This window comes from Saccharothrix sp. (assembly GCF_031180885.1).
In the GTDB taxonomy this organism is placed as follows: Bacteria; Actinomycetota; Actinomycetes; order Mycobacteriales; family Pseudonocardiaceae; genus Actinosynnema.
The window spans coordinates 1-54,006 of sequence record NZ_JAPSLK010000058.1; the positions used below are offsets into that span (position 1 = coordinate 1).

At 71.4% G+C, this 54,006-nt stretch carries 47 protein-coding genes; 20 read left to right on the forward strand and 27 right to left on the reverse strand.

What is annotated here, in order from left to right; genetic code table 11:
• Positions 1-218: 218 nt before the first annotated feature.
• Positions 219-1,100, reverse strand: a complete 882-nt coding sequence (locus tag RIN75_RS36620) for a hypothetical protein (RefSeq protein WP_309116682.1) — start codon at positions 1,098-1,100, stop codon at positions 219-221.
• Between the two features lie 83 nt (positions 1,101-1,183).
• On the opposite strand from RIN75_RS36620, the gene RIN75_RS36625 reads away from it, so the two are divergent.
• Both RIN75_RS36625 and RIN75_RS36630 read left to right on the forward strand, forming a co-directional pair.
• Positions 1,184-1,987 (forward strand): hypothetical protein, encoded by an 804-nt coding sequence (locus tag RIN75_RS36625; protein WP_309116683.1) that lies wholly within the window; start codon positions 1,184-1,186, stop codon positions 1,985-1,987.
• Positions 1,984-3,600, forward strand: a complete 1,617-nt coding sequence (locus RIN75_RS36630) for a serine/threonine-protein kinase (protein WP_309116684.1) — start codon at positions 1,984-1,986, stop codon at positions 3,598-3,600. Before RIN75_RS36625 ends, RIN75_RS36630 begins: the two co-directional genes overlap by 4 nt.
• 39 nt (positions 3,601-3,639) lie before the next feature.
• Here the strand turns inward: RIN75_RS36630 and RIN75_RS36635 are convergent, their stop codons facing one another.
• The 7 genes from RIN75_RS36635 to tkt all read right to left on the reverse strand — a co-directional run bounded on the left by RIN75_RS36635 (position 3,640) and on the right by tkt (position 13,407).
• Complete coding sequence (locus RIN75_RS36635) at positions 3,640-4,908, reverse strand: histidine kinase (RefSeq protein ID WP_309116685.1); 1,269 nt, start codon at positions 4,906-4,908, stop codon at positions 3,640-3,642.
• A gap of 187 nt (positions 4,909-5,095) precedes the next feature.
• Entirely contained in the window at positions 5,096-5,875 is a 780-nt protein-coding gene (gene pgl / locus RIN75_RS36640) for a 6-phosphogluconolactonase (RefSeq protein ID WP_309116686.1), read from the reverse strand.
• Positions 5,872-7,026, reverse strand: a complete 1,155-nt coding sequence (gene opcA, locus RIN75_RS36645; RefSeq protein ID WP_309116687.1) for a glucose-6-phosphate dehydrogenase assembly protein OpcA — start codon at positions 7,024-7,026, stop codon at positions 5,872-5,874. Before opcA ends, pgl begins: the two co-directional genes overlap by 4 nt.
• Positions 7,023-8,564: a glucose-6-phosphate dehydrogenase gene (gene zwf / locus RIN75_RS36650; RefSeq protein ID WP_309116688.1), complete on the reverse strand. Its 1,542-nt coding sequence runs from the start codon at positions 8,562-8,564 to the stop codon at positions 7,023-7,025. Before zwf ends, opcA begins: the two co-directional genes overlap by 4 nt.
• Entirely contained in the window at positions 8,561-10,177 is a 1,617-nt protein-coding gene (locus RIN75_RS36655) for a glucose-6-phosphate isomerase (protein WP_309116689.1), read from the reverse strand. Before RIN75_RS36655 ends, zwf begins: the two co-directional genes overlap by 4 nt.
• A gap of 1 nt (position 10,178) precedes the next feature.
• Positions 10,179-11,291: a transaldolase gene (gene tal, locus RIN75_RS36660; protein ID WP_309116690.1), complete on the reverse strand. Its 1,113-nt coding sequence runs from the start codon at positions 11,289-11,291 to the stop codon at positions 10,179-10,181.
• 22 nt (positions 11,292-11,313) lie between these two features.
• Positions 11,314-13,407, reverse strand: a complete 2,094-nt coding sequence (gene tkt / locus RIN75_RS36665; RefSeq protein WP_309116691.1) for a transketolase — start codon at positions 13,405-13,407, stop codon at positions 11,314-11,316.
• Positions 13,408-13,670: 263 nt separating this feature from the next.
• On the opposite strand from tkt, the gene RIN75_RS36670 reads away from it, so the two are divergent.
• Entirely contained in the window at positions 13,671-14,594 is a 924-nt protein-coding gene (locus RIN75_RS36670) for a heme o synthase (RefSeq protein ID WP_309116692.1), read from the forward strand.
• 95 nt (positions 14,595-14,689) lie between these two features.
• On the opposite strand, the gene shbA is transcribed toward RIN75_RS36670, so the two are convergent.
• The 4 genes from shbA to RIN75_RS36690 form a co-directional block, all read right to left on the reverse strand.
• Positions 14,690-15,232, reverse strand: coding sequence for an RNA polymerase sigma factor ShbA (shbA, locus tag RIN75_RS36675; RefSeq protein ID WP_309116693.1), 543 nt, complete (start codon positions 15,230-15,232; stop codon positions 14,690-14,692).
• A 171-nt stretch (positions 15,233-15,403) separates the two neighbouring features.
• The gene (locus RIN75_RS36680) at positions 15,404-16,042 is read right to left on the reverse strand and encodes an HD family phosphohydrolase (protein ID WP_309116694.1); all 639 of its coding nucleotides are present in this window, start codon (positions 16,040-16,042) and stop codon (positions 15,404-15,406) included.
• A gap of 48 nt (positions 16,043-16,090) precedes the next feature.
• Complete coding sequence (locus tag RIN75_RS36685; protein WP_375296069.1) at positions 16,091-16,783, reverse strand: hypothetical protein; 693 nt, start codon at positions 16,781-16,783, stop codon at positions 16,091-16,093.
• A 5-nt stretch (positions 16,784-16,788) separates the two neighbouring features.
• Positions 16,789-17,796 carry a hypothetical protein gene (locus tag RIN75_RS36690; protein ID WP_309116695.1) on the reverse strand — a complete coding sequence of 336 codons (1,008 nt, stop codon included), beginning with the start codon at positions 17,794-17,796 and terminating at the stop codon, positions 16,789-16,791.
• A 225-nt stretch (positions 17,797-18,021) separates the two neighbouring features.
• On the opposite strand from RIN75_RS36690, the gene RIN75_RS36695 reads away from it, so the two are divergent.
• Positions 18,022-18,606 carry an FKBP-type peptidyl-prolyl cis-trans isomerase gene (locus tag RIN75_RS36695; RefSeq protein ID WP_309116696.1) on the forward strand — a complete coding sequence of 195 codons (585 nt, stop codon included), beginning with the start codon at positions 18,022-18,024 and terminating at the stop codon, positions 18,604-18,606.
• A gap of 54 nt (positions 18,607-18,660) precedes the next feature.
• Here RIN75_RS36695 and RIN75_RS36700 read toward each other — a convergent pair whose 3' ends face one another.
• Both RIN75_RS36700 and RIN75_RS36705 read right to left on the reverse strand, forming a co-directional pair.
• Complete coding sequence (locus tag RIN75_RS36700) at positions 18,661-19,632, reverse strand: quinone oxidoreductase (protein WP_309116697.1); 972 nt, start codon at positions 19,630-19,632, stop codon at positions 18,661-18,663.
• 85 nt (positions 19,633-19,717) lie between these two features.
• Complete coding sequence (locus RIN75_RS36705) at positions 19,718-21,340, reverse strand: DUF885 domain-containing protein (RefSeq protein WP_309116698.1); 1,623 nt, start codon at positions 21,338-21,340, stop codon at positions 19,718-19,720.
• A gap of 37 nt (positions 21,341-21,377) precedes the next feature.
• On the opposite strand from RIN75_RS36705, the gene RIN75_RS36710 reads away from it, so the two are divergent.
• Positions 21,378-21,674, forward strand: a complete 297-nt coding sequence (locus tag RIN75_RS36710; protein ID WP_309116699.1) for a hypothetical protein — start codon at positions 21,378-21,380, stop codon at positions 21,672-21,674.
• A 59-nt stretch (positions 21,675-21,733) separates the two neighbouring features.
• A complete protein-coding gene (locus RIN75_RS36715; RefSeq protein ID WP_309116725.1) occupies positions 21,734-22,588 on the forward strand; it encodes a hypothetical protein in 855 nt (284 codons plus the stop codon).
• Positions 22,589-22,600: 12 nt separating this feature from the next.
• Here RIN75_RS36715 and RIN75_RS36720 read toward each other — a convergent pair whose 3' ends face one another.
• Genes RIN75_RS36720 through RIN75_RS36730 form a run of 3 tightly spaced genes read right to left on the reverse strand, consistent with a single transcriptional unit; the run spans position 22,601 to position 25,215 of the window.
• Positions 22,601-23,188, reverse strand: a complete 588-nt coding sequence (locus tag RIN75_RS36720) for a hypothetical protein (protein ID WP_309116700.1) — start codon at positions 23,186-23,188, stop codon at positions 22,601-22,603.
• Positions 23,189-23,230: 42 nt separating this feature from the next.
• On the reverse strand, positions 23,231-24,808 hold the full coding sequence (locus RIN75_RS36725; RefSeq protein ID WP_309116701.1) for a cation acetate symporter: 1,578 nt from the start codon (positions 24,806-24,808) through the stop codon (positions 23,231-23,233).
• Positions 24,805-25,215, reverse strand: coding sequence for a DUF485 domain-containing protein (locus tag RIN75_RS36730; protein ID WP_309116702.1), 411 nt, complete (start codon positions 25,213-25,215; stop codon positions 24,805-24,807). The genes RIN75_RS36725 and RIN75_RS36730 overlap by 4 nt, the downstream gene beginning before the upstream one ends.
• 349 nt (positions 25,216-25,564) lie before the next feature.
• Here RIN75_RS36730 and RIN75_RS36735 point away from each other — a divergent pair, with 349 nt between their 5' ends.
• Genes RIN75_RS36735 through RIN75_RS36750 form a run of 4 tightly spaced genes read left to right on the forward strand, consistent with a single transcriptional unit; the run spans position 25,565 to position 29,616 of the window.
• The gene (locus RIN75_RS36735; RefSeq protein WP_309116703.1) at positions 25,565-28,126 is read left to right on the forward strand and encodes a nitrate- and nitrite sensing domain-containing protein; all 2,562 of its coding nucleotides are present in this window, start codon (positions 25,565-25,567) and stop codon (positions 28,124-28,126) included.
• On the forward strand, positions 28,123-28,566 hold the full coding sequence (locus RIN75_RS36740; protein WP_309116704.1) for a roadblock/LC7 domain-containing protein: 444 nt from the start codon (positions 28,123-28,125) through the stop codon (positions 28,564-28,566). The genes RIN75_RS36735 and RIN75_RS36740 overlap by 4 nt, the downstream gene beginning before the upstream one ends.
• Before the next feature lie 7 nt (positions 28,567-28,573).
• Positions 28,574-29,092 (forward strand): DUF742 domain-containing protein, encoded by a 519-nt coding sequence (locus RIN75_RS36745; RefSeq protein ID WP_309116705.1) that lies wholly within the window; start codon positions 28,574-28,576, stop codon positions 29,090-29,092.
• Positions 29,093-29,151: 59 nt separating this feature from the next.
• Positions 29,152-29,616 carry a GbsR/MarR family transcriptional regulator gene (locus tag RIN75_RS36750; RefSeq protein ID WP_121232231.1) on the forward strand — a complete coding sequence of 155 codons (465 nt, stop codon included), beginning with the start codon at positions 29,152-29,154 and terminating at the stop codon, positions 29,614-29,616.
• On the opposite strand, the gene RIN75_RS36755 is transcribed toward RIN75_RS36750, so the two are convergent.
• Genes RIN75_RS36755 through RIN75_RS36765 form a run of 3 tightly spaced genes read right to left on the reverse strand, consistent with a single transcriptional unit; the run spans position 29,553 to position 32,247 of the window.
• On the reverse strand, positions 29,553-30,503 hold the full coding sequence (locus RIN75_RS36755; protein ID WP_309116706.1) for a COX15/CtaA family protein: 951 nt from the start codon (positions 30,501-30,503) through the stop codon (positions 29,553-29,555). The two genes, RIN75_RS36750 and RIN75_RS36755, sit on opposite strands and share 64 nt — an antisense overlap.
• Before the next feature lie 44 nt (positions 30,504-30,547).
• Positions 30,548-31,267 (reverse strand): ABC transporter permease, encoded by a 720-nt coding sequence (locus RIN75_RS36760; protein WP_309116726.1) that lies wholly within the window; start codon positions 31,265-31,267, stop codon positions 30,548-30,550.
• 53 nt (positions 31,268-31,320) lie between these two features.
• The gene (locus RIN75_RS36765) at positions 31,321-32,247 is read right to left on the reverse strand and encodes an ABC transporter ATP-binding protein (RefSeq protein WP_309116707.1); all 927 of its coding nucleotides are present in this window, start codon (positions 32,245-32,247) and stop codon (positions 31,321-31,323) included.
• Positions 32,248-32,606: 359 nt separating this feature from the next.
• On the opposite strand from RIN75_RS36765, the gene RIN75_RS36770 reads away from it, so the two are divergent.
• Complete coding sequence (locus RIN75_RS36770) at positions 32,607-33,224, forward strand: DUF998 domain-containing protein (RefSeq protein ID WP_309116708.1); 618 nt, start codon at positions 32,607-32,609, stop codon at positions 33,222-33,224.
• Entirely contained in the window at positions 33,221-35,236 is a 2,016-nt protein-coding gene (locus tag RIN75_RS36775) for a glycosyltransferase (RefSeq protein WP_309116709.1), read from the forward strand. Before RIN75_RS36770 ends, RIN75_RS36775 begins: the two co-directional genes overlap by 4 nt.
• Positions 35,237-35,239: 3 nt before the next feature.
• On the opposite strand, the gene RIN75_RS36780 is transcribed toward RIN75_RS36775, so the two are convergent.
• Positions 35,240-38,890: a patatin-like protein gene (locus RIN75_RS36780; protein WP_309116710.1), complete on the reverse strand. Its 3,651-nt coding sequence runs from the start codon at positions 38,888-38,890 to the stop codon at positions 35,240-35,242.
• A 505-nt stretch (positions 38,891-39,395) separates the two neighbouring features.
• Positions 39,396-40,958, reverse strand: coding sequence for a polyprenol phosphomannose-dependent alpha 1,6 mannosyltransferase MptB (gene mptB, locus RIN75_RS36785; RefSeq protein ID WP_375296070.1), 1,563 nt, complete (start codon positions 40,956-40,958; stop codon positions 39,396-39,398).
• Between the two features lie 549 nt (positions 40,959-41,507).
• Between mptB and RIN75_RS36790 the strand changes: the two genes are divergently transcribed.
• Genes RIN75_RS36790 through RIN75_RS36825 form a run of 8 tightly spaced genes read left to right on the forward strand, consistent with a single transcriptional unit; the run spans position 41,508 to position 48,174 of the window.
• Positions 41,508-42,272 (forward strand): transcriptional regulator, encoded by a 765-nt coding sequence (locus tag RIN75_RS36790; RefSeq protein WP_309116712.1) that lies wholly within the window; start codon positions 41,508-41,510, stop codon positions 42,270-42,272.
• Positions 42,269-43,714 carry a Fe-S cluster assembly protein SufB gene (gene sufB, locus RIN75_RS36795; RefSeq protein ID WP_309116713.1) on the forward strand — a complete coding sequence of 482 codons (1,446 nt, stop codon included), beginning with the start codon at positions 42,269-42,271 and terminating at the stop codon, positions 43,712-43,714. The genes RIN75_RS36790 and sufB overlap by 4 nt, the downstream gene beginning before the upstream one ends.
• Position 43,715: 1 nt before the next feature.
• Positions 43,716-44,900 carry a Fe-S cluster assembly protein SufD gene (sufD, locus tag RIN75_RS36800; protein WP_309116714.1) on the forward strand — a complete coding sequence of 395 codons (1,185 nt, stop codon included), beginning with the start codon at positions 43,716-43,718 and terminating at the stop codon, positions 44,898-44,900.
• Positions 44,897-45,217, forward strand: a complete 321-nt coding sequence (locus RIN75_RS36805; RefSeq protein WP_309116715.1) for a non-heme iron oxygenase ferredoxin subunit — start codon at positions 44,897-44,899, stop codon at positions 45,215-45,217. Before sufD ends, RIN75_RS36805 begins: the two co-directional genes overlap by 4 nt.
• Positions 45,218-45,245: 28 nt before the next feature.
• Positions 45,246-46,016 carry a Fe-S cluster assembly ATPase SufC gene (gene sufC / locus RIN75_RS36810; protein ID WP_309116716.1) on the forward strand — a complete coding sequence of 257 codons (771 nt, stop codon included), beginning with the start codon at positions 45,246-45,248 and terminating at the stop codon, positions 46,014-46,016.
• Positions 46,017-46,061: 45 nt separating this feature from the next.
• Positions 46,062-47,339 carry a cysteine desulfurase gene (locus RIN75_RS36815; protein ID WP_309116717.1) on the forward strand — a complete coding sequence of 426 codons (1,278 nt, stop codon included), beginning with the start codon at positions 46,062-46,064 and terminating at the stop codon, positions 47,337-47,339.
• A complete protein-coding gene (gene sufU / locus RIN75_RS36820; RefSeq protein ID WP_309116718.1) occupies positions 47,339-47,782 on the forward strand; it encodes a Fe-S cluster assembly sulfur transfer protein SufU in 444 nt (147 codons plus the stop codon). The genes RIN75_RS36815 and sufU overlap by 1 nt, the downstream gene beginning before the upstream one ends.
• Positions 47,779-48,174: a metal-sulfur cluster assembly factor gene (locus RIN75_RS36825; protein WP_121228069.1), complete on the forward strand. Its 396-nt coding sequence runs from the start codon at positions 47,779-47,781 to the stop codon at positions 48,172-48,174. The genes sufU and RIN75_RS36825 overlap by 4 nt, the downstream gene beginning before the upstream one ends.
• A 90-nt stretch (positions 48,175-48,264) precedes the next feature.
• Here RIN75_RS36825 and RIN75_RS36830 read toward each other — a convergent pair whose 3' ends face one another.
• The 5 genes from RIN75_RS36830 to RIN75_RS36850 all read right to left on the reverse strand — a co-directional run bounded on the left by RIN75_RS36830 (position 48,265) and on the right by RIN75_RS36850 (position 53,780).
• Positions 48,265-48,678 carry a CBS domain-containing protein gene (locus RIN75_RS36830; protein WP_309116719.1) on the reverse strand — a complete coding sequence of 138 codons (414 nt, stop codon included), beginning with the start codon at positions 48,676-48,678 and terminating at the stop codon, positions 48,265-48,267.
• A 69-nt stretch (positions 48,679-48,747) separates the two neighbouring features.
• Entirely contained in the window at positions 48,748-49,866 is a 1,119-nt protein-coding gene (locus tag RIN75_RS36835) for a glutamate--cysteine ligase (RefSeq protein WP_309116720.1), read from the reverse strand.
• Positions 49,867-49,960: 94 nt separating this feature from the next.
• Positions 49,961-51,661, reverse strand: a complete 1,701-nt coding sequence (locus tag RIN75_RS36840; protein WP_309116721.1) for a GGDEF domain-containing protein — start codon at positions 51,659-51,661, stop codon at positions 49,961-49,963.
• Positions 51,662-51,701: 40 nt separating this feature from the next.
• Positions 51,702-52,799 (reverse strand): lycopene cyclase family protein, encoded by a 1,098-nt coding sequence (locus RIN75_RS36845; RefSeq protein ID WP_309116722.1) that lies wholly within the window; start codon positions 52,797-52,799, stop codon positions 51,702-51,704.
• Positions 52,800-53,780: an MASE1 domain-containing protein gene (locus RIN75_RS36850; protein ID WP_309116723.1), complete on the reverse strand. Its 981-nt coding sequence runs from the start codon at positions 53,778-53,780 to the stop codon at positions 52,800-52,802.
• Between the last annotated feature and the right edge of the window lie 226 nt (positions 53,781-54,006).

The window sequence follows — 54,006 nt, forward strand, 5'->3', positions numbered from 1 at the left end:
CCAGCCGGCCCAGCCCAGCCGGCCCAGCCCAGCCGGCCCAGCCCAGCCGGCCCAGCCCAGCCGGCCCAGCCCAGCCGGCCCAGCCCAGCCGGCCCAGCCCAGCCGGCCCAGCCCAGCCGGCCCAGCCCAGCCGGCCCAGCCGAGCCCGGCCCTCTGCGGCCTGGCCGAGTGCGAGTACGTGTCCAGCGAGCGTCCGCCCGAAGCTCCGCAGCCCCCGGTCAGGTGCGGCGGCGGAGGGCGCTGAACTGGCGGCGCAGCAGCAGGGCGCCGACCAGGATGAAGAAGACCAGGACCACCAGGGTCGAGGTGGTGCCGCTGGTCGAGCTGGTCAGGGCCACGTCCACGCTGCCCACCAGCACGATCCCGCAGTCCGCCCGGATCACGTGCCGCCCCGGCTGGATGGTCGCGAACTCCACCCGCGTGCTGAACGTCCCCGACCCGTCCGCCCGCGCCTTGCCGACGTCCTCGCCCAGCGACGACAGCTTGACCTCCGAACCGGGCTCGCAACCGGTTCCGGTGGCCGTCAGGGGGTCGCCGGGCTGGATGTTGTCCTTGTCCAGGGTCAGGGCACCGTCGCCGTCAAAAGGCTTCGTGGTCGTAACCGGCGCCGACGAACTGCTGGAGTCCGTGGTGGTGGTGGTCGTCGTCTCGGTCGTGGTGGTCGTGGGGCGCGTGGTGGGGGCAGTGGTCGTCGGAACGGTGGTCGTGGTGACCGGCGGGGGAGGGGTGGTGGTCGTGGTGGCCGGTGGGCGGGTGGTGGTCGTGGGTGTCGGGATGACGGTGAAGCTGTCGGTCGGGTACGCGGTCGCCGCGCACACCGGCACCGCGGTCACCCGGTGGCCCCCGGCGGACGCGCCCGCCGGCACGGTGCCGGTGCCCGAACCCGCGCCTCTACCCGCGTGTCTGCCCGAGCCGACGACCTGCTTGCCGTCCCACACGATGCGCACCGTGTAGTCGTTGCAGTCCGGATCGAGGTACACGCCCGTCCACGACAGCGTGAACGTGCTCCCCGCCGGACCGGTGTCGGGTGACACGACCGCGGCGGCGGACGGCTGGGCGTGTGCCGGTGTGGACACAAGGGACGTAACGCCATAGGCCACGGCACCGAGTAGAGCTAGTGTTCCAGCCGTTCGCATACCGACTCCCGGACTCGTCCGTGTCCCATGAACTTCGAGGTGCCCCTGTGAGACGCATTATGGGCAGGGTCGGTTTACTGCTCTTCCTCGGGATCTTCCTCGGCGCAGGCACCCCCACCGCGCACGCCGTCACCCCGGACGCGGTCACCGTGAGCGCCATTGTGGACGGCAAGAAGGTCGGTCCGGACGACGAACTCGTGCTCGACCCCGGGACGTCGACGCGCATCGAAGTGACCGTCCACAACGGAACGGACACCGTCCGCCACATCAAGACCGTCCGCCTCACCGGGACCGCGCTGGCGCTGACCTTCTTCTCCTACGACACCACCGTGCCGTTCGACGTCCCCGCGAAGCAGAGCGTCACCAGGGCGTTCGTGCTCGACCTCGGCCAGCTCGGCACCCAGGCGACCGGCCTGCTGCCCACCGACATCGAGGTGCTCGACGTCAACCGCGAGGTCCTCGCGACCGTCGGCACGACCGGTGACGTGCGGGGCTCGCTGTGGTCGGTGTACGGGGTGTTCGGCATCGCCGTGTTCGCCCTGACCGTGCTGGCGTGGGCCGCGGCCCTGTGGGGCCTCGCCCGGCGCAAGCTGCCCGCGAACCGGTGGCAGCGCGCCATGCAGTTCCTGCCCGCCGGCGTCGGCACCGGCCTGGTCGCGGTGATCTCGCTGTCCGTGCTGCGCGTGGTGGCCCCGTCGCCCGCCGCCGAGATCCCGTTCCTGCTCGGCTCCGCCGCCGCCGCGCTCCTGCTGGGCTACCTGACCCCGCACCCGTCCCAGGACGACCCGCCGCCCTTCGACCCCGAGGCCACCCAGCGCATCACCCGCCCGCTGCCGGGAGGTGCCGGGTGACCGCGAGCCCCAGCGTCGTCGCGGCGCTGCCGCAGTACGACGTCGGCGGCCAGATCGGCCACGGCGGCATGGGCGTGGTCTACGCGGGCGTGCACCGGCCGCTGGGCCGTCCGGTGGCGATCAAGCGCCTGCCCCGGATCCTCGCCGAGGACGCCAGGATGAGCGCCCGGTTCGAGCACGAGGCCCGGCTGCTGGCCCGGCTGGACCACCCGCACATCGTGCCGGTCTACGACTACGTCCAGGACCACGGCGAGCACCTGCTGGTGATGGAGAAGCTCGACGGCGGCACGGTGTGGTCCAAGTTCAGCGACCACGGCTTCACCCCCGCCCAGTCCTGCGCCCTCCTCCTGGCCACCCTCTCCGGCCTGCACGCCGCCCACGGCGCGGGCGTGCTGCACCTGGACGTGAAGCCCAAGAACCTGCTCTTCACCGCCCAGGGCGCGTTGAAGGTCGCGGACTTCGGCATCTCCCAGGTGGTCAGCGAGGGCGCAACCCTGGTCACGCACGGCGGCCAGGTCCTGGGCACCCCCGCCTACCTGGCCCCCGAACAGGCCCTCGGCAACCCGCTGAGCCCGGCCGCCGACGTCTACGGCGCCGCGACCGTCCTCTACGAGCTGCTCAGCGGCCGTCTGCCGTTCGACAGCGGCGGCGGCGCCCTGGCCATGATCCAGCGCCACGTCCACCAGGAACCCCGCCCGCTGACCGAGGTCCCGCCACCCCTGGCGGAGGTCGTGATGCGCGGCATCCGGCGGGACCCGCAGGCGAGGTACCGCAACGCGGAGACCTTCGCGATCGACCTGGCCGGCGCGGCGGCGGAGGTGTTCGGCCGGGACTGGCTGATGCGGGTCGGCCTGCCGGTGCACCTGGCCCCGCAGGTGGCGGCGGCGAGCACCCGCCCGGCCGCGCACCCGTCGGTGCCGCGGGAGACGCTGAACATCCCGGTCCGCGCGACCGTGGTCGACCAGCCGGCGCCGGTGTGGTCCGGTCAGCAGACCCTGGTGCCGGCGCGGGACCTGATCGCCCCGCCGAAGCCCGCGGTGTGGTTCGCGGTGGCGGCGGCGTTGTTCGCGTTGTTGGTGGTGGCCCTGCCGTTCGCGGTGCCGAGCCGGGACCTGCCGGTCGTGCCGCGGGACCTGAGCAAGCCCGTGGTGGTCGAGGGCGCCACCAGGCTGACGGTCGAGGCCGTGGGCATCACGCTCGCCGACGTCCCCGGCGCGGGCACGTTCGAACTGCCGGGCGCGACCCGGTGGATCGCGGGCGGCGCGGTGGTCGGGACGGCGCAGACGGCGGAGGGGCCGCGGGAGTTCTCGCTCCAGCCGACGACCAACCCGATGATCAGCATCATGGGCGCGGGCAGCGCGGTGCTGCTGCTGTTCACGCTGGCCTACCTGGAGTCGCTGCTGAGGTCGCTGCGCCGGCGGCAGTCCGGCACGGCGGCGGTCGTCGCGGCGGCCCCGCTCGGGTTCGGCCTGGGCGTGGCGGTCTGGCTGTTGCCGACCGTGCTGCTCCGGCACGAACCGGCACTGTGGCCGGCCGTCGTGGGCGGCGTCCTGGGCGCCGTCGCGGCCGTCTGCACCGCCATCGCGACCCGTCGAGCCGCACACCAACACTGAGACCGGGCGCGCACGGTAGGGGAGTGCACGCCCGAGCGCTCAGTCCAGGGTTCGGGCCAGCGGGAAAGTGACCGACACGAGGAAGCCGCCGTCGTCGCACGGCCCGGCCTCGAACTTGCCGTCCAACAAGGCGGCGCGCTCGCGCAACCCCACCAAGCCATGTCCCCCGCTGGGCAGCGTGGCGCACTCGTGCGGGGCCAACGGCGGGTCGTTGCGGATCTCCACGTGGAGTTCGTCGCTGTCCGCACGGATCTGCACGGACGTCGCCGCGCCCCCCGCGTGCTTGCGGACGTTGGTCAGGGCCTCCTGGACGGTCCGGTACACGGCGCCCGAAATGGAGGCCGGCAAGTCGTCGACCGGCCCCAGGACGGTCAGGGCCGCCGGCAGGCCCGAAGACGCCAAGAGCTGCGGCAAGTCCTCGATCCTGGGCTGCGGGGAGTCGTCGCCGGAGGTAGTGCGCAGGACGCTGACCAACTGCCGGAGTTCGTCCAACGTCCGAGTGCTCAGCATCCGGATCGTCCCGGCGACCTGCTGTGCGTCGGGGTCCGCCGCGGCCATCCGGAGCGCACCGGCCTGCATGGCGATCAAGCTCACCTGATGCGACACCACGTCGTGCATCTCGCGCGCCAAACGGGCGCGTTCGTCGGCTCGGACGGCGTGGGCGTGCAGCATCCGTTCACGTTCCCGGCTCTCGGCCAGCTCGGCGATCCGCGCGGACAACTGCTCCCGGGCGTGGGCCAAGAGACCGATCGCGATGGGCATCCCCGCGACGATGCAGCCGTAGATCGCGTTGTGGACGTGGCTCTTCCAGTCCAGCGCCAGGAACTCCTCCGGCGGCCACAGGAAGAACCGGCTGAACCACACCAACCCCGCCGCGATGTAGGTCTGGGTGGACAGCAGCTTGCGCCGGGCCAGCGTGCCCAACGCGATCATGGCGGCCAACTGGGCCATGCCGGCCAGGAAACCGGGCACGGTCAGCAGCACCACCGCGAACGGGAACCGCCGGCGCAACGCCACGGCCGCGACCGCCACGATGGACAGGGCGTAGTTGTAGACCTTCGCGTCGGGCGCGAACCAGAACCAGACGTCGAACGCGGCGATCGCCACGGCGGCCACGTCCAGCAGGAGCTGCCGGTGCCGGGCCAGTATCGCCCGCACCCCGCGGGCAGCCCCGGACAACCGTTCGGTGGGGGCGTCGTCGACCCCGCCGCTCGGCAGCCTCTCGACAGCGTTGCCGGCCAGGACCCGTCCTCCCGTCTCCGCCATCCGCCGGTCGTCACCGTACTGCGCTGTCAGCACGCTTGGCATGACCCGCTCCTTCGCCCCCGCCGTCCTCGCACCATCCACCCTCACCCAACGAGACGTCCTGATTACTCGTACGGGACGCGGAGCCGACGACAAAGTTGCGAGCGCGAACGTCCGGTGAGCGGACACGTGAAACGGATCACGCCGCCCACCCGGAGGCGGACGGCGTGATCGGGGTTCGAACGCCGGCTCAGGCGAGCGGCGGGGTGAACAGGTCCGGCACCTTCGCCGCCGCGGCCGAGTCGAGCAGCCACAGCGTGCGGCGCTGGCCGTGCGCGCCGGCCGCGGGCAGCTGGACCTCGCCCGCACCGGTCAGCGCCATGGCCACGGCCGCCGCCTTGCCCGCGCCCGTGGTCATCAGCCACACCTCGCGGGCGCGGCTGGCGGCCCGCAGGGTCAGGCTCACCCGGGTCGGGGGCGGCTTCGGGCAGTTGCGGACCGCCACGACCGTGCGCTCCTGCTCGTACACGGCGGGGGAGGACGGGAACACCGACAGCGTGTGCCCCTCCTCGCCCACCCCGAGCAGGCACACGTCGAACGACGGCACCGGGCCGTGGTCCTCCGGGCGGGCCTGCGCGGCGAGCAGTTCGGCGTAGGCGTCGGCCGCCGCGTCCGGGTCGTCGCCGAACCGGCCGTCGGAGGGCTCCATGACGTGCACACGCGCCGGGTCGACCGGGACGTGGTCGAGCAGCGCCGCCCGCGCCTGGGTCTCGTTGCGGTCCGCGTGCCCGGAGGGCAGGAACCGCTCGTCGCCCCAGTACAGGTCGACCTTCGACCAGTCCACGGCGTCGCGGGCCGGGGTGGCGCGCAACTGCTCCAGCACCGCGATGCCGGTCCGGCCGCCGGTCAGCACCAGCGACGCCGAGCCGCGCGCGTTCTGGGCGTCCACCAGCCTGGTCACCAGCCGGGCCGCCGCGGCGGCGGCCAACAGGTCGCCGTCGCGGTGGACCACCACCTCGGGGCGGCTCACGCCTTGGCCTTCGCCGCGGCGGAACCCTTGGCGGGCTTGGCCTTCGCGGACTTCGCCGGAGCCTTGGCAGGCTTGCCGTCACCCTTCGCCGCGGCCTTGGCCGGAGCGGGCTTGCCGTCACCGGCGGCCTCGGGCTTGTCGCCGGCGGGCTTCGCGGAGACCTTGGCCGGGGCGGCGCCGTTGGGGGACGTGACCGGCTTGCGAGCCGCCGCCGCCGTCTTCGCCGGGGTCCGGCCGCGCACGACCTTGCCCAGCGACCGCAGCGCCAGCTCGTACACCTCGTCCGGGTCCAGCCGGCGCAGCTCCTCGGCCAGGCAGTCGCGGATCTCGCGGCGCTGCAGCGCCACCCGCCGCTCCGGCTGGCCGGGCTGGGTCAGCGTGCCGACCTTGCCGTCCGGCCGCAGCAGCTCGACCACCCCGGACTTGCGCTCCAGCCGCACGTCCACGATGCCCTCGCCGCGCACGGCCTTGCTCCGCTTCACCGGCGCCTTCAACGACCCGGCGAGCCACGCCGCCAGCAGGTCGGTGGACGGGGAGTCCGCCTCGCCGCTGACCTCGGCCTCGGTCACCCGCTCGTACGGGGGCAGGTCGAACGCCGAGGCGAGCATGGCCCGCCACAGCGTCAGCCGCGTCCACGCCAGGTCGGTGTCGCCCGGCGTGTACCCGGCCTTGCGCTGGTCCAGTGCCTTGATCGGGTTCTTGTCCGCCGCCGCGTCGGTGATCCGGCGCTGCGCGAGCCGGCCGATCGGGTCCTGGGCGGGCACGGGCGGCGCCTCGTGCGGCCACCACGCCACCACCGGGGTGTCCGGCAGCAGCAGCGGCACCACGCACGACGCGCCCTCGTTGGCCAGCTCGCCGTACAGGCGCAGCACGATCACCTCGGACGCGCCCGCGTCGCCGCCGACCCGGATCTGGGCGTCCAGCCGCGGCGCGGCCCGGCGGGCGCCCCGCGCGACGACGATCACGCGGCACGGGTGCTCGCGGCTCGCGTCGTTGGCCGCGTCCACCGCGTCCTCGGTCTTCGCGCCGTCGTCGGTGACGATGACCAGGGTCAGCACCCGGCCGAGGGTGACCGCGCCACCCTCCTCGCGCAGCTGCACGAGCTTGCTGTTGACCTGCGACGTGGTGGTCGAGGGCAGGTCGATGATCACGGACGCCTCCAGTGCCTGCCGGTGCGGGCCAGCATCTCGTCCGCCGACGCCGGTCCCCAGGTGCCTGCCTTGTACTTCTCCGGCGCGCCGGTGGCGGCCCAGTGCCTGAGGACGGGGTCCAGGATCTCCCAGGACAGCTCGACCTCGTCGTTCTTCGGGAACAGCGACGGCTCGCCGAGCAGCACGTCGAGCAGCAGCCGCTCGTAGGCCTCGGGCGACGACTCGGTGAAGGCGTGGCCGTACCCGAAGTCCATCGTGACGTCCCGGACCTCCATGGTGTTGCCCGGCACCTTGGAGCCGAACCGCATGGTCACGCCCTCGTCCGGCTGCACCCGCACGACCAGGGCGTTCTGCCCCAGCTCCTCGGTGGCGGTGTCGTCGAACGGCAGGTGCGGCGCGCGCTTGAACACCACGGCCACCTCGGTGACCCGGCGGCCCAGCCGCTTGCCGGTGCGCAGGTAGAACGGCACCCCGGCCCAGCGGCGGGTGTTGATCTCGCAGGTGATCGCCGCGTAGGTCTCGGTGGTGGAGTCCTTGGCGAAGCCGCCCTCCTCCAGCAGGCCGGGCACCTTCTGCCCACCCTGCCAGCCGCCGGTGTACTGGCCGCGCGCGGTGGTCTCGTCGAACGGGCCGACGGGCCGGGTCGCGGACAGCACCTTGACCTTCTCCGCCCGCAGGTCGCTGGGCCGGAACGACACCGGCTCCTCCATCGCGGTGAGGGCGAGGAGCTGGAGCAGGTGGTTCTGGATCACGTCCCGGGCGGCGCCGATGCCGTCGTAGTAGCCCGCGCGACCGCCCAGGCCGATGTCCTCGGCCATGGTGATCTGCACGTGGTCCACGTAGTTCGCGTTCCAGATGGGTTCGTAGAGCTGGTTCGCGAACCGCAGCGCCAGGATGTTCTGGACGGTCTCCTTGCCGAGGTAGTGGTCGATGCGGAACACCGACTCCTCGGGGAAGACCTCGTTGACCACCTTGTTGAGCTGCTTGGCGCTGCCCAGGTCGTGGCCGAACGGCTTCTCGATGACCACGCGCCGCCACTGCGCCGGGTTGTCGGTGGGCGGGGTGGCCAGGCCGGAGCGCTTGAGCTGGTTGACCACGGTCGGGAACGCGCTGGGCGGCACCGACAGGTAGAACGCGTGGTTGCCGCCCGTGCCGCGCTCGCGGTCGAGGTCGGCCAGCGTGGCGGCCAGCGTGTCGAACGCGGTGTCGTCGTCGAAGGTGCCCTGCACGAACCGGATGCCCTCGGCGAGGTGGTCCCAGACCTCCTGCCGGAACGGGGTCCGCGCGTACTCCTTCACCGCGTCGTGCACGACCTGCATGAAGTCCTGGTCGGCCCAGTCGCGGCGGGCGAAGCCGACGAGCGCGAAGCCCGGCGGCAGCAGACCCCGGTTGGCCAGGTCGTAGATCGCGGGCATGAGCTTCTTGCGCGACAGGTCACCGGTCACGCCGAAGATCACCAGGCCGCACGGTCCCGCGATGCGCGGCAGCCGCTTGTCCCTGGGGTCCCGCAACGGGTTCCGCTTGGTCGGTGCAGTCACGACCCGTCCTCCTGGATGGCCTCGACGAGCTGGGCCAGCCCGGCGACCCGGTCGGTCAGGTGCAGCCGCAGCACGGGTCGCCCGCGCTCGGCCAGCACCTGGCCGTCGCCCAGCGCCTGGGCGAGCTGGAGCGTGCTCAGGTCGTACGGGCGGCCCGGCACCTCCAGCTGGTACTCCGAGGCGCCGGTGAGCTGGAGGAACACGCCGTTCTGGTGACCGCCCTTGTGGTACTGGCCGGTCGAGTGCAGGAACCGCGGGCCCCAGCCGAACGTGGTCTGCAAGTGCGAGCGCTGCGCCAGCTCCGCGCGGGTCAGCGCGAACGACGCGTCGTCGAGCCGGTCCAGGTAGGCCTGCACGGACAGGTAGCCGTGCTCCGGCGCGGCGGCGACGAGCGCCTTGATCGCGTCGGCGACGGTCTTCACGTCCGGCGACAGCCAGCCCTCGCTCGGGTACACCTCGACCGGGCCGTCCACGAAGGCCGGCTGGGCGGGCGTGGCCGCAGGCTGGTCCAGCAGGGACCGCGCCGCCTTCTTCGCCGCCTCCACGTCGGGCTGGTCGAACGGGTTGATCTCCAGCACCCGCCCCACCAGCGCGGTGGCGTACTCCCACACCAGGAACTGCGCGCCCAGCGCGCCCTCGACCGCGATCGACGACGAGCCGGTGGCCGGTCCGATCGCGACGGTCGTGGCGTCCGAGCGGGCGTCCACGAACCCGGGCGCGCCCGGGCCCTCCACGACGACCGGCAGCAGGCCGGTGCCGTTCTTGCCGGTCGACTCGGCGATCAGCTGCTCGGCCCAGTCGCCGAAGCCCGCGATGCCCGAGCCGGTGTCGGCGAACACGATCTTCTCCGCGCCGTGCGCGTGCGCCACCGCGAAGGTCGCCGCGAGCACGATCGCCGGGTTGTCGGCGGAGTCGGCCGACACCAGGGGAGCGGCGGCCGCGGCCTCGTCGAGCAGCTTGTCGATGTCCGCGCCCGCGAGCCCGGCGGGCACCAGGCCGAACGCGGTCAGCGCCGAGTACCGGCCGCCCACGTGCGGGTCGGCCAGGAACACCTTGCGGTACCCGGCTTCCCGGGACGCGGCCTCCAGCGGCGAACCCGGGTCGGTGACCACGACGATCCGCGACGCGGCGTCGATCCCCTCGTCGGCGAACGCCTTCTCGAAGATCCGGCGGTGGCTGTCGGTCTCCACGGTGCCGCCCGACTTGGAGGACACCACGAGCACCGTGCGGGTCAGGTCGCCCTCCAGGGCGTCGGCGACCTGACCGGGGTCGGTCGTGTCCAGCACGACCAGCGGGACGCCGGCGGTGCCGGTGATGACCTCGGGCGCGAGCGACGAACCGCCCATGCCCGCGAGCACCACCCGGTCCACGCCCTCGGCGCGCAGTTCGTCGCGCAGGGCCTCGATCTCGGCGACCAGCGGGCGCGACGTCTCGTGCAGGGTGGTCCACGCGAGGCGGATGGACGCCTCGGACTCCGCCTCGGGACCCCACAGCGTGGCGTCACCGGCGGTGAGCCTGCTCGCAGCCCGGTCGCGGACCAGGTCGCCCACCACCGTGGCGACCTGGTCTTCGTTGGGCGAGCGGACGATCTCCACAGAGATCACCTCGGTCATTTCAGCCCTTCGCCTGGTTCAGTTGTCCGGTAACCGTGTCGAGCAGCTCCGCCCACGACTTCTCGAACTTGTCCACGCCCTCGGTCTCCAGCACGGCGAACACGTCGTCGAGGTCGATGCCGACCTCGGCCAGTCCGTCGAAGACCTCCTGCGCCTGCGCGGCCCGCCCGGTCACGGTGTCACCGGTGATGTTGCCGTGGTCCGCGACGGCGTGCAGGGTCTTCTCCGGCATCGTGTTGACTGTGTCGCTTACGACCAGCTCGTCCACGTACCGGGTGTCCGAGTAGGCCGGGTCCTTCACGCCCGTGGACGCCCACAGCGGACGCTGCGCACGCGCGCCGGCGGCGGCCAGCGCCTCCCAGCGCTCGCCCTTGAAGGTCTCCTCGAACGCCGCGTACGCGAGGCGCGCGTTGGCGATCGCGGCCTGGCCGCGCAGCTCCTTGGCGCGCTCGGTGTCCAGCGCGTCCAGCCGCTTGTCGATCTCGGTGTCCACGCGGGACACGAAGAACGAGGCCACGGAGTGGATGCCGCGCAGGTCGTGGCCGTTGGCCTTGGCCTGCTCCAGGCCCGCGATGAACGCCTCCATGACGTCGCGGTAGCGCTCGGTGGAGAAGATCAGCGTCACGTTCACGCTGACGCCCTCGGCGAGCACCTTGGTGATCGCGGGCAGGCCCGCGATCGTGGCCGGGATCTTGACCAGCAGGTTCGGCCGGTCCACCGCCTTGGCCAGGTCCAGCGCCTCGGCGATGGTGCCCTCGGTGTCGTGCGCCAGGCGCGGGTCGACCTCGATGGACACCCGGCCGTCCACGCCGTCGGTGGCGGTGTAGATGTCGCGGAACAGGTCGCACGCGTTGCGCACGTCCGCGGTGGTGATCTCGCGGACGGCGGCGTCGGTGTCGGCGCCGCGCGCGGCCAGTCCGCGCACCTGCTCGTCGTAAGCCGTGCCCTTGGAGAGGGCCGCGGCGAAGATCGTCGGGTTGGTGGTCACGCCCACCACGTGCTGGTTGGCCACCAGGTCGGCGAGGTTGCCGGTGTTGAGCCGGTCGCGGGACAGGTCGTCCAGCCAGATCGACACACCGGCGTCACTGAGCCGGGTCAGCGGGTTGGCAGTCATCACATCGCTCCTGACGGAAGTTTCAGCGGACCTTGGCCAGCGACCGGCGGGCCGCCGCGACGACGTTCTCGGTGGTGAAGCCGAACTCGCGGAACAGCGTCTGGTAGTCCGCGGAGGCGCCGAAGTGCTCGATCGACACGATCTCGCCCGCCTCGCCCGCGAACCGGTACCACGGCTGCGCGATGCCCGCCTCGACGACGACGCGCGCCTTCACCGACGACGGGAGCACCGACTCGCGGTAGGCCTCGTCCTGCGCGTCGAACCACTCGACGGACGGCATGGACACCACACGGGTGGCAACGCCCTCGGCCTCCAGCACCTTCCGCGCCTCGGCCGCGATCTGCAGCTCCGAGCCCGTGGCGATGATCACCAGCTCCGGCTCGCCGTCGCCGGCCAGCACGTAACCGCCGCGCTTGACGCCCTCCAGCGCCTTCTCCTTGGTGCCCTCCAGCACCGGCAGGTTCTGGCGGGACAGCGCGAGGCCCACGGGACCCTCGGTCTGCTCGATGGTCGCCTTCCACGCCGCGGCCGTCTCGTTCGCGTCGCCGGGGCGCACGATCGTCAGGCCGGGGATGGCGCGCAGCGCGGCCAGGTGCTCGATCGGCTGGTGCGTCGGGCCGTCCTCGCCCAGGCCGATGGAGTCGTGCGTCCACACGTAGGTGACCGGCGACTTCATCAGCGCGGCCAGGCGGACCGCCGGGCGCATGTAGTCGGAGAACACCAGGAACGTGCCGCCGTACGGGCGGGTCGGGCCGTGCAGCGCGATGCCGTTGAGGATCGAGCCCATGGCGTGCTCGCGGACGCCGAAGTGCAGCGTGCGGCCGTACGGGTGGGCCTTCCACATGTTCGTGGAGATCGACTCCGGGCCGAACGAGTCGGAGCCCTTCATCGTGGTCAGGTTGGACTCGGCGAGGTCGGCCGAACCGCCCCACAGCTCCGGCAGCACCGGGGCGAGCGCGGTCAGCGTCTCACCGGAGGCCTTGCGGGTCGGCACGCCCTTCGGGTCGGCGTCCCACGACGGCAGCGCGTCCGCCCAGCCCTCGGGCAGCTCGCGCGCGACCAGGCGGTCGAACAGCGCCTTGCGCTCCGGGTTGGCCGCCGCCCACGCGTCGAACGACTGCTGCCACTCGGCCTTGGCCGCCTCGCCGCGCTTGACGACCTCGCGGGCGTGGTCCAGGACCTCGTCGGCGACCTCGAAGGTCTGCTCCGGGTCGAAGCCCAGGATCTCCTTGACCGCCTTGACCTCGTCCGCGCCCAGCGCCGCGCCGTGCGCCGCGCCGGTGTTCTGCTTGTTGGGCGCCGGGTAGCCGATGATCGTGCGCAGCAGGATGAAGGACGGCCGCTCGGTCTCCGCCTTGGCCTTCTCCAGCGCCTCCAGGATGCCGGAGACGTTCTCGCCGCCCTCGACGACCTGGACGTGCCAGCCATAGGCCTCGTAGCGCTTCGCGGTGTCCTCGGACAGCGCGATGGTGGTGTCGTCCTCGATGGAGATCTTGTTGTCGTCGTAGATCACCGTGAGGTTGCCCAGCTTCTGGGTGCCCGCGATGGACGACGCCTCGGACGTCACACCCTCCTCGATGTCGCCGTCGGAGGCGATCACGAAGATGTGGTGGTCGAACGGGCTCTCGCCGAGCGGGGCCTCCGGGTCCCACAGGCCGCGCTCGCGGCGGGCGCCCATCGCCATGCCCACGGCGGAGGCCAGGCCCTGGCCCAGCGGGCCGGTGGTGATCTCCACGCCCGGGGTGTGCCGGTGCTCGGGGTGGCCGGGGGTCTGCGAGCCCCACGTGCGCAACGCCTTGAGGTCGTCCAGCTCCAGCCCGTAACCGGACAGGAAGAGCTGGATGTAGAGGGTCAGGCTGGAGTGGCCCGCGCTGAGCACGAACCGGTCGCGGCCCACCCAGTCCGGGTCGGCGGGGTCGTGGCGCATGACGCGCTGGAACAGGGTGTAGGCCAGCGGCGCCAGGCTCATGGCGGTGCCGGGGTGGCCGTTGCCGACCTTCTGCACCGCGTCCGCCGCGAGGACACGCGCAGTGTCGACGGCGCGCTTGTCGAGCTCCGTCCAGTCGTCGGGCAGATGGGCCTCGGTCAGCCGGGTGATGTCATCGGTGACGGACACGGACTTCCAGCTCCAGTCTCACGTAGGCGGCGGTGTCTTCGACGGTCGGACTCAATCGATCCCGTCAGGCCCTATCCGCGGTTTTCCCTCGTCCGCCGGCCAGCCTAGTAGGCGGTAGCGGCGTGCGTGTCACTTGCGCAATGTGGGTGTACGCACAGGGCATACGAGCGGGGGTCCCTCAGCGTTCAGGCGTACCCGAACGGGCTGCGTTTTCAACGCGCGGTTACGATCTGCTCATCCCCCCGACCCGACCGAGGAGTGCGATGAGTGCCGTCAGCGAGCTTCCGGCGCGGTCGCCCCGGCAGGTCGTCGGGGCGTACGTGGCCCTCACCAAGCCCCGCGTCATCGAGCTGCTGCTGATCACCACCATCCCGGCGATGCTGCTGGCCGCCCGCGGCCTGCCGCCGCTGTGGCTGATCGCGTGCACCCTGGCCGGCGGCACCCTGGCCGCGGGCTCGGCGAACGCCCTGAACTGCTACGTCGACGCCGACATCGACTCGGTCATGAAGCGCACGGGCGCGCGACCGCTGGCCCAGAACGCGATCCCGCCGCGCAACGCGCTGATCTTCGGCGTGGTGCTGGGGGTCGTGTCGTTCGGGTTCCTGTGGCTGACCACGAACCTGATCTCGGCGGTGTTCGCCGTCGCGACGATCCTGTTCTACATCTTCGTCTACACGCTGGTGCTCAAGCGGCGGACGTCCCAGAACATCATCTGGGGCGGCATGGCGGGGTGCATGCCGGTGATCATCGGCTGGTCGTCGGTGACCGGGACCGTCGCGTGGCCGGCGCTGGTGATGTTCGGCGTGATCTTCTTCTGGACCCCGCCGCACACGTGGGCGTTGGCCATGAAGTTCAAGGAGGACTACGCCCGAGCCGGCGTGCCGATGCTGCCGGTGGTGGCGACGGCGCAGCAGGTGACGCGGCAGATCGTGATCTACTCGTGGATCACCGTGGTGTGCACGCTGCTCCTGGCGCCCGTGACGTCGTGGATCTACGTCGCGGTGGCGGCGGTGTCGGGCGTGTGGTTCGCGGTCTTCGCGCACCGGCTGCACGGGGTGGTGCGGCGGGGCGGGTCGACGAACACGATGAAGTTCTTCCACATGTCGAACCTGTACTTGATGTTCGTGTTCTGCGGGCTGGCGGTGGACGCGGTGATCGGCCTGCCGGTCCTGGGCTGGCCCTTCTAGTCGCCTTCCAGGGCGGGCTCGGGCCGGTGGTCGAGCTGTAGTCGATGTGGGCGGTGAGTCGGTGCACCGCCCGACACGCCGTCAGCCGAGCCTGCTCACAGGCACGCCATCTTCTCCAGCACCGCCTTGCGCAACCGCGCCAGCGCCCGGTGCTGCGCCACCCGCACCGCGCCCGGCGTCGACTCGACCGCGTCCGCCGTCTCCTCCGCCGACAACCCGACCACCACCCGCAACACCAAGATCTCCCGCTGCTTCGCCGGCAGCAGGCCCAACAACCGCGACATCTCCTCCGACAACTCCCCGCGCAGCACCAACGCCTCCGGACCGGCGTCGGGCACCGGGCCGTCCGGTACCTCGGCCATCGGGTCCACCCGGTTGCGGGCGTTGTAGCGGTGGGCGTCGGCGACCTTGTGGGCGGCGATGCCGTAGACGAACGCCAGGAACGGGCGGCCCTGGTCGCGGTAGCGGGGGAGGGCTTGCACGACGGCCAGGCACACCTCCTGGGCCACGTCGTCGGCCGCCGACGACGCCAACCGCGCCCGGCAGTAGCGGAGCACGGCGGGACGGACCACCGTGAGCAGGCGGTCCACCGACCGGCGGTCGCCCGCGAGCGCCGCCTCCACTGTCTCGGGGGTCACCGTCTCTGGTAACGGGACCGTCCTGTCGTCGGCGAACACCGGGTACCTCCACCCCCACCGCGGTCGCGCGCCGCGGCTTGACGGGTGTGGGACGCGCCACTGTCCGTGGCCTTACGTGGGTGTTCGGACCAACTTTGCTGCGCAAAGGGAGTAATTCGGGGCCAGGCAGGTTTAGGAAACAGCAGCCAGTAGTCGGTCGACTGTAGGATCGTTCAACGATTCTACGATGCACTGCCAGAGTTCGAGGTTCGCCGTGGCCCACCGCGAGTACGTGGCCGCCGCCTCGGGGTCGTAGAAGTAGTACCCGTCGTCGGCCTTGACCTGCTGCTCGCCGACGATCTTGTGCGCCAGCTCGCGCAGCGTGATGCCGTTCTCCTCCAGGTACTTGGGCGCGAGCACCACCGGCGTCACCGGCAGCGCCTTGAACAGCGTGTCCGCGTCGGACAACGCCTGCGCCTCCAGCGAGATGTCCCGGTGCCGCGTCCGCATCTCGGCTTCCTCGACCACGAGATCGACCCGAGAGGCGACCTCCGGGCACACCCCCGCCCGCGCCAGGATGGACAGTCGCAGGTCCCGACCGTCCACCGGCAGCGAATTCTTGCGCACCATGTAGTTCACGTCGTGCACCAAAGCGGCCACCTCGACCAGCGCCACGTCCGCGCCGTTGCGCCGGGCGAAGTGGACCGCCTTGTCGCGCACGAAGCTCACGTGGTGCCACCCGTGGAACTGGAGCTTCGCCGCGAGGTCGTGGCACAGGCGCCACACCTCGCCCTCCACTTCGGAGATCGACCGCGCCGTGACCGTACTCATCGGACCTCCCGTGCCGGGTGGGCCGATGGTAAGGCGGGGCGGAGATCCTTAGAGGGTGTTCGTCAGTTCCTCCAACCTGGACTCCACGGGCACGTGCCGGTGGCTGGTCCGGGTGTCCGGGTCGAACGACAGGCTCCACGGCGTGACCGCGCGGCTCTTGACCAGGAACGTCAGCGTGTCGTCCGCCGCCTTGGGGATGCGGTGGAACTCGTGCGCCAACATCGTCCCGGAGTCGCCCTCGACGGCCTCGGTGCTGCGCAGCAGCGTGGTGTCCACGATCGACCCGCCGTCCGGCGCGAGCCGGGCGTCGAAGCGTTCGTGCACGTAGGACCCGGCGAGCAGGACGGTGCAGAAGTGGTACCGGTGGTTGTGGATGGAGTCGGCGTACCCCTGTCGCCAGTCCTGCTGCGGCTTGTACTCGTGCAGCCAGAACGTGAACGGTTCGGCCGGCTCGTCGCGCAGGCACCACGCGAAGTGCGTGGTCGTCTCGCGCGATCTGGCGACCACGCGCATCTCCTCGCGCGGCGACAACGAGCGTAAATGCGCACGAAGCCTGTCCCGCAGGCCCGGCCGTCCCGCCCACTCCCGGAACCGGCCCTCGACGCGTGCCCAGTGGTCGGCGACAGGGGAGCCGACGACGCAGGGACCGAGGGCGGGGGAGTCGGTGACGGGGCGGTCGGCCACGGCGACGATCGTGGCCAGCTCCGCGAGGGCGGAGCACCCGGCAGACTCGGTGAACACGAAGATCAGCTCCCCAACTGAGCGGAGGCGGAGAATTCCCGGCGGAACGCGTGGAACTTCTCTTCGAGCCCGCGGAATCCCTCCGCCGTCAACGGGGCGCCGGTGATCTTCTCGAAGAGGACGAGGAAGTCGTCCCGCGTGGTGCTCGGCGTGATGACCACGTGGAGCCCCGCCTTGGAATTGCTGATCCGCAGGAATTCCGCGCGTTCCATGCCGTAGAGGAACGACCCCTCGGAAAAGCGCAGGGTGCGCGGGTAGAGCCGCACGATCCCGGCGCTGGTGTTGCTGTACAGGGTGAGCCACGCACTGTCGTCGAACAGCTCCAGCCGGTCCAGCGGCGGGTCCGACACGATCGTCAGGTCGATCCGGGAGCACCGGCTGCGCGCGCAGAACAGGCCGACCAGGCCGATCGAGATCTGCTCGCGCAACCGGTCCACGATGGTGTCGTAGTCGCCGTCCGCGCCCTCGTGCCGCAGCAGGTAGCGGGCCCGGCCGCTGATCGCGTCGTCGTCCCGCGGGTCGGCGAGGACGGCGCGGAGTTCGCACTCCGATTGCGACAGCAGCAGCCGGCAGGCCGCGTACCGGCCCGCGAAGCCGCGGAACCCGTAGAGCCGGGTGCGCTCCAGGTCCTGCATCATCACCTGGTTGAACACCGGATCCGGCCGGGCGGTGGGCTCGAACACGTGGGTGGGGAAGAACTCCCGGTCCAGGGCCCGGTACTCGAAGGTCAACTCGCGCAGGGCCCGGCGGCTCTCCTCCACCACCGGGGTGACCAGCGCGCGCTGCGCCGCCGAACTGGTGATCAGGGTCTGGGTGAAGCCGACCACGGCGGAGATCATGGTGCCGGTGCCGACCGACAGGACGAAGTTGCGGACCGGACCCTGCGCCATCGTGCTGGAAACGGCCAGGCAGGTTCCCGAAGTCACCACGAGGATCAACAAGAGCAGGCCGGTCCTGGTCCAGAACAATTCCTGCAACAGGTTGCCGCGATCGCCGGCCGGCTTCGCGGACACGATGGGTCACCTCCTTCGGCCGTGCACCCGAAAGGTCGAATGCCGTCAGTATCCGATCAAGTGCGCGGAGTTACTGTACGCTCGGGTGTCGAACTGCGGAAGCGGTAATTAGTGCACAATTGCGGTTTCGAACATAGATCAAGAACAGCGCACGGTGACCGGCGTTGGGCCTGCTGGTGGGCCTGGCGGCACGGTGTGCGGGCCGACACCATAAGGTCTGCAACCATGCGTACCGTCGGCCGTACGGCCCTGGCTCTCGTGCCCCTGTTGTCCGCCGGACTGGCGCTGACCGCGTGCACCGCGAGCGACCGGCCGTCCACCAAGACCAACACCCCGTCGGCCACCACCACCACCGCCGCCGCCAGCGAGGCGCAGGCGCTGCCGACGCCCAGCGGCCCGCCGTGCGAGCCGGCCCAGTACCAGGTGACCGGCGAGGCCGGCGCCAAGCCCGTGATCACCGTCCCCACCGGCTGCAAGCCGCAGGACGGCCTCGTGGTGCGGGACCTGACGGAGGGCACCGGCCCGGAGATCAAGCCCGGCTCCAACGCCGAGATCCACTACGTCCTCGCCACCTTCCGCGACCGGAAGACCCGCGAGGCCTCCTGGGACCGGGGCAAGCCGTTCGAGGTGGAGAACATCGGCCAGGCCTCGGTCATCCAGGGCTGGAACGAGGGCCTGATCGGCCTGAAGCAGGGCGGGCGCCGGCTGCTGGTGGTGCCGCCGGAGAAGGGCTACCCGAACGGCAGCGGCTCGATCGCGAAGGGCGAGACGCTGATCTTCGTCGTCGACGCGGTCAAGGTCGAGGGCTGACCAACGCCTCCCGTGTGGGGCGCGGTGAAAAGCCGCGCCCCACGCGGACCAGCGTCAGGGCAGGAGGAGGAGCTTGCCGGTGGTGCGCCGGCCCTCCAGGTCCTCGTGCGCGCGTCGTGCGTCCGCCAGCGGGTACCGGCCCCCGATCCGCACGTTCAGGTCACCGCTCTCCACCGCCGCGAACAACTCCCGCGCCCGCCACTCCAACTCCTCCCGGGTGGCCGTGTACGCGCCCAGCGACGGCCGGGTCAGGTACACCGCCCCGGCCTGGTTGAGCCGCTGCGGGTCGACCGGCGGCACCGCGCCGCTCGACGCGCCGAACAGCACGAGGTAGCCCCGCACCCGCAGGCTCGCCAAGCTGCCGTCGAACGTCGACGCGCCGACGCCGTCGTACACCGCCGCCACGCCCTTGCCGTCGGTCAGCTCCCGCACGACCGGCGCGAACTCCACCTGGTCGTACCGGATGACCTCGTCGGCGCCCGCCTCCCGCGCGAGCGCCTCCTTGGCCTCCGTGGACACCGTGGCGATCACCCGGGCCCCGCGCGCCTTGGCCAGCTGCACCAGCAGCAGGCCCACACCACCGGCGGCGGCGTGGATGAGGACCGCGTCGCCCTCCTGCACCGGGTAGGTCGACGCGACCAGGTAGTGCGCGGTCATGCCCTGGAGCATCAGGGCCGCGGCGGTGTCGTCGCTCACCGCTTCGGGAACCGGCACGGCCGCGGCCGCCGGGACGATGGCCTGCTCCGCGTAGCTGCCCGGCGCGTGCGCCCACGCCACCCGGTCGCCCACCGCGAACCCGGTCACGTCCGGGCCGACGGCGGCGACCCGGCCCGCGCCCTCCAGACCGACGCCGAACGGCAGGGGCAGCGGGTAGCGGCCCTCGCGGTGGTAGGTGTCGATGAAGTTCACGCCGGCGGCGGCCACGTCCACCAGGAGTTCGCCGGCGCCCGGTGTGCGCGCCTCGACCTCGCCGAACTCCAGCGCCTCGGGTCCGCCGGTCGCGTGCACCACCACTGCCTTGGGCATAGTCAGCCGTCCTGTCCTCACTCGTTGCTTGTTCCAGGCCAACTCGCGAAGGCCCTCGCCTGTTCCGCGCGTGCTGTTCCGCGTCTCACTTGCCGAGAGCGACCCGCCGCGCCAGGCCCAGCGGCAGCGCGCCCGACCCGGCGAGCCGGTCGTGGAACTCCCGCTGCGTGCCGGTGAACTCGTCGCGGATCTTGTCGATCTCCAGCGCGCCGGTCAGGTACGACGGGGCCTGCGTCGGCCACGCGCAGTACCGGGTGACCTCGCCCTGCGCCGTGCCCGGCGTCAGGGACGCCTTGGTCGTCATGAACTCCTCGGCCTGCTCGACGGTCATGTCACCGCAGTGCAGCGCGGTGTCCACGATCATCCGGGCCGCCCGGAACAGCCGCGCCTCGACGTGGGCGAGTTCCTGCGCGCGGGCCTTGCGCTCGTCGCCGACCTGTTCGGCGGTGAAGTAGCCGTGCTCGCGCAGCAGCTTCTCCGCGTAGAGCGCCCAGCCCTCGGAGAAGTAAGGCGTGCGGAACACCTTGCGCACCGGGCGGTCCTGGGCGGCCAGCCACGACAGGTGCCAGTGGTGGCCGGGGTAGGCCTCGTGCACGGCGATGGTCGCGAGCTGGGCGCGGGAGTTGGTGCGCAGCCGCTGCTCGGTCTGCTCGGGCGTGAAGCCCTCCGGCGGCCACGGCACGAAGAAGTGCCCGACGCGGCCGTTGGTCAGCGGCGCGGGGGACATGTAGGAGGCGACGGACAGCACCGGCCGCTGGAACGTCGGCGACGGCACCACCCGGCACTCCTCGCCGTCCGCGAGCGTCACCAGGCCCCGTTCGACGAGGAACGCCCGCGCCCGCAGGGTTTCCGCCTCGTACTCGGCGCGCATCGCCTCGGGCGTGGGCGGGTGGTCGTCCTGGAGCGCGACCATCACCGAGTGCCAGTCGTCGGTGCCCGCGAGCAGCTTCATCTCGGCTTCCAGGTCGGCGTAGGCGGCCTTGCCCCGCTCGTGCAGCTCGCTCGCGCCGTAGCCCAGGACTTCCTGCTCCAGCAGCAGTTCCGAGTACAGCGCCTCGCCCATCCGCCAGTCGCCGCGGGCGCGCGGGGCGAACTCGTCGAGGAACGCGGCGAGCCGGTCGAACGCGGCGGCGGCCGGCTCGGCGGCGTCGGCGAGCTTGGCGCGCAGACCCGGGTCGGTCACCTCGGCGGGCAGGGTGCCGGTGAGGAACGCGCGACCGGTCTTGGCCTGGGCGGCGGCCCGTTCGACGATCTTGGGCGCGGCCAGGTCCGGGTCGAGGTTGCGCTCGGCGTGCGCGAGCAGCGCGGGCACCTCGGCCAGCCGGGCGATCACGCTGTCGACCAGTTCCGGTTCCGGGCGCAGCCGGTGCAGGAACGCGGTGAACAGCGGGTAGAGCACGGCCGCGGTGTAGGTCGACGGGTCGCGCCGCCACGCAGGCCACGCCGCCTTCGCCCGGACACCCTTGAGCACGGCCACGACCAGGTCCCGGTCGACCGACTCCTCCAGGTCGTCGGTGCGCGCGCGGGCGAACCGGTCGAGCCAGACGCCCGCCTCGCGCTCCTGCTCGGCCAGTGCGGTGGCGCTGAAGTCGCCGAGGGTGTGGTCGTGCGCGAGCGAGCCCAGCATCGCGGCGGTCGCGGGGTTGCGGTCGAAGTGCCAGGTGAGGAACTCGCCGACCAGGGTGTGCGGTGTCGTGGTTTCGGTCACGTGCACGGAAGTTACCCGCAGGTTCTAGTCTTGTCGGGTGGCTGAGGACAAGAAGGTCGGCGCGGCGGTGAAGACCGCGACCCGTTTCGTGGCGGAACACGGCAAGCCGTCCCGCGCGGTGGTGCAGAACATCGGCCGCGCCGGCGCGCGCGTGGTCCTGGTGGGCGACGACGGCGCGATGGGTGACGTCGTGCTGCCGGACGTGGCGTCCGCGGAGGCCCTGGTGGCGGCGGTCGCCGACCTGGACCAGCACGACTGGGACCGCGAGACCACCGCGGCGACCCGGATCGGCCCGGCGCACCGCCGCAAGATGGCGTCCCCCTGGGCGATCTGACCACCGTTTTTCCGGCTGGTGAGGGCCTTGGCAAGCGAAACGCTCCTGTTTAGGCTGCGCTGGTGAAGGTCCTTCTGGCGAGCTGCGCTTCCCTGCCCACTGGTGACGGCGACGACGACGCCCTGATCGGGGCGTTGGCCGACGTCGGCGTGGACGCGTCGTGGACGGTCTGGGGGTCGGGCGAGGCCGCCGACCTGGTGGTGTTGCGGTCGACGTGGGACTACACCGACCGGCGCGCGGAGTTCCTGGAGTGGTGCTCGTCGGTGCCGACGTTGGCCAACCCGGCTGTCGTGGTGCCGTGGAACACCGACAAGTCGTACATGCTCGACCTGGCCCGAATGGGTGTGCCGGTGGTGCCGACGGTGCTGGCGGAGCCGGGGTTCTCGGACTGGCCGGCGGGCGAGTTCGTGATCAAGCCCACTGTGGGTTCGGGTTCGCGGGGTGCGCTGCGGGTGTCGCCGGGCGACTTTGAGGCGGCGTCGGCGCATTTGTATTCGTTGGGCGGTCCGGCGCTGGTGCAGCCGTACCAGGCGGCGGTGGACGCGGTCGGCGAGACGGCCCTGGTGTACTTCGGCGGGCAGTACTCGCACGCGTTCAACAAGGGCGCGATGCTGACCAAGGACGCCGAGTACGACGAGTCCGGTTTGTACATCGTGGAACGGTTGTCCGGCGCGCACCCGACCGGGCCGCAGCAGCGGGTGGCCGAGGATGCGCTGGATGCGGCGGCGGAGCACTTGGGCCTGCGGCGGACTGATTTCCTGTACGCGCGGGTGGACTTGGTGGCCGACGCGGCTGGGGCGCCTTCGCTGTTGGAGTTGGAGCTGGTCGAGCCGTCCCTGGGCTTCCGCCAAACCGACACCACGGCCCCGCTCCGCTTCGCCTCCGCGGTCCGCACGGCCCTGAGCCGCTTCTAGCCCGGTCCCGGGTCAGCGTTCGGCGACGATCTGGCGGTGCGCCGTCCAGAGCAGCGCCACGGACAGCAAGGTCAGCACCGCGCCGATCGACCACGCGACCGTCCCGCCCACCTCAGCGGCATGCCACTTGGGTGGCGTGCGAAGGAACCACACGGCCACCGTCCCCAGCGACAGCGCCGAGATCCCCGGGAACATCAGCACCAACGGGTTCTCGTAGACCGGTCTCAGCAGTTGCCGCTTGCGGGACCGCTGGTGTCGCCACTCCTCGAACCGCAGGCCGCCCGGCACGCGCCCGTCCAGCTCCCTGTGGATGTAGACCTTGGCGTTGTGGATCAGGCGCCGGTAGAAGATGGTGCGCGTGCACAGGATGTAGGAGCTGAACGGCACGATCAGCAGCAGCGGCAACCGGCCCGCCGACGACAGGGAGAAGCCGAACACCGCGCCCGCGCTGGTCACCTGGAACACGGTGCCCTTCCACATCATCTCGGTCGCGAACAGCACCTCCGCCCGCAGCGCGGTGTACTCCGCGAGCGGACCGGTGTGCTCCTCCGCCGGCTTGGGCTGCGCGACCTCGACGTGCCTGCGGCCGAACAACGGCATCACGACCTCCCCACCGGAAGATCAGTGCCGCGCCCCGGATCGTTACCGCAAGCCCGAACCGATGCCGGTCAACGCCCGGACCTCCATCTCCGCCTGCTTCGCCGGGTCCGCCTTCTCGCGGCTGAGCACCGTGCCCAGGAACCCGCACAGGAACGAGAACGGGATCGACACCAGACCCGGGTTGCCCAGCGGGAAGAACGCGAAGTCCACCTCGGGGAAGATCGACGTCTTCGTGCCCGACACGGCCGGCGAGAACGCGATCAGCACCACGCACGACACCAGACCGCCGTAGATCGCCCACAGCGTCCCGTTGGTGTTGAACCGCTTCCAGAACATCGAGTAGATGATCGTCGACAGGTTCGCCGACGCCGCCAGCGCGAACGCCAGCGCCACCAGGAACGCCACGTTCTGCCCGTTGGCCGCGATGCCGCCCACGATCGCCAGCAACCCGACCACGACCGCCGTCAACCGGGCGACCCGGACCTCCTGCCGCGGCTCGGCGTGCCCGCGTTTGATCACGTTCGCGTACACGTCGTGCGCGAACGAAGCCGACGCGGTCAGCGTCAGACCCGCCACCACCGCGAGGATCGTCGCGAACGCCACCGCCGCCACGATGCCCAGCAGCACCGCGCCGCCGATCTCGAACGCCAGCAGCGGCGCGGCGGAGTTCTCGCCGCCGGGGGCCTTCTTGATGGTGTCCGCGCCGACCAGGGCCAGCGAGCCGAAGCCGATCACCAGCGTGCACAGGTAGAAGATCGCCATCATCCACGTCGCCCACACCACCGACCGCCGCGCCTCGCGCGCGTTGGGCACGGTGTAGAAGCGCATCAGGACGTGCGGCAGGGACGCGGTGCCCAGCACCAGGGCCAGCGCGAGCGAGATGAAGTCCAAGCGCGCCAACGGGGTTCCGCCGTACCGCGCGCCCGGTTCGAGCACCTGCGGGCCCAACGGGCTGTTGCGGGACGCGGTCTCCATGATCGACGACAGGCTGAAGCCGAACTTGCCCAGCAGGAACACCGTCATCAGCGTGACGCACAGGATCAGCAGCACGGCCTTGATGATCTGCACCCACGTGGTGCCCTTCATGCCGCCGACGAGCACGTACAGCACCATGACGATGCCGACGACCGCGATGACGACCGCCTGCCCCGCCTTGGTGTGCACGTCCAGCAGCAGCGCCATCAACGCGCCCGCGCCCGCCATCTGCGCGATCATGTAGAACAGCGAGATCACCAGGGTCACGTTCGCCGCCGCCGCGCGCACGGGCCGCTGCCGCATCCGGAACGCCAGCACGTCCCCGAGCGTGAACCGACCGGTGTTGCGCAACCGCTCCGCGATGATCATCAACCCCATCAGCCAGGACACGACCCAGCCGATGGAGTACAGGAACCCGTCGTAGCCGTTGACCGCGATGCTGCCCGAGATGCCCAGGAACGACGCCGCGGACAGGAAGTCGCCGGACAGCGCGATCCCGTTCTGCGGCCCGGTGAAACTGCTGCCCGCCGCGTAGTAGTCCGACGCGGTGGTGTTGCGGCTGCCCGCCCGGTACACGACCCAGAGCGTGATCAGGACGAAGACCGCGAAGACGCCGACGTTGATGGCCGTGTTGCCGCCGGTCACGCGCGACCCTCCTTGGTCAGCGCCCGGACCGCGTCGACCTGCGGGTCGAGCTTGCGCCTCGCGTAGCGCGCGTAGGCCAGGGTCAACGCGATGGTGCTGACGAACTGGAGCACCCCGAACACGATGCCGATGTTGATCACGCCGTACACCTCGGTCGCCATGAACTCCGGCACGTACGCCGACAGCGCCACGTAACCGAGGTACCACGCCAGGAAGCCGAAAGTCGCGGGGAGTACGAAGCGCGTCACGCGCCGTCGCAACTCGCGGAAATCCTCGCTGTTTCGCAGCGCGACGAAGTCCGGCCGGCCCGATTCGTCGACCAGCAGCGGGACCCCTGGATCTTCGTCGAACGTCGCGAAACCGCGCGGGCGCCGCGATTCGCTCGGAGGCAGGATCGCCTTCGTCATCAAACCTCCAGGGGATTTCGCCTCGATCGACCGCGGGACGGCTGGTGCGGCACTCGGCGAGCGAGAAGCGTAACTCCGCGCGGCGCGCAGTCAACGGGTTCCCGCCGCCGGTGACGCTCCGCCGAGGCTGTTAACGCAGCTCACGACCTCGGTGGGGGCGAAGTCTCGATTGGGTCGCGGGTCGCGTTCACCGCGACCCGTGCGCCGAACGGTGGATGACCTGCGAGGAGGTCGTTGTCCTGGCCTGATCCACCACCTACTATCCCGCAACAGCATCCGCCGCCTGCCGCTCGTGCCGGTGACGATTTGCGTAGTCGATCGGTTACTCATTTACCCCGGGACTTGTGTGGTGACAGGCGAAAACGGCACGCGACGGCAGTGGTGGACCGCCGTCGCCGACTGGCGGAATTGGCGGCTGCCGGTCAAGCTGGCCGCCGTCCTCGCGGTGCCGGTGCTGGTCGCCGTCGGCGCGGGGCTGGTGCAGATCCGCAGCTACATCAAGACGGCCGACCAGTACGCGGGCATGCAGCGGCTGGTGACGCTGCGCGCCGGCCTCGACCCGCTGATCAGCCACGTCCAGGCCGAACGCGCGTTCTCCGCGCGGCGCGCGGACTTCACGGGCGTCGACCTGTCCCGGTTCCGGGACCTGGTGCGCGCCACCGACGCCGCCGCCGCGGGCGTGAAGAACCTCGTGGAACGCGCCCGGCTCGGTGAGGTCGCGGACGCGCGGTTCCAGGACGTCACCGTCCAGCTCGACGGCCTGCCGCAGCTGCGCGACCGCGTGATCAGCGGCGGCGTGGACCTCGCGGGCGGCATCGGCGGCTACAGCGTCGTCCTGCGCGCCCTGCTCGACTTCGACCAGGCGATGGTCGGCGACTTCGGCGAGTCCAGCCTGTCCGGCACGGCCACGGCGCTGCACAACCTCTCCATGGCCGCCGAGCAGATGTCCTGGCAGCACGCCACCGTGCTGGCCGGCATCAGCCGGCGATCCCTGCTGGACAGCGAGCTGACCGCGCTGGAGCAGTCCTGGACCCGCCAGCAGGACAAGCTCGCCGACTTCAACGCCGTCGCCACGCCGCAGCAGCAGGCCGACTACCGCGCCACCGTCGCGGGCCAGGACGTGGACGCCCGCAACAGCCTCTTGCAGCAGATCCGCCGGGAGCCCGAGTCGATCGCCGACCGGGTCTCCGTGGACGCCTGGGACGACGGCTCGGTCGGCGCCCAGCGCCAGATCGGCATCGTGCTGCGCGAGTTGGAGAAGCAGCTCGCCGACACCGCCGAGCGGTTGCAGGACGAGACCAGCGACCGCGCGGGCGCCGCCTCGGTGATCCTGCTGGCCTCGCTGTTCGCCGCCGCCGCGGTCGGTTTCGTCGTCGGCAACTACCTGCTGCGCTCGCTGCGCGCCCTGCGGGTGGCCGCGCTGGACGTCGCCGAGCACCGGCTGCCGACCCTGGTGGCGCAGCTCAAGGAGGACGCCGCGCCGGACACCTCGGTCGAGCCGGTCCCCGTGCACACGCGGGAGGAACTGGGCCAGCTGGCGCGCGCGTTCGACGCGGTGCACCGCCAGGCCGTCGCGTCCGCCGCCGAGCAGGCCGACCTGCGCACCGCGATGCGCAGCGCGTTCGTCAACCTGTCCCGCCGCAGCCAGGGCCTGGTGGAGCGGCAGCTCAAGCTGATGGAGGAGCTGGAGCGGCAGGAGGAGAACCCCGAGCAGCTGGCGAACCTGTTCAAGCTGGACAACCTCGCCACCCGGATGCGCCGCAACAACGAGAACCTGATGGTGCTCTCCGGCAGCGACATGGCCCGCCGCTTCACCCGCCCGGTGCCGCTGGGCGACGTGCTGCGCGCCGCCGCGTCGGAGATCGAGCAGTACCAGCGGGTCGTCGTGCAGGCCACGCCGCAGGTCGAGGTCGTCGGCTACGCGGCCGGTGACCTGGTGCGGCTGGTGGCCGAGCTGATGGACAACGCGACCAACTTCTCCCCGCCGCGCACCCAGGTGGTCGTGGGCGGTCGGGCGCGGGCCGGCGGTGGCGTGTTCGTGGACGTGCTCGACGTGGGTGTCGGCATGTCCGAAGAGGACCTGGAGCAGGCCAACCGCAAGATCGCGCAGGCCGCGGCGGACGAGGCGGGCGAACTGCCGGTGTCGCGCCAGCTGGGCCTGTACGTGGTGGGGCGGCTGGCGGGTCGGCACGGGATGCAGGTCATGCTGCGGGAGCAGGGCGAGGGCGTGCGCGCGGTGGTCGCGCTGCCGCCGGAGCTGGTGCGCGCGGCCAGTGCGCCCAAGCCGCGCCGGGTGACGGCGTCCGAGCAGACCTTCGCGGGACACGTGGCGGTGACGTCGTCGGCCCGACCGGTGACGCGGACGTCGACCCCGCCCAACGGCACGCCACTGCCCGCGCGCACCGCGACTCCGCCGAACGGCACCAGGTTGCCCACGCGAACGCCGACCCCGCCGAACGGCACGCCGTTGCCGACGCGGACGCCGACTCCGCCCAGTGGAACGCCGTTGCCGCCACGGACTCCGCCCAGTGGCACGCCGGTGCCGCCACGGACTCCGCCGGGTGGCACGCCGTTGCCGACGCGGGCGCCGGCTCCGGCGGGCGGGACGCGCAACCCGTCGACCTGGTTCACCGGCAAGCCCGTTCCCCCGGGTCCGGCGGAACCGGCGCGGCAGCGCAACGCGGACGTTCCGGTGCAGGCCGAAGTGCCCGCGGCGGAGAACTCGACGGCCCTGCCCAAGCGCAGGCCGCGCACGAACCTGGTGGCGGACCGCCCCGAAGCACCGGAACCCGGTGCACCCGTTCGGCGTGATCCGAACGCGACACGGGGATTTCTGGCCAGTTACCAGACCGGTATCCGGCAAGGTGTACGGGAGTCCGGTGAGAACCGAACGGGGCGGGAGAGCACATGAGCGGGCAGAGGTCACGGCAGATCGACCAGTTCGGCTGGATCGTGAGCAACTTCGCCGAACGCGTGCCCGGTGTCGCCCACGCCGTGGTGATCTCCGTGGACGGCCTGCTGCTCACCGCGTCCAGCGGCCTGCCCGACGACCGCGCCGAGCAGCTGTCGGCGATCGCGGCGGGCGTGGCGAGCCTGACCGAGTCGGCCGCGCGGTGCTTCGACGGCGGCCCGGTGCTGCGCTCGGTCATCGAGATGCAGTACGGGATCATGCTGCTGATGTCGATCCGGGACGGCTCGTGCCTGGCGGTGCTGGCCGCGCCGGACGCCGACGTCGGCCAGGTCGCCTATGAGATGACCGTCGTCGTCGACCAGGTGGGGCAGCTGCTCACCCCGGAACTGCGCGCCGAGATCCAGGGCGTGAAACGGATGATGGCCCGCCCGTCGGCGTGAGGTGGTCATGAGCCAGGAGCCCGAGTCGTCCGCCGAGCAGACGTTCGCCGACCTGCTCAACGGCTTCAGCCTGGACGCGGGTCGGCGGCGCAAGCCCGCGCCGCGGCCCGAACCGGACCAGGTCGAGGTGCCCACGCGCCCGCACCCGGTGTTCCAGGACGACGTGGACTTCGAGTACCCGCGCGACGAGGAGGCCGCGTCGATCGTCCGCGCCTACTCGTGGACCGGCGGGCGGACCACGTCATCGGTCCAGCTGGAGATCGAGACCCTGGTCTCCACGGTGGACTGGGACTACCCGGGTGCGCTGAAGGCCGAGTACCAGGAGGTCATCTCGCTGGTGGCCCGGCCGCGGTCGGTGGCGGAGGTCGCGGCGCTGCTGCGGCTGCCGCTGGGCGTGGCCAAGGTGCTGCTCGGCGACATGGCCGAGCGCGGGCTGATCGACGTGCACCGGACCGCGTCCTCCAACGGCGAACAACCGGATCTCGGGCTCATGGAGCGCGTGTTGGCGGGCCTCCGGCGGCTCTGACTGCCTACGATGGTTTCAGTGCCCGCCGAAACAGGCGCGCTGGAACAGGGGGTTGGCTGGTGAGCGTCGGGCGTGAGACTCGGCTGTCCGCGTGGATCGAGCGGTTCGCGGCGCACTTCGAACGGGAGGGCATCCCGCTGATCGGCGGGCGCATCCTCGGGTACCTGCTGGTGTGCCAGCCGACCGAGCGGACGGCGGCGGAGCTGTCGCAGGAGCTGGAGGCGTCCAGCGGGTCGATCTCCACGAACCTGAAGTTCCTGGTCGGCGAGGGCCTGGTGACCAAGCGGACCCGGCGGGGCCGGCAGGCCGCCCAGTACCGGATCAACGAGAAGCGGTGGGGCGACCTGGTGGCGCGCAAGCTGGACGCGCTGACCAGCGTGCGCGAGCTGACCGAGGCCGGGATGCGGCTGATGAGCGGCGACCCGGAGCGGGCGATGCGGCTGCGCGCGGTGGACGACCTCTACACCTGGCTGGCGACCGAGCTGCCGGCGGTGTGGGAGCGCAGGCCCTCGTCGTCGCGTTGAACCTGCTGGGCTCGTTCGCGGGTGGCGACCCACAGGTTGGCGGTGGCGATGACGACCGCGCCGGCGCCCAGGACGTGGATCGAGACCAGCACTTCGGGGACACCGGTCCAGTACTGGACCATGCCCAGCGCACCCTGGGCCACGACGGTGGCGACCAGGACGTAGTACGGGCGGCGGGCCTGGTTGTGCAGGACGAAGCCCAGGGCGATCAGCATGCCGAGGAACAGGAACAGCAGGTCGGCGTGCAGCTGGGAGAGGGTTTCCACCGGGAGGTCCAGGCGCGGGGTCGACGCGTCGCCGGCGTGCGGGCCGGCGGCGGTGACGAACGTGCCCGCCAGGAGGAGCAGGCCGAGCACGCCGGCCTGGACGACCTGGAGCCGCAGGACGTTCGCGGAGATGCGCGGCCGGGCGGGCGCGTCGCCTTCCTTGAGGGAGGCGTGCAGGAGGACCGCGAGCCAGGTCAGGACCATCGAGATCAGGAAGTGGACGCTGACGGTCCACCACAGCAGGCCGGTCAGCACGGTGATGCCGCCGACCACGGCCTGCACGCCCACGCCGACGAGCTGGATGAGCGCGAGCTTGAGCACCCGCTTGCGGCGGGGCCTGGAGTACCAGGCGGCCAGCACGCACAGGCCGGCGATGATGCCGACCAGGCCGGTGAGGGTCCGGTTGCCGAACTCGACCCACTGGTGCAGTGGCGCGACCTCGGGGTGCTCGACCGGGGTGAGGCTGCCGGCCACGCACTCGGGCCACGTGGGGCAGCCCAGGCCGGAGCCGGTGACGCGCACGATCGAACCGGTGACGGCGATGCCTGCCTGGGCTATCACCACGGCGACGGCGAAAGCGCGTTGGAACTTCATCAGGAAGGCGACGACCCAGTCAGGCACGGTTACCGATGGTAGGTACCACTTGCTGAGAAGTCGCGGCCGGGTCAGGTGAGCTTCGTCGTCCTGGTGGCCAGTGCGGCGGCGGCCACACCCCAGGCGAGCAGGACGAGGACGTGGCCGGCGGCGGGGGCCTGGTCGTCGACCACGGCGGTGTGCAGGGCCTCGGCCAGGGCGGCGGAGGGCAGGAGTTCCACGACGGTGGCCAGCCAGGCGGGGAGGCTGTCCACACCCAGGGCCACGCCGCCGACCAGCAGGAGCAGGAACCAGACGATGTTGGCCAGGGCCAGCACGATCTCGGCTCGCAGGGCGCCGCCGAGCAGCACGCCCAGTGCGCCGAAGGTGAGGGTGCCGAGGACGAGGAGTGCGGCGGTCCACAGCCAGCCGGTCGCGGTCGGGAGGTCCCAGCCCAGGAAGGTGGCGATGACGGCGAGGATGGTGATCTGGATCGCGACGACGGCCAGGCCCGCGATCACCCGGCCGGCGACCAGGAGCCAGCGGGGGAGGGCGGTCGCGGCCAGTCGTTTGAGGACGCCGTAGCGGCGGTCGAAGCCCAGGGCGATGGCCTGGCCGGTGAACGCGGAGGAGATCACGGCCAGGGCGAAGATGCGGGCCACCGAGGAGCCGACGCGGGGTTCCGGGACCGGGATGACCGACATCACGCTCATGGCGATGAGCAGCGCCACCGGGATGAGGACGGTGAGGAGGATCTGCTCGCCGTTGCGCAGGGTGAGGACGGCCTCGGTGCGGGCCTGGGTCAGCAGCATCCGGCCCAGCGAGCCCCGGCCGGGGCGGGGGGTGAACGTGCCCGGTGCGAACCTCACGACCGCAGCTCCCGTCCGGTCAGATCGAGGAAGACGTCCTCCAGGCTGCGCTTGGCCACGGTGAGTTCTTCGGCCAGCACGCCTTGTTGCGCGCACCACGAGGTGACGGTCGAGACGACCTGCGGGTCGATGCGGCCCTGCACGAGGTAGCCGCCGCGAGTGGCTTCGCGGACCTTCATGCCTTCGGGGAGGGCGTCGATCAGGAGGGTGAGGTCGAGGCCGGGGCGGGCGCGGAACCGGAGCTGCTGGTCTTCGAGCGCGGTCAGCTCTTGGGGAGTGCCGGCGGCGACCACCTGGCCCCGGTCGACGATGACCACGTGGTCGGCCAGCGCTTCGGCTTCGTCCATGAGGTGGGTGGTCAGGAGGACGCTGACGCCGTCGTTCTTGAGGGCGGCGACGAGTTCCCAGACCAGGTGGCGGGCTTGGGGGTCCATGCCGGCGGTGGGTTCGTCGAGGAAGACGAGTTCGGGGCGGCCGATCAGGGCGCAGGCGAGGGAGAGCCGCTGTTGTTGCCCGCCGGAGAGGCGCTTGTAGGGGGTGTTTTTCGCGCTGGTGAGGCCGAGGACGTCCAGCAGCCAGGCGGGGTCCAGCGGGTCGGCGGCGCACGCGGCGACCAGCCGCAGCATCTCGTCGGCCCGGACGCCGGGGTAACCGCCGCCGCCCTGCGGCATCACGCCGATGCGCGGGCGGAGGGCGGGGGAGCGGGGGTCGAGCCCGAGCACGCGGACCGTGCCGCCGTCGGCCTGGCGGAAGCCTTCGCAGACCTCGACGGTGGTGGTCTTGCCGGCGCCGTTGGGGCCGAGCAGCGCGAGGACGTCGCCGCGGGGGAGGGCGAGGTCGAGTCCGTTCACCGCGACGGTGGAGCCGTATCGCTTGACCAGCCCCGACACTTCCACGGCAGGGTGCTGGGGGTGCGGGCTCACGACCGCCAAGCCTAAAGCTTCCTCTCCCCCCTTCTTCAGGCAGGTCGCTTCGCTCCTTTCGCCAGCCCAGCCGAAGCCGCGCCTGCGGCGCCAGGCGCACCCCTCGGTCTACCGCGCGTCGCACCCCCTGCCGACGCCACCGCCACCGCGCTGCCGCCGCCACCCTCCGCCAGCCCGGTTCGGCCGTTCGCCGGGCTTCGTGCCCCGCCCTTCCCGCTCCGCCCAATGGCGGCCGAAACCGGTGCTGTGTCCACCTCGTGGGTGGGGGCAGCCCCACCCCGGGGATCCGGGTGGCATCAGGGTTGCCTCGGGGGTGTTCCGGATGCTTTTGGTGCGCAATCGCGGCCAGGATTTTTGCTGTGACGGTGATCCGGAGGGAAAGACGAACGGCGGTGTTGTCGTTCGCGGTGGCGGGGTTGGTCCTGTCGTTGTTCCCGATCGTGTACCTGCACGTGGCGGCGGTGGGGGAACTCAGCCCGTTGAGCCACACCATCAGCGACTACATCTTCGTGGCCAACGGCAGCGGGATGTTGGCGGTCACCGCGTTGTCGTTGGCGGCGGCGTCCGTGGGTTTGCTGGTCGTGCTGGTGCGCAGCGGTTTGCCCAGGCGGGGGCCGGTTTCGTGGCTGCTCGGGTTGTGGGCGGCGGGGCTGACGGTGGCGACCGTGTTCCCGACTGATCCGACCGGCGCGCCGACCTCGTTCTCCGGATTGGTGCACCGGTACGCCGGGGCGGTCATGTTCACGAGTTTGCCGTTGGCCGGCTGGTTGATTTCCCGTCGGTTCATCCGGAGTACGCCGGTGCGTCGGTTTTCGGTGGCCGCCGGGATCACTTCGGTGGCATTCATGGTGAGCCATGTGTCGCTCACCTACGACGGGCAGGTGCTGCTCGGTCTTTTCGAACGAATCCTCTTCGCGATGCTCTACGGGCTGCTGTTCGCCCTGGCCGCCGCGGTAAGCCGGGAGGTCGTGCGATGACGTGGCTCGCCGTCGTCCTGGCCGCGGCCGGGGCCGCGTTCTTCGCCTTCGCGGCGCGGTTGCAGCACCGGGCGGTCAACGACGGGGCCGCGGACCTGAAGGTCCGGGACCTCTTGCGGCGGCCCGGGTGGTTGGCCGGGTTGGTGCTGCTGGTGGTCGGCGCGGCGGTGCACGCGGTGGCGTTGGGGATGGCGCCGTTGACCGTGGTGCAGCCGGTCGGGGTGCTGGCGATCGGGATCACCGCGCTGCTGGACAACCGGCGTCGGGAGCTGCCCGCCGTGGCGTTGACCACGTTCGGGGTCGGGGCGTTCGTGTTCCTCGCCGCCGGCAGTGCGACCGCGACCCCGGTCGCGGCGGAGGCCGAGGTGACCGCCGGGTTGGTCGTGCTGGGGCTGGTGGCCCTGCCCGGGTTGGTGGGGGTGCTGTCCTCCCGGCCCGCGGTGCGGGCGCTGGGGTTCGGCGCGGCCGGCGGGGTCGCGTACGGCTACGTCTCCGTGCTCATGCGGTCGGTGTCCCAGGACGTCCAGACCGGCTCCCTCTCCTTCGGCACCGGCCTGTCCGCCGCCGGTATCGCGCTCTCCCTGCTAATCGGCGGCTGGTTCATCCAGCACGCCTACGCCAGCGGACCGCCGCACGTGGCGGTCGCCTGCCTCACCGTCGTCGACCCGCTGGTCGCGGTCGGCATCGGCACCACCCTCCTCGGCGAGGCCGCGCGCACCTCCGGCCCCACGGCCGTCGCGGAACTCGCCTGCGCCGCCGTCGCCATCGCCGGCGTCGCCCTGCTCGCCCGCAAAGACTCCAAGACACCCATGAGATCGGAGAACAACCCCATGAACGGACGCGCCATGCGGATCGTCATCGCCGCGGAGACGTTCCCGCCGGACGTCAACGGCGCGGCCCGCTTCGCCCACCGGCTCGCGGTCGGCCTCGCCGGCCGGGACCACGACGTGCACGTGATCTGCGTGGACCCGGTCGGCGCGGCCCGCACCGAGCAGGTCGACGGCATCACGGTGCACCGCCTGCGCTCGCACCGGACCCCGTTCCACAAGACGTTCCGGATCGGGTTGCCGTGGCAGGTGAGCAAGGACGTCCGGGTGTTGCTCGACCGCATCCAGCCCGACCTGGTGCACGTCCAGGCGCACTTCGTGGTCGGTCGCTACACACTCAAGCACGCCAAGGCGATGGGCATCCCGACCGTCGCCACCAACCACTTCATGCCGGAGAACCTGTTCGGCCACGCGCACGTCCCGCAGTGGTTGCAGGGCCTGGCCTCCCGGTGGGCGTGGAAGGACCTGACGAAGGTGTTCGACCAGGCCGACGTGGTCACCGCCCCGACCCCGCGCGCCGTGCAGCTCCTGCACGACAGCGGGTTCCCGGAGCGGGCGGTGCCGGTGTCGTGCGGCATCGACATCGACCGCTACCGGCTGCGCCCGTCGGTGCGCACCAACGAAGGCCCGACCGTGTTGTTCGTGGGTCGGCTGGACGAGGAGAAGCGGGTCGACGAACTGCTGCGGGCGGTCGCGCTGGTGCCGCGCCTGCACGCCGACGTCGTGGGTGACGGGTCGTGCCGGGCGGAGTGGGAGTTGTTGGCGCGGCACCTGGGGATCGCCGACCGGGTCCGGTTCCGCGGGTTCGTCGGCGAGGAGGAGCTGCTGGACGCCTACCAGGGCTGCGACGTGTTCTGCATGCCGGGCATCGCCGAACTCCAGAGCCTGGCCACGATGGAGGCGATGGCCGCGGGCAAGCCGGTCGTGGTGGCCGACGCGATGGCGCTGCCGCACCTGTGCCGGCCGGGCCGCAACGGCTGGCTGTTCACCCCGGGTGACGTGAAGGGCCTGGCCGAGCGGCTGCACGCGGTGGTCGCCGACCCGGCCGTGACCGCCCGCATGGGCGCGGCGAGCAGCGAGCTGATCTCGGCACACGCCATCGACCAGACTCTGGAGACCTTCGAAGGCCTGTACCGCAAGGCGATGGGCGTGCCGACGCTGGTCCGTCCCGCGCTGGTGGCCTGAGGGTCAGGCGACGACGCCGCGGCGGGTGGCGATGCGGTGCGCCACCCGCAGCCCGCGCGGCCCCAGCACGGGCCGGCCGGAACCGTCCAAAGTGGTCAGGAAGCGGAACAGCATGGCGTGGCCCTCCAAGCGCCGCAACAACCCTTCCGCCACGTTGTCGCCGTAGTCCACCACGGCCGACTGCTCCACCAGCCGCCGCATGATCGCCCGCCGCTCCTTCAGCGGCACCCACCACGTGGTCACCAGCAGCAGCACCAGCCCGAACGACAGCGTGGTGGCCAGCACCGCCTCCCAGCCGGTGAACCGCAGCGAGAACACCTGCACGACCGCGCCGATCACCAGCAGCACCGACCCGTACACGGCGGCCCACCCGGCGGTCGCCGCGGCGGGCGGCTCGGCGTGTTCGGTGGTCCACACGCCCTCCCGCTGCCGCCACCGCTGCAACGACCGGCCCAGGTTCAGCGAGGCGACCACCCCGAACACGATCGCCAGGACCGTCCCGACGACCACCACGGCCGGGTCCACGTCGTAGAGCCGGTACCGCACCACGGCCCAGATCGCGACCACGATCCCCGCCGCGAGCACCACCCGCAGCACCAGCCGGGGACGCCGCCGAATCCTCCGCAGCACCGCCCGGGCCACCGCCAGCGGCGTCCCGACCGGAGCGGGCAGCGACCCGATCACCAGCAACGCCACCACCACGACGACCACACCGCCCACGGCGACCAATCCGGTGGTGACGCCCACTTCGGAGGACGCCAGCGCCGATCGGGTCCGGTCGATCGCCACCGCCGCCAGCGGGATCACCGGAGCGAGCAACACCAAGCCGTGCAACAAAGTCCCGGTCCGCAGCGCCGCGTACCCGAAGGCCGCCAACAGGGTCGCGCTGCCGAACGCCGCCGAAGGACCCACCGCCCACGGGGGCAGCAGGTCGAACAGGGCCAGCACCAGCAGCGCCCCGCCCAGCGCGAACCCCAGCAACCCCAGGAACTGGGCCAACTGCCCACCCCGGGTCAACCCGGTGATCGTCCAGTACGGCAGCAGCGCCGCACCGCGCAGCGCCCGGGTCAACGGCTTGGCCGGCCCCAGCCCGGACCGCTCGCTGTCGGCCACGGTCACCGCGACCGCCGCGGCCGTCGCCGCCGTCCGGATCACCTGGTCGCTGGACGCCTCCTGGGACAGCGGCTCGCGCCCGATCCCGGCCCGGTCGAACGCCTCCAGCGCCTCCATCCCGACCTCGATCCGGTCCGCGTCGGAGCGCACCGGCAGCTTCTGCAGCAGCGCCGCCTGCTCCTCCAGGAACAGCTCGCCGCGCGACCGCTTGTCCGCGCCCTCGTGCCGGTCGGCCAGGATCGCGGCGCGCAGCGCGGGCAGCTCCTCGCAGATGATCCGCACGTGCAGCGCCCACGCGGCCAGCTCCGCCAGCGCCTCGCAGGTCGGCGGCTGGTCGCCGTCCGTGTCCTCGTACACGGCGGTCAACTGCTCGACCGCGCGTTCCACCACGGGTTCGAGCCGGTCCGGCAGGCCGTCCCCGAACAGCGCCGCGACCAGCTCGTTCACCCGCCGCCGCGCGCGTTCCCCTGCGGTCGCGCCCTCCTGCGGGGTGAGCCGGTCGATGCGCAGCAGCCGCTTCGGGTCGCACACGATCTTGCTGAGCATGGTGGCGCCGTCCAGCCGGCCCCAGATCCAGTCGTTGACCCGCCAGGACCGCTTGAGGAACCCGGAGAACCGGCTCAGCGACGCGCCGCCGGCCTTGTCGTCGGGGGTCTGGCTGTGCTCGGCGAACGCGTTGCGGGTCTGGAGGCTGATCTGGACCAGGTCCACCGCCTGGTCCATGCCGCCGCGCGAGTCGTCGGCCAGGCAGGTGGCCGCGACCTCCAGCGCGAGCAGCCGCGACAGCCACATGTCCCCGGCGACCAGCTCCGCCTCGGTCTCGCCGTCGGTGCGGGGTTCGAGCAGCAGCGCCTTCCACGAGGTCAGCCCGGCCATCTTCACCCGGTCGTCGCCCAGCGCGTCGAGGGCGTCGCGGGCGTCGCCGAGGATGCCCGCGATCCGGTCCACTTGGGCCCTGACCCGGTCACCGATCGTGCCGTGCAGCATCCCCTCCGCGAACGCCTCGACCCGCAGCTCCCAGTACTCCCGGTTCAACGGCGTCCGCTCCCGGGTGGTCCACTGGCCGTCCAGCTCGGCGCGCAGCTCGCGCAACTGCGCGCGCACGTCGTAGAGGTTGGTGCGGGCCTGCGCCAGGCGGCTCGCGGGGCTGTCCGGGACCACCCACACCAGCCGCTTGAGCAGGTCCATCGCGGCGGAGGCGAGCCGTTCGGCCATGGTGATGCCCCAGGGCCAGCCGTGCTCGGGCAGCGCGGCCGGCTGCGGCACGCCCGGCACGTAGGGCAGCCCGCCCCACTTGGCCAGGTGCGAGCGCTGCGCGGCCTCCGCCGCCGCGCGGACCCGTTCGAAGGTCCACCCGGCGGTGTTCGCCTCGGGCACCTCGAACTGCCGGGTCGTGATGTCGCGGGCCGCGTGCCGGATGCGGATGTCCTCGTAGTGGTCGTGCAGCGTGGCCGCCAGGTCGTAGAGCTTGCCCACGACCGAACCGCCGGCCGCGAGCCGGTCCAGCAGGGCGCTGCGCCCGCCGCGCCGCGACGCAGCCAGCCGGTTGTGCTCCTCGATGCGCTCCACGTAGGTGCGGCCGCTCTGGCTGGTCAGGGCGCTGAGCAGCTTCGCGCCGGTGCCGATGGTGCTGGGCAGCAACCCGTCCACGGGCGCCACCGGCGGCTGCTTGGACTCCGGGGCGTGCGGGAACACCAGCAGCATCACCCGCCGCACCGGTCCTTCGGCGGGCATCCGGTCGATGGCCTCCAACGCCTCCTTGGTGGGCGTGTTGACCAGCACCCCGCCGTCCACCACGTACCGGGACGTGTTGTCCGTGCCGTTGGCCCACGACGCGACCCCGGCCATGTTCGGCCGCGCCTCACCCGCCGCTTCCTCGGTGACCGGCACGAACGACGGCTCGAACGCGAACGGGAACGACGCCGACGACCGGGCGGCCAGCGCGAGCTGGTCCACCAGCGTGGGCAGGCGCTCGGCGGTGAAGTCGTCGCGCCCGGACGGGTCGCGGCGGAACGAGAAGCTGCCCTGGTGGGTGGACTGGGTCAGGGACTGCCCGAGGTCGTCGTGCGTGGTCGTCGGCACGCCCGCGAGCAGGGTCGTGGTGATCCGCAGGTCCACCGGCCGCTCGTCCGGCGGGGTGGGGGAGAAGTCCGTGGTCAGCCGGTTCAGCGCCTCTTGGAGGCGGGGCAGGAAGAACTCGTCCCCTTTGAGCAGCGACACCGGCGACCCCCGGAACGGCGTGCGCAGCAACTGCTCCATGCGCCCCTGCTCGGCCCACAGGTCCCGCAGCCGCTCCAGCTTGGCGTTCTCGTTGACCTGCGACAACGCCAACGCGGCCCCGTTGATCCCGCCCGCGGACGTACCGGTGACGACATCGGCACGGGCGGTGCTCCCGACCAGGTCGAGCAGGTCCGCGTAGGCCCCCTCGGCCCGGGTCAACCGGTCGAGTTCGAGGACGACACCACCCATCCACACGGCGAGGCTCACCCCGCCGTTGAGGACGACGGCGAACCGGATCTGCTCCTGCGGCACGTCGGCCATGCGCGCTCCCTCCCCAGGATTGCGGTGGGGATCTTCCCAGGTACCGGTAAGTCGCCCGCCCGCCGCGCCGGGTTACGCCCCGACCGGGTCAACCCGCCCGCACACCTGTCCGAACGCCCCGCACCCGCCACCACACCGCCGTGACGAAAGGTGGCCACCCCGTCACCGAGTGGCCGCCACTCGCACTACCGGTTCACGTAATCACAGACCTGGCCATACACAACGGCATCGGTCGGCAACGCACTGTGGCTGATGCACGCGGTCCGCGCGTTGCGGGTTGCCGTTCCAACCGTGGACGAACAGGATCGGGTCGTGCGCGGCGGCCTGCGCCGGCGGCGTGAGCAGGGCAGCAAAAAGCAGCGCGGCGGCAACGGCACACCGCTTCGAGAACAACTTCACGAACGGGCCTTCCGACAGACGTTGGCGGATTCGTCGTCAGCCGGTACCGGGGAGTTGCAGGGCGGTGGCACCAGGTTACTGCCAGGTAACCCGGTGCGGTCGACGGTCAGGCCGCGTCCGGCACCGGATCCCGCTTGATCAGCGGCACGATCTGCCGCCGCGCGACGAACACGCACAGCAGGAACGCCAGCACCGCCCCGGTCACCGCCTGCGGCACGATGTAGGCGCGCCCGTCGAACGCCGACCCGGTCGGCGGCAGGATCACCGCGATGAACGCGCTGGCGCTCATCGCGATCAGCCGGAACCTCTTCGCCAACACCGCCGTGGCCAACGGCAACGCCGCCCACAGCACGTACCAGGGCTGCAACACCGGCCCGAGCACCAGCACCGCGCCCAACCCGGCCCCCAGCCCGTTGACCGCCTTGATCCGCCCCCGGAACGCCTTCCACAGCAACGTCCCGGCGATCACCACCGACACCGCCTGGAACACCAGCCGCATCAACGCGATCATCGAATCGGTGTGGTTGCCCAATCCCAGCAGCAACCCGAGCCCGCCCCCCAGGAAGCCCATCGCGGTCGGCGGCGACATCCAACTCTTCACCGTGCTGGCCACGTTCAACGTCTGCACCCAGCCGAACCCGAGCCCGGTCCCCAAACAGGTGGCCACCATGACCACCCCGGAAATCACCCCGAGCAACAACGCCGCCTTGATGAGATCCCCGAACGACCCGCCCAACCGCCGAGCGATCATCACCCCGAGGAACCCCAACGCCAACGCCGCCGGGATCTTCACCGCCGCGCCAAAGGTGATCATGGTCGCGCCCAGGGCGATCCACACCAGCTCGTCCCGCGTCATCGGCGCACCGGGCGTGACCGGCATCCGGCGCAGCGCCAGCTCCAGCCCGACCAGCATCAACCCGATCGCGAGCCCTTCGTTGTGCACGCCCACGACCAGGTGGAACAGCACCAGCGGGTTGGCCGCGCCCAACCACAGCGCACTCACCGGCGGCACCCCGAACCGCCGCGCGAGCCGGGGCAGCGCCCACACGATCATCGCCAGACCGACCAGCACCAGCAGCCGGTGCAGGAACACCCCCGGCAGGACGGAGTTGCCCGTCACCATCGAGATGACCCGCCCCACCGCCAGGAACAACGGCCCGTAAGGAGCAGGCGTCTCACGCCAGATGTTCGGCACGTTCGTGGTCAACGGGTGGTCGACCCCAAGAGCGGTCGCGGGCCCCATTTCATATGGGTCCTGCCCGTTGGCCGCGATCTGCGACTGCGCGAGGTAGCTGTAGACGTCCCGGCTGAACATGGGGAGCACGAACACCAGCGGCGTGATCCACATCATCAGCGTCCGGTCGAGCTGGCTCCGCGACATCAACCGGGGCCGTCCCGGCCGCGCGAACCTGCCGAGCATCAGCCAGGCGGAGACGACCAGGAACACCCCGGTCCAGACGACCCCCATGGCGGCACTGGGCATCCGGGCGAACAACCCCAGCACAGGGGTGCCCGGCAACGGCGAGAACACCGGCGCGGCCCCGGCCCCGAGCGACCCGACGAACATCAACAACGCCCCGACGGTCCCCCATCGGCGGATGATGTCCAACTGCCGCCGCTCGGGCGCGTCGAGCGGTGCCGCCTCGCCGATCGTCTCCCGATTCCCCATCACCAACCCGCCCGCCGTCACCCCCGAAGAGTAGCGACCACCCCACCCACCCGTACCGATCACCACCACCCCGCCGCCCGCGAACTCACCGCACCACCACCCCACCGCCGGCCGCCGACTCACCGCACCACCACCCCACCGTTCGCGCGCTTTCAGCGCCGAAGGCGCGCTCGATGGGCTATCAGCCACAGGAGGGGCCTCGGTCTGCCCCCCGTACGGCCTGGGCGCGCGGCCCAACCACGCTTTGGCCCTTTGTGCAACCACGCTTCACCCGTTGCACAAAGGGCCAAAGCGTGGTTGCCTCCGGCAGGCCGTACGGGGGGCAGACCGAGGCCCTTCCACCCCCGGAGGCCTCCAGGCCCGCTTTGATCTTGAGAGCGCGCCGGCGCGTTCATCTTGAGAGCGCGAAGCGCCGACCCCACCCCACCTGCACAGCTACACCGTCCGCCCAGGTCGGCAACCCCCCGGTTCCCACCCGCCCACGTGAGTCGGGTCACCCGACGGCTGCCGATCTTTGCGACCGCCCGCGAAATAAGCAACACTGGTGTTGTGAAAAACGTCGGGACCGACCACACCGCCGTGCCCGCCGGGCACGACGGCCGGACCCGGCACGCCGTGGCACGTCTGCTGCTGGAGCAGGGTCCGATCACCGCGGCCTCGGTCGCGGAGCAACTGGGCCTGAGCCCCACAGCCGTGCGCCGGCACATCGACGCGCTGGTCGCGGACGGTGAGGCGGTCAGCAGGGACGCCCCGCGCAGGGGGCAGCGCGGTCGGGGGCGCCCGGCCAAGCTCTTCCTGTTGACCGAGCAGGGGCGGGCCCGGTTCGGGCACGCCTACGACGACCTCGCCGTCGCGGCGCTCCGGTTCCTCGCCGAACAGGGCGGGGAGGAGGCGGTACGAGCCTTCGCGCGGCGGCGGGTGTCCGCACTCGTCGACCAGCACCGGGCCGCCATCGTGGCCCAGCCCGACTCCGCGGAGCGGGCGAAGGCCCTGGCGGTGGCGCTGACCAGGGAGGGCTACGCTGCCTCGGCGCGGCACGTCGGCACCGGTGAGCAGCTCTGCCAGCACCTGTGCCCGGTCGCGCACGTGGCCGCCGAGTTCCCGCAGCTCTGCGAGACCGAGACGGCGGCGTTCGCCGACCTCCTCGGCACCCACGTGCAACGCCTGGCGACGATCGCCCGCGGCGACGCCGTGTGCACCACGCACATCCCGCACACAGCAAGCACGGCGAGCACCGCGCACGTCTCGAACACACCCCGCACAACCGTCGGCGAAGCCGACAACCGAGCTTCAGATGGAGGGGAGCCCGCATGACTGCCGCTGCCGAGCAGCGCACCACCACAGCCCCGCTCAGCCAGGAGGAGACCCTGGCGAGCATCGGCAACTACGAGTTCGGCTGGGCCGACTCGGACGTGGCAGGCGCGAGCGCTCGCCGGGGCCTGAACGAGGACGTCGTTCGGGACATCTCGGCGAAGAAGAACGAGCCCGAGTGGATGCTGGACTTCCGGCTGAAGGCGCTGCGCCTGTTCGACCGCAAGCCCATGCCGACCTGGGGCTCCGACCTCTCCGGCATCGACTTCGAGAACATCAAGTACTTCGTGCGGTCCACCGAGAAGCAGGCCGCGAGCTGGGAAGACCTGCCCGAGGACATCAAGAACACCTACGACAAGCTGGGCATCCCGGAGGCGGAGAAGCAGCGCCTCGTCGCCGGTGTCGCCGCCCAGTACGAGTCCGAGGTCGTCTACCACAAGATCCGCGAGGACCTCGAGGAGCAGGGCGTCATCTTCCTCGACACCGACACGGGCCTGAAGGAGCACCCGGAGCTGTTCAAGGAGTACTTCGGCTCCGTCATCCCCTCCGGTGACAACAAGTTCTCCGCGCTGAACTCGGCCGTGTGGTCCGGCGGGTCGTTCATCTACGTGCCGAAGGGCGTGCACGTGGAGATCCCGCTGCAGGCCTACTTCCGGATCAACACCGAGAACATGGGCCAGTTCGAGCGGACCCTGATCATCGTCGACGAGGGCGCGTACGTGCACTACGTCGAGGGCTGCACCGCGCCGATCTACTCCTCGGACTCGCTGCACTCCGCGGTCGTGGAGATCATCGTCAAGAAGGGCGGCCGCTGCCGCTACACGACGATCCAGAACTGGTCGAACAACGTCTACAACCTGGTCACCAAGCGCGCGAAGGCCGAAGAGGGCGCGACCATGGAGTGGATCGACGGCAACATCGGCTCCAAGGTCACCATGAAGTACCCGGCCGTGTTCCTGATGGGCGAGCACGCCAAGGGCGAGGTCCTCTCGATCGCGTTCGCGGGCGAGGGCCAGCACCAGGACGCCGGCGCGAAGATGGTCCACATGGCGCCGCACACCTCGTCGACCATCGTGTCGAAGTCGGTGGCGCGCGGCGGTGGCCGCACCTCGTACCGGGGCCTGGTCCAGGTCAACAAGCGGGCGCACCACTCGAAGTCCACGGTCAAGTGCGACGCGCTGCTGGTGGACAACATCAGCCGCTCCGACACCTACCCCTACGTCGACGTCCGCGAGGACGACGTGTCGATGGGCCACGAGGCGACCGTCTCGAAGGTGTCCGAGGACCAGCTGTTCTACCTGATGTCGCGCGGCCTGAACGAGGACGAGGCCATGGCGATGATCGTGCGCGGGTTCGTCGAGCCCATCGCGCGCGAGCTGCCCATGGAGTACGCCCTCGAGCTGAACCGCCTGATCGAGCTGCAGATGGAAGGGGCCGTCGGCTGACATGGCCGTCACCACTCACGACCAGCAACACGGCCTGACGGCCCACTCCCACGGCGCCGGCGCCCCCAGCGCCCCCGTGTCCTCGCGCGCGGACCACTTCACGTCCTTCGACGTGAACGCGTTCGAGGTCCCCGGCGGCCGGGAGGAGATCTGGCGCTTCACCCCCATGAAGCGCCTGGCCAACCTGCACAACGGCGCCGAAGCCACCGCCGCGGCCAAGATCGACGTCAACGCCCCTGAAGGCGTCAAGGTCGAAACGGCAGCCAAGGGCGACGAGCGCCTGGGCACCGCCGGCACCCCCGGCGACCGCATCGCCGCCCAGGCGTGGACCTCCTTCACCGAGGCCACCGTCGTCACCCTGCCGAAGGACACCAAGGTCGGCCCGACCACCGTCACGGTGACCGGCCCCGGCAAGGGCGAGGTCGCCTACGGCCACCTGCACGTCAAGGCGGAGCGGTTCGCCGAGGCCGTCGTGGTGGTCGACCACCGCGGCTCCGGCGCGTACGCCGACAACGTGGAGTTCGTGGTCGAGGACGGCGCGCACCTCACCGTGGTCGCCATCCAGGACTGGGCCGACGACGCGGTCCACGTGTCGTCGCACCACGCCAAGCTGGGCCGCGACGCCACGCTCAAGCACACCGTCATCACCCTGGGCGGCGACCTGGTCCGGCTGACCCCCGTGGTCACCTACACCGGTCGCGGCGGCGACGCCGAGCTGCTCGGCCTGTACTTCGCCGACGCGGGCCAGCACCTGGAGCACCGCACCTTCGTCGACCACGCGGTGTCCAACTGCCGCAGCAACGTGGTCTACAAGGGCGCGCTCCAGGGCGACGGCGCCCACACCGTGTGGATCGGCGACGTGCTGATCCGGGCCGTGGCCGAGGGCACCGAGACGTTCGAGCTGAACCGCAACCTGGTGCTCACCGACGGCGCGCGCGCGGACTCGGTGCCGAACCTGGAGATCGAGACCGGCGAGATCGAGGGCGCGGGCCACGCCTCCGCCACCGGCCGGTTCGACGACGAGCAGCTGTTCTACCTCCAGGCGCGGGGCATCCCCGAGGAGCAGGCCCGCCGCCTGGTCGTGCGCGGCTTCTTCCACGAGATCCTGCTCAAGATCGACGTCCCCGAGGTGCGCGAGCGCCTCGAAGCGGCGATCGAGGCGGAACTCGAAGCGGTGGGGGCGTGATCCGGGTGTGCTCGCTGTCCGACCTCGACGACCGCAAGCCGGTCGCGTTCGAGGTCGGCGACGAGTACACCCCGGTCGTCCTGGTCCGCGACGGCGACACCGTCCACGCGCTGCACAACCTGTGCTCGCACGCGGCGATCGAGCTGTCCGAGGGCGAGGTGACCCGCAAGGGCATCGAGTGCTTCCTGCACGGGTCGTGCTTCGACCTGCGCACCGGCAAGCCGTCCTCCCCGCCCGCCACCGAACCGGTCGACGTCTTCGCCGTCGACATCCGTGACGGCGACGTCCACGTCGACGTCACCGTCACCCTGAACTGACTGCCACACCGGGAGAAACCGAACACCAATGGCCACTCTGGAGATCAAGGACCTGCACGTCTCGGTCAACACCGACGAGACGGCCAAGGAGATCCTCAAGGGCGTCGACCTGACCATCAAGTCGGGCGAGACCCACGCGATCATGGGTCCGAACGGCTCGGGCAAGTCCACCCTGTCCTACGCCATCGCGGGTCACCCCAAGTACGAGGTGACCTCCGGCAGCGTCCTGCTCGACGGCGAGGACGTGCTGGAGATGAGCGTCGACGAGCGCGCCCGCGCGGGCCTGTTCCTCGCCATGCAGTACCCGGTCGAGGTGCCCGGCGTGTCGATGTCGAACTTCCTGCGCACCGCCGCCACCGCCGTGCGCGGCGAGGCCCCGAACCTGCGGCACTGGGTGAAGGAGGTCAAGGGCGCGATGGCCGACCTGGACATCGACCCGGCCTTCGCCGAGCGCTCGGTCAACGAGGGCTTCTCCGGCGGTGAGAAGAAGCGCCACGAGATCCTCCAGCTGGGCCTGCTCAAGCCGAAGATCGCGATCCTGGACGAGACCGACTCCGGCCTGGACGTCGACGCGCTGCGCGTGGTGTCCGAGGGCGTCAACCGGTACAAGGCGTCCGGCGACGCCGGGATCATGCTGATCACGCACTACACCCGCATCCTCAAGTACATCCAGCCGGACTTCGTGCACGTGTTCGCGAACGGCCGGATCGTCGAGTCCGGTGGTCGCGAGCTGGCCGACGTGCTCGAAGCCGAGGGCTACGTGAAGTACGGCAAGCAGGAAGCCGCGAGCACCAGCTGACGTTGCACCCGTTGTGACCCATTCCCGAGAGGAGGCGTCGGAGCTGTGACCACCACCGCTGCTCCGCTTGACGTCGCTACCGTGCGCGCGGACTTCCCGATCCTGGGCCGCACCGTGCGGGAAGGCAAGCGGCTGGTCTACCTGGACTCCGGCGCCACCTCGCAACGGCCGAGGCAGGTCCTCGACGCCGAGCGCGCCTTCCTGGAGATCGCCAACGCCGCCGTGCACCGCGGCGCGCACCAGTTGGCCGAGGAGGCCACCGACGCCTACGAGGGCGCGCGGGCGAAGATCGCCGCGTTCGTGGGCGTCGACTTCGGCGAGATCGTGTTCACCAAGAACGCCACCGAGGGCGTGAACCTCGTGGCGTACGCGATGGGCAACGCGGCCACGTCCGGCCCGGAAGCCGACCGGTTCAGGCTCGGCCCCGGCGACGAGATCGTGGTAACCGAGATGGAGCACCACGCCAACCTCGTGCCGTGGCAGCAGCTCGCCGAGCGGACCGGCGCGACGCTGCGCTGGTTCGGCGTCACCGACGAGGGCCGGCTCGACCTGTCCGATGTGGACGAACTGATCAACCCGCGCACCAAGGTGGTGGCGTTCACCCACCAGTCCAACGTGCTCGGCACGGTCAACCCGGTGAAGTCCATCGTGGACAAGGCGCAGGCCGTCGGCGCGCTCACCGTCCTCGACGCGTGCCAGTCGGTGCCGCACAGCAAAGTGGACTTCCACGCCCTGGGCGTCGACTTCGCGGTGTTCTCCGGCCACAAGATGCTCGGCCCGTCCGGGATCGGCGTCCTGTACGGCAAGCGCGCCCTCCTCGAAGCGCTGCCGCCGTTCCTCACCGGCGGCTCGATGATCGAGATGGTGCAGATGGCGCGGTCGACGTTCGCGCCGCCGCCGCAGCGGTTCGAGGCCGGTTCGCCGATGACGTCCCAGGCCGTGGCCCTGGGCGCGGCGGTGGACTACCTGTCCGCGATCGGCATGGACCGCATCGCCGCCCACGAGCACGTGCTCACCGAAGCCGCGCTCAAGGGCCTCGCGGAGATCCCCGGCGTCCGCGTCGTCGGCCCGCTCGACACCGAGGACCGCGGCGGCGCCGTGTCCTTCGTCGTCGAGGGCGTCCACGCGCACGACGCCGGCCAGGTCCTGGACAGCCTCGGCATCGAGGTCCGCGTCGGCCACCACTGCGCGTGGCCGCTGCACCGCAGGATGGACGCCGCCGCCACCGTGCGCGCGAGCTTCTACCTGTACAACACCTTGGACGAGGTCCAAGCACTCCTGGACGGCGTGCGCGAGACCCAGAAGTTCTTCGGGGTGGCGTGATGCAGCTGCAGCAGATGTACCAGGAGATCATCCTGGACCACTACAAGAACCCGCACGGCCGGGGCCTGCGCGACCCGTTCGACGCGGAGTCCCACCAGATCAACCCGACGTGCGGCGACGAGGTGACGCTGCGCGTCAAGCTCGACGGCGAGACCGTCGCGGACGTCTCCTACGACGGCCAGGGCTGCTCGATCAGCCAGGCGTCCACGTCGGTGCTCACCGACCTGGTGGTCGGCAAGCCGATCGGCGAGGCGTTCAAGAAGATGGACGCGTTCGTGGAACTCATGCAGGGCCGCGGCCAGGTCGAGCCGGACGAGGACGTCCTGGAGGACGGCATCGCGTTCGCCGGTGTGGCCAAGTACCCGGCCCGCGTGAAGTGCGCCCTGCTGGGCTGGATGGCTTTCAAGGACGCGGTGTCCCGCAGCGAAGGAGCAAAGGCATGACCACCCCCGAGCAGGACGTGGTCCGCGGCGTCGAGGGCATGCCCGAACCGCCCGCGCCGAAGGCGGACAAGGCCAATCTCGACGACGTCGAAGAGGCCATGCGCGACGTCGTCGACCCCGAACTGGGCATCAACGTGGTCGACCTGGGCCTGGTCTACGACATCCGCGTGGACGACGACAACGTGGCCCTCATCGACATGACGCTGACCTCGGCGGCCTGCCCGCTGACCGACGTCATCGAGGACCAGACCCGGGGCGCGCTGTGCGGCGGCCCCGGCGGCGGCATCGTCAGCGACTTCCGCATCAACTGGGTGTGGATGCCGCCGTGGGGCCCCGAGAAGATCACCGACGACGGCCGCGAGCAGCTCCGCGCCCTCGGCTTCACCGTCTGACGCTTCACCGTCGGACGTTCACCCGTCGGACGCTTCACCCTTCTGGGCACTCGAAACGGCCACCGGCACCACGTCGGTGGCCGTTCGGCGTCACCGGGCGTACACCCGCTCCACGAACTCCGCGATCTGGTCCTCGGGCAGGTGCCGGGCGATGTCCGCCTCCGACACCATGCCGACCAGCCGGTGCTCCTCGATCACCGGCATCCGCCGGATCTGGTTATCCTCCATCTGCCGCAACACGGCCGAGATGTCGTCGTCCGCGTTGACCCAGTGCAGGTGGCCGGACATCTCGCCGGCCTTCATGTCCGCGCAGGACCGCCCCTCGGCCACGCACCGGACGACGATGTCACGATCGGTGATGATGCCGTGCAACCGGTCGTCCTTCCCGCAGATCGGCAGGGAACCGACGTTCAGGTCGCGCATCATGCGAGCGGCGTCGAGCAGACTCTGGTCCTCCTTGATGCACTGGACACCCGCGTTCATGATCTCCCGTGCGGTGGTCATGCCGAACCTCCTTGGTCGTCCGCCACCCACCAGCATGCGCCGACCCGGTGCCACCGGCATCTCGACCAGCTACGTCTGGGCGACCAGGAGGTCCACCACGTCCAGCAGCGATCCCCGCCGCGCGAACGCCCGCCGCTGCCGCGCCGCGCCCCCGCCGTCGACCAGCAGCCGCTCGACCCCGTCGACCACCAACTCCTCGTCCCCGCACTCCCGCAGCGCCGGCCGCACCCACTCCACCAGCGCCCGCACCTGCTCCGCCGCACCCACCAGCCGCCCGGTGCGCGGCTCCACCGCCGCCCCCTCCACGCCGTCCCGCGCCGCGCGCCACAACGCGGTCCGCAACCCCAGGTCCGACACCACCGGTGCGGGCTCCCCGGACAGCGCCGTGGCCGCCAGCGCCCGCACCACGGCGGCGATCAGGACCGCCTCGTCGACCGTCCCCGCCACGTCGCACACCCGCAGCTCCACGGTCGGGTGGTTCGCCGACAACCGGACGTCCCAATAGACCATCCCCTGGTCCAACGCCGCCCCCGACATGCGCAGCGTCTCGGTCCGCAGGTGGTAGTCGTCGGCGGAGGCGAACCACGGGGGAGCGCCCGCCGACGGCCACGGGCTCCACGACACGTACCGCCAGCTCGCGTACCCGCTGTCCCGCCCCTCGGAGAACGGCGAGTTCGCGCTCAGCGCCAGCAGCACCGGCAGCCACGGCCGCAGGTGGTTGGAGATCCGCACCCCGGTCTCCTCGTCCGGGATGCCGATGTGCACGTGGCACCCGCAGATCGTCAGCCCGTCGATCAGCGACCCGTACTGCCGCGCGATGTCCCGGTACCGCGGCCGGTCGGTCAACGGCGGTGGGCGCGACCCGCCCAGCACCGGCGTCCCGCTCGCCACGATCCGCGCCCCGTGCTCCCGCGCCAGCCCGCGCAACGCCTGCCTGGCCAACAGCAACTGCTCCCGGACCTCGCCCATCGTCCGGCACACCGCGGTGGCGCTCTCCACCTGGAACCGGGTCATCTCCGCCTGGAGGTCCAACTCGCCGTCGGCGTCGCCGAGCACCGCGCCCGCCAGCGGCACCAGGTCCCCGGTCACCGCGTCCACCAGCAGGAACTCTTCCTCGACCCCGATGGAGAGCGCCCCGGAGGACCCGGCTCCCGGACGCGGCGGTGCGACGACCTCGACCTCGCTCACCGGAGCCTCCCTGCGGTGCGTAGTCACCCTGATGCTATGAGTGATCAGCGCAGGCGCACAGGCATCGTTGCGGTGAACTTCGAAATACCCCCGCCTAGCCCGCCGCCAGATGCGGTCCGCCGCGCAGCACGTCGACGTGGTCGCTGTTGGGCCGACCGAGCACCCAACTGTTGCCCCGCAACGACTTCGCGTGCTCCTTCAACGGCGCCAGCAGCCGCGACACCTCGCGGTAGGAGCCCACCGAACCGGCCGCGCACACCAGTGTCGCCAGCGACAGCGTCACCGCGTGCCCCTCGGCGTCGAACGGGTGGTCCAGCACGCCCGCCGCGTACGGCACGATCTCGTTCAGCCCGGCCACGACGAGGAAGTCGTCCCCGCCGACGTGGCCCACCTGGATGCCCGGGTACGCCGCCGCGCCCTCGGAGAGGGTCCGGCCCAACGCCCGGATCAGGTCGTCGCCGGCCGCGAACCCGACGCTGTCGTTGACCCGCTTGAACGAGTCCACGTCCAGCCAGCCCACCGCGAAGATGTCGCCGCTGAGGATGCGCCGGTCCACCTCGCGCGCGATCGACTCGCTGCCCGGCAGCCGGGTCAGCGGGTTCAGCGCCGCCGCCTGCTCGACCTTCATCTCCGCCACGCCGCGCACCACGTCCGCCACCCGCACCACGCCCAGGCACCGGTCGTCGTCGTCCACGACCACCAGGTCGTCGTTCGTGCGCTCCCGGCCGGTGTTGGCGACGATGTCCAGCATCTCCAGCGCCGAGGAGTCCGCGCCGATCACCCGCGGCTTGTCCGCCAGCCGCGCCGCCTCGCGCTTGGCGTGCAGGGCGTGCCCGAACGGACCGGTGACCGCGAGCAGGAACCGGTTGCGGTCCACCGTCCAGCACGGCCGGCCCTCGTCGTCCACCAGCACCACGCCGCTCACCGTGGGCTGGGTGGCCAGCACGTCCCGCACCTCCTCCGACGTCGCCGACTCGGGCAGCGTCGTGGCCGGGTGCAGGAAGTCGGTGACCTTCGGGCCCGACTTGCGGCGCAGCGGCTTGGTCGTCGTCATGCCCACGGCCTCGGGATCGTTGATCTCGCTGAGCACCGCGGAGATCGTCGCGTTGATCTTCGGCCGGCGCTGCGCCTCGGCCAGCAGGTTGCCCTGCGCCAGCCGCACCCCCAGCTTGCGCAGGGCGGCCAACTGGGCCTCGGTCTCCACACCCTCGGCGACCACCAGCGACTCGGTCGCCTCGCACAGGTGTTGCAAGCCCTGGACCAGCGCGAGCCGCGTCGGGTCCTCGATGGCCTGGACGACCTCGCGGTCCAGCTTCACCACGTCCGGGCGCACCTCGGCCAGCAGCGACAGCGGCGAGTCGCCCTCGCCCACCCCGTCCAGGCCGATCCGGAACCCGTCCGCGCGCAGCCGCTCCAGGCCCTTGACCAGGCGCGGGCGCGGCGCACGCGTGTAGGGCGTGCCGACCTCGACGACCAGGCTCGACGGCGCGCGCCCGGTGTCCCGCAGCGCCGCGTAGAGCGGGGCGAGGTGCTCGGGCTTGTCCGCGATGGTCATCGCGAGGAGGTTGACGTGCAGCGGCAGCGTGAAGTCGTGGTCGGCGGCGTGGCGCACCGCTCGACAGGCCAACGCCACGTCGGTGTTGGCCAGGTACCCCGCACGGAACGCCATGCGGAGCAGATCCTGCACGCTGCCGTCGTGCGGGCGGGCCAGTGCCTCGACCGCGACGACCCCTCCGGTGTTGAGGTTGAACAGCGGCTGGAAGGCGAAGCGAACGTCATCCAGCAATGCGGGCACGGCACGATCGTGCCTGGTCGATCTTCAGTTGCCCAGACCGTTAACCAGGAGTTCGCACACCCTTGGCCCGTTGCAAGGGAAATGCCAGGCGCGCCCGCAACGACCAGGGCGCCGACCGGAACAGGTGGGCCATCGCCAGCGTGGTCCCGCGCAGGTCGGAGCGGTCGCCGAGGAACGTTCGTTGCTGATTCTCCGGCAATTGGAAAAAGTGGTCGAAGAATTCCGGTACCTCGTCGGGCCGCATGCGCAGCAACGCTTCGAGACCGAACATGCGCAAAGCGTGAACGGCCCGCGCCCGCCCCGGCCACAGCACGGACTCCACCGACTCGCCCTCCGCGAGCGCCCGCGCCACCCGCGGCGCGAGCCGCAACGCCGCCGCCACGCTGTACCCGGTCGCCGGGTGCACCAGCCCACCCGCCGCACCGAACGCGTCCCACCGAGGCCGGATGTCCAACGGAATCCGCACCCGTTCTTCGTCCTTCGGCACCGCCACCCCGCGCGCGGCCAACCGCGAGCGCAGCCGCCGCCGCAGCTCCGCCAGCGGCAACCCCGGTCGACGCGCCAGCGAGGTCTCCTCCACCAGCACCTCGTCCTCCGACACCGGCACCACGTAGAGGAACGACGGATCGGGCATCCCGGCGTCCGGCGGCTTGCGCCAGTCCATCACCAACGCTTCGTCCCCCACGAGGAACCCGCCCCGCGGCACCACCACCCCCACCGCGTGCTGCGCCGCTCGCGGTGTTCGCGTCGCTGCCCCACCACCAGCGTTGCCGCCCGCATCGACCACCCGCCGCGCCTTCACCACCCGCCCGTCGGCCAACCGAACCGCCGTCGCCGTCCGCGCCACCACCGTGCCCCGGACGACCCGCACCTCGGGCGGCAGCGCACGCAACCCCTCGTTGTCCAACACCGCGTACCCGCGCGCGATCCGGTGCTCCCGCACCGCCCACACCCGCGACCTCGACGTCGCCACCGCCACCGGCGCGCCCTCGGGCAGCTCGTCCAACCAGGCCCCGTAGGTCGCGCGCCACGGCCGATCCGGATGCGGGTCCACCACCGCCGTCTTCAACCCGATCAACGCACACGCCGACGCCAACGCGCGCCCAGCCGGACCACCGCCGACCACCAGGACGTCCATCTAGCGCGCGTCCCGCCGGCCCGGGGGACGGTTGTCACCGGCCAGCAGCGGCTCGTACTGCGCCACGACGTCCGCCAGCTGCGCACACGTCCGCTCGATCGCCCGCCGCGCCGCGTTGCGCTCCGCGATCACCGCGCTGAGGACAAGGGTCGTCAGTGCGACCGTCCCGTTGAACGCCTGCAACGTCACCATCTTGCCCAGCAGGTCGAGGTCACCCCCGAACACACCCGTGCCCTCCGCCGCCCCGCGCGCCGCGATCGCCGCCGTCACGAACGAGCACGGCGCCGCACCCACGTGCTGGAAGCGCAGCGCCGCCCAGATCAGGACCGGGAAGACGATGAACGTCATCCGCACCGGCACCGAGGTGATGAACACCGTCACCCCGGCCGCCGCCACCAGCAGCAGCGCCCACTCCGCCCACCGGTAGGGCGTGGCCGGCCACTCGGCCCGGTTGCGCAGCGCCAGCACGACCGGCACCAGCACCAGGACGCCCATCGCGTCACCGGTCCACCACACCGACCACGTCGACCAGAAGTGCGTCCCGTCCACCACGCCGTTGAGCACCAGCGCACCCGTGCCGACGGTGGCGCTCACCGCCATCCCCGCGAACGCGCCGAGGAACACCAGCGCCAGGGCGTCCCGGATGCGGTCGATCTCCAGCCGGAAGCCGGTGTGCTTGAGCAGGAGGAAGGCGACCACCGGCCCGAGCGTGTTGCCCGCGCTGATCACGAACGCCGGACCGCTGTCGCCCAGCGTCGCGTTGACGACGAACGCCGCGATCGCGATCCCCGGCCACATCCGCACGCCACCGAGCAGCAGGGCCAGCAGCGCGATCCCGGTCGGCGGCCACAGCGGGGTCACCTGGTCGTTGACCAACGCCTGGAGCAGGCCGAGCCGCGCGCCCACGTAGTAACAGGAGGACACCACCAGCAGGTGGAGCCCGTACCGGCCCCACGGGCGGAGTCGAGGGGAGAGGAGCACCCGGACAGCATCCTCCGGCTGCCGCCCGCGCACCACGTCTAGCTGCGGTTTCGCCGGAACCGACCCCCCGATTTTGTTCCCGCACGACACTCGTGTAAGTTTCTCTCTGCCAGCGCGGAACGGGCCGGACAGACCGGAACGGAGCGCGGCGCACAAGCCCCGGAGAAAGTCACTCGGATCGAGTGGGTTGCGATGGTGAGCGCGTGTTCTTTGAGAACTCAACAGC

Excerpts from the sequence above, each read along its gene's own strand:
- RIN75_RS36655 (WP_309116689.1), bottom strand. The coding sequence starts at position 10,177 with ATGACCGAGGTGATCTCTGTGGAGATCGTCCGCTCGCCCAACGAAGAC.
- sufB (WP_309116713.1), top strand. The coding sequence starts at position 42,269 with ATGACTGCCGCTGCCGAGCAGCGCACCACCACAGCCCCGCTCAGCCAG.
- RIN75_RS36775 (WP_309116709.1), top strand. The coding sequence starts at position 33,221 with ATGACGTGGCTCGCCGTCGTCCTGGCCGCGGCCGGGGCCGCGTTCTTC.
- RIN75_RS36695 (WP_309116696.1), top strand. The coding sequence starts at position 18,022 with ATGCGTACCGTCGGCCGTACGGCCCTGGCTCTCGTGCCCCTGTTGTCC.
- RIN75_RS36830 (WP_309116719.1), bottom strand. The coding sequence starts at position 48,678 with ATGACCACCGCACGGGAGATCATGAACGCGGGTGTCCAGTGCATCAAG.
- RIN75_RS36745 (WP_309116705.1), top strand. The coding sequence starts at position 28,574 with ATGAGCCAGGAGCCCGAGTCGTCCGCCGAGCAGACGTTCGCCGACCTG.
- RIN75_RS36720 (WP_309116700.1), bottom strand. The coding sequence starts at position 23,188 with ATGCCGTTGTTCGGCCGCAGGCACGTCGAGGTCGCGCAGCCCAAGCCG.
- tal (WP_309116690.1), bottom strand. The coding sequence starts at position 11,291 with ATGACTGCCAACCCGCTGACCCGGCTCAGTGACGCCGGTGTGTCGATC.
- RIN75_RS36780 (WP_309116710.1), bottom strand. The coding sequence starts at position 38,890 with ATGGCCGACGTGCCGCAGGAGCAGATCCGGTTCGCCGTCGTCCTCAAC.
- RIN75_RS36760 (WP_309116726.1), bottom strand. The coding sequence starts at position 31,267 with ATGCTGCTGACCCAGGCCCGCACCGAGGCCGTCCTCACCCTGCGCAAC.
- RIN75_RS36680 (WP_309116694.1), bottom strand. The coding sequence starts at position 16,042 with ATGAGTACGGTCACGGCGCGGTCGATCTCCGAAGTGGAGGGCGAGGTG.
- RIN75_RS36635 (WP_309116685.1), bottom strand. The coding sequence starts at position 4,908 with ATGCCAAGCGTGCTGACAGCGCAGTACGGTGACGACCGGCGGATGGCG.
- RIN75_RS36825 (WP_121228069.1), top strand. The coding sequence starts at position 47,779 with ATGACCACCCCCGAGCAGGACGTGGTCCGCGGCGTCGAGGGCATGCCC.
- sufD (WP_309116714.1), top strand. The coding sequence starts at position 43,716 with ATGGCCGTCACCACTCACGACCAGCAACACGGCCTGACGGCCCACTCC.
- RIN75_RS36670 (WP_309116692.1), top strand. The coding sequence starts at position 13,671 with ATGAGTGCCGTCAGCGAGCTTCCGGCGCGGTCGCCCCGGCAGGTCGTC.
- RIN75_RS36845 (WP_309116722.1), bottom strand. The coding sequence starts at position 52,799 with ATGGACGTCCTGGTGGTCGGCGGTGGTCCGGCTGGGCGCGCGTTGGCG.
- RIN75_RS36730 (WP_309116702.1), bottom strand. The coding sequence starts at position 25,215 with ATGACGAAGGCGATCCTGCCTCCGAGCGAATCGCGGCGCCCGCGCGGT.
- RIN75_RS36740 (WP_309116704.1), top strand. The coding sequence starts at position 28,123 with ATGAGCGGGCAGAGGTCACGGCAGATCGACCAGTTCGGCTGGATCGTG.
- RIN75_RS36700 (WP_309116697.1), bottom strand. The coding sequence starts at position 19,632 with ATGCCCAAGGCAGTGGTGGTGCACGCGACCGGCGGACCCGAGGCGCTG.
- sufC (WP_309116716.1), top strand. The coding sequence starts at position 45,246 with ATGGCCACTCTGGAGATCAAGGACCTGCACGTCTCGGTCAACACCGAC.
- mptB (WP_375296070.1), bottom strand. The coding sequence starts at position 40,958 with ATGGGGAATCGGGAGACGATCGGCGAGGCGGCACCGCTCGACGCGCCC.
- sufU (WP_309116718.1), top strand. The coding sequence starts at position 47,339 with ATGCAGCTGCAGCAGATGTACCAGGAGATCATCCTGGACCACTACAAG.